This is a genomic window from Alcanivorax sp. IL2 (genome assembly GCF_047495475.1).
Classification (GTDB): Bacteria; Pseudomonadota; Gammaproteobacteria; order Pseudomonadales; family Alcanivoracaceae; genus Alcanivorax.
The window spans coordinates 916263-971940 of record NZ_CP179932.1 but is presented as its reverse complement, the minus strand read 5'-3'; the positions used below and the strand labels follow the sequence as shown (position 1 = coordinate 971940).

At 59.5% G+C, this 55678-nt stretch carries 56 protein-coding genes and 1 riboswitch (2 of these 57 only partly in view); of the genes, 25 read left to right on the top strand and 31 right to left on the bottom strand.

Features of this window, described 5'->3' with window-relative positions; translation table 11 throughout:
* The 3 genes in view from ACMG4N_RS04555 to ACMG4N_RS04545 are tightly spaced (at most 25 nt apart) and all read right to left on the bottom strand, a layout consistent with a single transcriptional unit that may run on beyond the window.
* A protein-coding gene (locus tag ACMG4N_RS04555) for a FecCD family ABC transporter permease (protein ID WP_297765226.1) crosses the window boundary here: on the bottom strand, positions 1-156 show its beginning. The gene continues 786 nt to the left of window position 1, outside the view; the window shows 156 of its 942 coding nt (coding positions 1-156); it begins with the start codon at positions 154-156; its stop codon lies off the left edge, out of view.
* A 25-nt stretch (positions 157-181) separates the two neighbouring features.
* Complete coding sequence (locus ACMG4N_RS04550) at positions 182-1081, bottom strand: cobalamin-binding protein (RefSeq protein WP_414433012.1); 900 nt, start codon at positions 1079-1081, stop codon at positions 182-184.
* Positions 1082-1100: 19 nt separating this feature from the next.
* Positions 1101-2930: a TonB-dependent receptor domain-containing protein gene (locus ACMG4N_RS04545; protein ID WP_414433011.1), complete on the bottom strand. Its 1830-nt coding sequence runs from the start codon at positions 2928-2930 to the stop codon at positions 1101-1103.
* 115 nt (positions 2931-3045) lie between these two features.
* Positions 3046-3285, bottom strand: a riboswitch (cobalamin riboswitch).
* Between the two features lie 206 nt (positions 3286-3491).
* On the opposite strand from ACMG4N_RS04545, the gene cobT reads away from it, so the two are divergent.
* Both cobT and ACMG4N_RS04535 read left to right on the top strand, forming a co-directional pair.
* Entirely contained in the window at positions 3492-4544 is a 1053-nt protein-coding gene (gene cobT, locus ACMG4N_RS04540; protein WP_414433010.1) for a nicotinate-nucleotide--dimethylbenzimidazole phosphoribosyltransferase, read from the top strand.
* 3 nt (positions 4545-4547) lie between these two features.
* The gene (locus ACMG4N_RS04535) at positions 4548-5147 is read left to right on the top strand and encodes a histidine phosphatase family protein (RefSeq protein ID WP_414433009.1); all 600 of its coding nucleotides are present in this window, start codon (positions 4548-4550) and stop codon (positions 5145-5147) included.
* A gap of 212 nt (positions 5148-5359) precedes the next feature.
* Here the strand turns inward: ACMG4N_RS04535 and cobU are convergent, their stop codons facing one another.
* From cobU to moaB, 4 genes are all read right to left on the bottom strand, one after another.
* Entirely contained in the window at positions 5360-5878 is a 519-nt protein-coding gene (cobU, locus tag ACMG4N_RS04530) for a bifunctional adenosylcobinamide kinase/adenosylcobinamide-phosphate guanylyltransferase (protein WP_272975438.1), read from the bottom strand.
* The gene (locus ACMG4N_RS04525; RefSeq protein ID WP_414433008.1) at positions 5878-6456 is read right to left on the bottom strand and encodes a PhnA domain-containing protein; all 579 of its coding nucleotides are present in this window, start codon (positions 6454-6456) and stop codon (positions 5878-5880) included. The genes cobU and ACMG4N_RS04525 overlap by 1 nt, the downstream gene beginning before the upstream one ends.
* Positions 6457-6563: 107 nt before the next feature.
* Complete coding sequence (glp, locus tag ACMG4N_RS04520; RefSeq protein WP_414433007.1) at positions 6564-7784, bottom strand: gephyrin-like molybdotransferase Glp; 1221 nt, start codon at positions 7782-7784, stop codon at positions 6564-6566.
* Between the two features lie 37 nt (positions 7785-7821).
* The gene (gene moaB, locus ACMG4N_RS04515) at positions 7822-8334 is read right to left on the bottom strand and encodes a molybdenum cofactor biosynthesis protein B (protein ID WP_335626890.1); all 513 of its coding nucleotides are present in this window, start codon (positions 8332-8334) and stop codon (positions 7822-7824) included.
* A gap of 157 nt (positions 8335-8491) precedes the next feature.
* Between moaB and ACMG4N_RS04510 the strand changes: the two genes are divergently transcribed.
* Positions 8492-9859 carry a cytochrome P450 gene (locus tag ACMG4N_RS04510; protein WP_414433006.1) on the top strand — a complete coding sequence of 456 codons (1368 nt, stop codon included), beginning with the start codon at positions 8492-8494 and terminating at the stop codon, positions 9857-9859.
* Between the two features lie 362 nt (positions 9860-10221).
* Here the strand turns inward: ACMG4N_RS04510 and ACMG4N_RS04505 are convergent, their stop codons facing one another.
* Positions 10222-11052, bottom strand: a complete 831-nt coding sequence (locus tag ACMG4N_RS04505) for a mechanosensitive ion channel family protein (RefSeq protein WP_272979995.1) — start codon at positions 11050-11052, stop codon at positions 10222-10224.
* 166 nt (positions 11053-11218) lie between these two features.
* On the opposite strand from ACMG4N_RS04505, the gene ACMG4N_RS04500 reads away from it, so the two are divergent.
* The 5 genes from ACMG4N_RS04500 to ACMG4N_RS04480 all read left to right on the top strand — a co-directional run bounded on the left by ACMG4N_RS04500 (position 11219) and on the right by ACMG4N_RS04480 (position 13889).
* Complete coding sequence (locus ACMG4N_RS04500; RefSeq protein ID WP_335626887.1) at positions 11219-11860, top strand: MBL fold metallo-hydrolase; 642 nt, start codon at positions 11219-11221, stop codon at positions 11858-11860.
* Between the two features lie 22 nt (positions 11861-11882).
* On the top strand, positions 11883-12401 hold the full coding sequence (locus ACMG4N_RS04495) for a mechanosensitive ion channel domain-containing protein (protein ID WP_272997681.1): 519 nt from the start codon (positions 11883-11885) through the stop codon (positions 12399-12401).
* Positions 12402-12488: 87 nt separating this feature from the next.
* Entirely contained in the window at positions 12489-12791 is a 303-nt protein-coding gene (locus ACMG4N_RS04490) for a BPTI/Kunitz domain-containing protein (RefSeq protein ID WP_297765023.1), read from the top strand.
* A complete protein-coding gene (locus ACMG4N_RS04485) occupies positions 12788-13126 on the top strand; it encodes a DUF4870 family protein (protein WP_272997683.1) in 339 nt (112 codons plus the stop codon). The genes ACMG4N_RS04490 and ACMG4N_RS04485 overlap by 4 nt, the downstream gene beginning before the upstream one ends.
* Positions 13127-13184: 58 nt before the next feature.
* On the top strand, positions 13185-13889 hold the full coding sequence (locus ACMG4N_RS04480; RefSeq protein WP_414430383.1) for a DUF2057 family protein: 705 nt from the start codon (positions 13185-13187) through the stop codon (positions 13887-13889).
* 352 nt (positions 13890-14241) lie between these two features.
* Here ACMG4N_RS04480 and ACMG4N_RS04475 read toward each other — a convergent pair whose 3' ends face one another.
* Together ACMG4N_RS04475 and ACMG4N_RS04470 are read right to left on the bottom strand one after the other, a co-directional pair.
* Positions 14242-14661 carry a secondary thiamine-phosphate synthase enzyme YjbQ gene (locus ACMG4N_RS04475; RefSeq protein WP_414433005.1) on the bottom strand — a complete coding sequence of 140 codons (420 nt, stop codon included), beginning with the start codon at positions 14659-14661 and terminating at the stop codon, positions 14242-14244.
* A 2-nt stretch (positions 14662-14663) separates the two neighbouring features.
* Positions 14664-15644 carry a ketopantoate reductase family protein gene (locus tag ACMG4N_RS04470; RefSeq protein ID WP_414433004.1) on the bottom strand — a complete coding sequence of 327 codons (981 nt, stop codon included), beginning with the start codon at positions 15642-15644 and terminating at the stop codon, positions 14664-14666.
* A gap of 178 nt (positions 15645-15822) precedes the next feature.
* On the opposite strand from ACMG4N_RS04470, the gene ACMG4N_RS04465 reads away from it, so the two are divergent.
* Positions 15823-16629: an SDR family NAD(P)-dependent oxidoreductase gene (locus tag ACMG4N_RS04465; RefSeq protein WP_414433003.1), complete on the top strand. Its 807-nt coding sequence runs from the start codon at positions 15823-15825 to the stop codon at positions 16627-16629.
* A gap of 123 nt (positions 16630-16752) precedes the next feature.
* On the opposite strand, the gene ACMG4N_RS04460 is transcribed toward ACMG4N_RS04465, so the two are convergent.
* Positions 16753-17706 (bottom strand): 2-hydroxyacid dehydrogenase, encoded by a 954-nt coding sequence (locus ACMG4N_RS04460; RefSeq protein ID WP_414433002.1) that lies wholly within the window; start codon positions 17704-17706, stop codon positions 16753-16755.
* Between the two features lie 38 nt (positions 17707-17744).
* On the opposite strand from ACMG4N_RS04460, the gene ACMG4N_RS04455 reads away from it, so the two are divergent.
* A complete protein-coding gene (locus ACMG4N_RS04455) occupies positions 17745-18413 on the top strand; it encodes a DUF523 domain-containing protein (protein WP_414433001.1) in 669 nt (222 codons plus the stop codon).
* 118 nt (positions 18414-18531) lie between these two features.
* Here ACMG4N_RS04455 and ACMG4N_RS04450 read toward each other — a convergent pair whose 3' ends face one another.
* The 3 genes from ACMG4N_RS04450 to speA all read right to left on the bottom strand — a co-directional run bounded on the left by ACMG4N_RS04450 (position 18532) and on the right by speA (position 21464).
* Entirely contained in the window at positions 18532-18987 is a 456-nt protein-coding gene (locus tag ACMG4N_RS04450; protein ID WP_414433000.1) for a DUF4112 domain-containing protein, read from the bottom strand.
* On the bottom strand, positions 18987-19331 hold the full coding sequence (locus ACMG4N_RS04445) for a Rieske (2Fe-2S) protein (RefSeq protein WP_414432999.1): 345 nt from the start codon (positions 19329-19331) through the stop codon (positions 18987-18989). Before ACMG4N_RS04445 ends, ACMG4N_RS04450 begins: the two co-directional genes overlap by 1 nt.
* A 252-nt stretch (positions 19332-19583) precedes the next feature.
* On the bottom strand, positions 19584-21464 hold the full coding sequence (gene speA / locus ACMG4N_RS04440) for a biosynthetic arginine decarboxylase (RefSeq protein WP_414432998.1): 1881 nt from the start codon (positions 21462-21464) through the stop codon (positions 19584-19586).
* Positions 21465-21623: 159 nt separating this feature from the next.
* On the opposite strand from speA, the gene speE reads away from it, so the two are divergent.
* The gene (gene speE, locus ACMG4N_RS04435) at positions 21624-22484 is read left to right on the top strand and encodes a polyamine aminopropyltransferase (protein ID WP_414432997.1); all 861 of its coding nucleotides are present in this window, start codon (positions 21624-21626) and stop codon (positions 22482-22484) included.
* 203 nt (positions 22485-22687) lie between these two features.
* On the opposite strand, the gene ACMG4N_RS04430 is transcribed toward speE, so the two are convergent.
* The 5 genes from ACMG4N_RS04430 to ACMG4N_RS04410 all read right to left on the bottom strand — a co-directional run bounded on the left by ACMG4N_RS04430 (position 22688) and on the right by ACMG4N_RS04410 (position 29426).
* On the bottom strand, positions 22688-24850 hold the full coding sequence (locus ACMG4N_RS04430) for an AAA family ATPase (protein ID WP_414432996.1): 2163 nt from the start codon (positions 24848-24850) through the stop codon (positions 22688-22690).
* A 571-nt stretch (positions 24851-25421) separates the two neighbouring features.
* A complete protein-coding gene (locus tag ACMG4N_RS04425; protein ID WP_414432995.1) occupies positions 25422-26447 on the bottom strand; it encodes a hypothetical protein in 1026 nt (341 codons plus the stop codon).
* A gap of 165 nt (positions 26448-26612) precedes the next feature.
* The gene (locus ACMG4N_RS04420) at positions 26613-27695 is read right to left on the bottom strand and encodes a mechanosensitive ion channel family protein (protein WP_414432994.1); all 1083 of its coding nucleotides are present in this window, start codon (positions 27693-27695) and stop codon (positions 26613-26615) included.
* Between the two features lie 213 nt (positions 27696-27908).
* A complete protein-coding gene (locus tag ACMG4N_RS04415; protein WP_414432993.1) occupies positions 27909-28499 on the bottom strand; it encodes a 2-hydroxychromene-2-carboxylate isomerase in 591 nt (196 codons plus the stop codon).
* A 201-nt stretch (positions 28500-28700) separates the two neighbouring features.
* A complete protein-coding gene (locus tag ACMG4N_RS04410; protein ID WP_414432992.1) occupies positions 28701-29426 on the bottom strand; it encodes an SDR family oxidoreductase in 726 nt (241 codons plus the stop codon).
* A gap of 115 nt (positions 29427-29541) precedes the next feature.
* On the opposite strand from ACMG4N_RS04410, the gene ACMG4N_RS04405 reads away from it, so the two are divergent.
* Positions 29542-30015, top strand: coding sequence for a winged helix-turn-helix transcriptional regulator (locus ACMG4N_RS04405; protein ID WP_414432991.1), 474 nt, complete (start codon positions 29542-29544; stop codon positions 30013-30015).
* A 123-nt stretch (positions 30016-30138) separates the two neighbouring features.
* Here the strand turns inward: ACMG4N_RS04405 and ACMG4N_RS04400 are convergent, their stop codons facing one another.
* Positions 30139-31065 carry a LysR substrate-binding domain-containing protein gene (locus ACMG4N_RS04400; protein ID WP_414432990.1) on the bottom strand — a complete coding sequence of 309 codons (927 nt, stop codon included), beginning with the start codon at positions 31063-31065 and terminating at the stop codon, positions 30139-30141.
* A 148-nt stretch (positions 31066-31213) separates the two neighbouring features.
* Between ACMG4N_RS04400 and ACMG4N_RS04395 the strand changes: the two genes are divergently transcribed.
* From ACMG4N_RS04395 to ACMG4N_RS04385, 3 genes are all read left to right on the top strand, one after another.
* Positions 31214-32044 carry an SDR family oxidoreductase gene (locus ACMG4N_RS04395; RefSeq protein WP_035245391.1) on the top strand — a complete coding sequence of 277 codons (831 nt, stop codon included), beginning with the start codon at positions 31214-31216 and terminating at the stop codon, positions 32042-32044.
* Positions 32044-32721 carry a histidine phosphatase family protein gene (locus ACMG4N_RS04390; RefSeq protein WP_414432989.1) on the top strand — a complete coding sequence of 226 codons (678 nt, stop codon included), beginning with the start codon at positions 32044-32046 and terminating at the stop codon, positions 32719-32721. Before ACMG4N_RS04395 ends, ACMG4N_RS04390 begins: the two co-directional genes overlap by 1 nt.
* Before the next feature lie 340 nt (positions 32722-33061).
* A complete protein-coding gene (locus ACMG4N_RS04385) occupies positions 33062-33814 on the top strand; it encodes an SDR family oxidoreductase (RefSeq protein ID WP_414432988.1) in 753 nt (250 codons plus the stop codon).
* A gap of 270 nt (positions 33815-34084) precedes the next feature.
* Here the strand turns inward: ACMG4N_RS04385 and ACMG4N_RS04380 are convergent, their stop codons facing one another.
* The 3 genes from ACMG4N_RS04380 to ACMG4N_RS04370 form a co-directional block, all read right to left on the bottom strand.
* On the bottom strand, positions 34085-35437 hold the full coding sequence (locus ACMG4N_RS04380; RefSeq protein WP_414432987.1) for a DEAD/DEAH box helicase: 1353 nt from the start codon (positions 35435-35437) through the stop codon (positions 34085-34087).
* Between the two features lie 165 nt (positions 35438-35602).
* Entirely contained in the window at positions 35603-35818 is a 216-nt protein-coding gene (locus ACMG4N_RS04375; protein ID WP_035245397.1) for a DUF1653 domain-containing protein, read from the bottom strand.
* Complete coding sequence (locus tag ACMG4N_RS04370) at positions 35811-36620, bottom strand: esterase/lipase family protein (RefSeq protein ID WP_414432986.1); 810 nt, start codon at positions 36618-36620, stop codon at positions 35811-35813. Before ACMG4N_RS04370 ends, ACMG4N_RS04375 begins: the two co-directional genes overlap by 8 nt.
* Before the next feature lie 101 nt (positions 36621-36721).
* On the opposite strand from ACMG4N_RS04370, the gene ACMG4N_RS04365 reads away from it, so the two are divergent.
* Positions 36722-38215 (top strand): flavin-containing monooxygenase, encoded by a 1494-nt coding sequence (locus ACMG4N_RS04365; RefSeq protein WP_414432985.1) that lies wholly within the window; start codon positions 36722-36724, stop codon positions 38213-38215.
* A 70-nt stretch (positions 38216-38285) separates the two neighbouring features.
* Complete coding sequence (locus ACMG4N_RS04360) at positions 38286-38840, top strand: ATP-dependent zinc protease (protein WP_414432984.1); 555 nt, start codon at positions 38286-38288, stop codon at positions 38838-38840.
* A gap of 102 nt (positions 38841-38942) precedes the next feature.
* Here the strand turns inward: ACMG4N_RS04360 and ACMG4N_RS04355 are convergent, their stop codons facing one another.
* Complete coding sequence (locus ACMG4N_RS04355; RefSeq protein WP_414432983.1) at positions 38943-39848, bottom strand: recombination-associated protein RdgC; 906 nt, start codon at positions 39846-39848, stop codon at positions 38943-38945.
* A 228-nt stretch (positions 39849-40076) separates the two neighbouring features.
* Here ACMG4N_RS04355 and ACMG4N_RS04350 point away from each other — a divergent pair, with 228 nt between their 5' ends.
* Together ACMG4N_RS04350 and ACMG4N_RS04345 are read left to right on the top strand one after the other, a co-directional pair.
* Positions 40077-41030 carry an aldo/keto reductase gene (locus ACMG4N_RS04350; protein WP_414432982.1) on the top strand — a complete coding sequence of 318 codons (954 nt, stop codon included), beginning with the start codon at positions 40077-40079 and terminating at the stop codon, positions 41028-41030.
* Between the two features lie 200 nt (positions 41031-41230).
* Positions 41231-42124 (top strand): haloalkane dehalogenase, encoded by an 894-nt coding sequence (locus ACMG4N_RS04345; RefSeq protein ID WP_414432981.1) that lies wholly within the window; start codon positions 41231-41233, stop codon positions 42122-42124.
* An 87-nt stretch (positions 42125-42211) separates the two neighbouring features.
* On the opposite strand, the gene ACMG4N_RS04340 is transcribed toward ACMG4N_RS04345, so the two are convergent.
* The 3 genes from ACMG4N_RS04340 to ACMG4N_RS04330 all read right to left on the bottom strand — a co-directional run bounded on the left by ACMG4N_RS04340 (position 42212) and on the right by ACMG4N_RS04330 (position 44714).
* A complete protein-coding gene (locus ACMG4N_RS04340; RefSeq protein ID WP_414432980.1) occupies positions 42212-43390 on the bottom strand; it encodes a GGDEF domain-containing protein in 1179 nt (392 codons plus the stop codon).
* A 210-nt stretch (positions 43391-43600) separates the two neighbouring features.
* Positions 43601-44128: a GNAT family N-acetyltransferase gene (locus ACMG4N_RS04335; RefSeq protein WP_414432979.1), complete on the bottom strand. Its 528-nt coding sequence runs from the start codon at positions 44126-44128 to the stop codon at positions 43601-43603.
* 121 nt (positions 44129-44249) lie between these two features.
* Positions 44250-44714: a hypothetical protein gene (locus ACMG4N_RS04330; RefSeq protein WP_414432978.1), complete on the bottom strand. Its 465-nt coding sequence runs from the start codon at positions 44712-44714 to the stop codon at positions 44250-44252.
* Positions 44715-44815: 101 nt separating this feature from the next.
* Here ACMG4N_RS04330 and ACMG4N_RS04325 point away from each other — a divergent pair, with 101 nt between their 5' ends.
* The gene (locus ACMG4N_RS04325; RefSeq protein WP_414432977.1) at positions 44816-45640 is read left to right on the top strand and encodes an arylamine N-acetyltransferase family protein; all 825 of its coding nucleotides are present in this window, start codon (positions 44816-44818) and stop codon (positions 45638-45640) included.
* An 85-nt stretch (positions 45641-45725) separates the two neighbouring features.
* On the opposite strand, the gene ACMG4N_RS04320 is transcribed toward ACMG4N_RS04325, so the two are convergent.
* A complete protein-coding gene (locus ACMG4N_RS04320) occupies positions 45726-46727 on the bottom strand; it encodes a cytochrome d ubiquinol oxidase subunit II (RefSeq protein WP_414432976.1) in 1002 nt (333 codons plus the stop codon).
* Positions 46724-48100, bottom strand: a complete 1377-nt coding sequence (locus tag ACMG4N_RS04315) for a cytochrome ubiquinol oxidase subunit I (RefSeq protein ID WP_297764924.1) — start codon at positions 48098-48100, stop codon at positions 46724-46726. Before ACMG4N_RS04315 ends, ACMG4N_RS04320 begins: the two co-directional genes overlap by 4 nt.
* Positions 48101-48425: 325 nt before the next feature.
* On the opposite strand from ACMG4N_RS04315, the gene ACMG4N_RS04310 reads away from it, so the two are divergent.
* The 4 genes from ACMG4N_RS04310 to ACMG4N_RS04295 all read left to right on the top strand — a co-directional run bounded on the left by ACMG4N_RS04310 (position 48426) and on the right by ACMG4N_RS04295 (position 52033).
* Positions 48426-48602, top strand: a complete 177-nt coding sequence (locus tag ACMG4N_RS04310; protein ID WP_414432975.1) for a Flp family type IVb pilin — start codon at positions 48426-48428, stop codon at positions 48600-48602.
* Between the two features lie 170 nt (positions 48603-48772).
* Positions 48773-49966, top strand: a complete 1194-nt coding sequence (locus tag ACMG4N_RS04305; RefSeq protein ID WP_297764918.1) for a tyrosine-type recombinase/integrase — start codon at positions 48773-48775, stop codon at positions 49964-49966.
* Positions 49967-50020: 54 nt separating this feature from the next.
* Positions 50021-50503, top strand: coding sequence for a nucleoside deaminase (locus ACMG4N_RS04300; RefSeq protein WP_414432974.1), 483 nt, complete (start codon positions 50021-50023; stop codon positions 50501-50503).
* 72 nt (positions 50504-50575) lie between these two features.
* Positions 50576-52033, top strand: coding sequence for a protein adenylyltransferase SelO (locus ACMG4N_RS04295; RefSeq protein ID WP_414432973.1), 1458 nt, complete (start codon positions 50576-50578; stop codon positions 52031-52033).
* Positions 52034-52254: 221 nt separating this feature from the next.
* Here ACMG4N_RS04295 and ACMG4N_RS04290 read toward each other — a convergent pair whose 3' ends face one another.
* Positions 52255-52926, bottom strand: a complete 672-nt coding sequence (locus tag ACMG4N_RS04290) for a hypothetical protein (RefSeq protein ID WP_414432972.1) — start codon at positions 52924-52926, stop codon at positions 52255-52257.
* Between the two features lie 376 nt (positions 52927-53302).
* Between ACMG4N_RS04290 and ACMG4N_RS04285 the strand changes: the two genes are divergently transcribed.
* Positions 53303-55486 carry a hypothetical protein gene (locus ACMG4N_RS04285; protein ID WP_414432971.1) on the top strand — a complete coding sequence of 728 codons (2184 nt, stop codon included), beginning with the start codon at positions 53303-53305 and terminating at the stop codon, positions 55484-55486.
* Positions 55487-55543: 57 nt separating this feature from the next.
* On the opposite strand, the gene yghU is transcribed toward ACMG4N_RS04285, so the two are convergent.
* Positions 55544-55678 carry the 3' end of a glutathione-dependent disulfide-bond oxidoreductase gene (yghU, locus tag ACMG4N_RS04280; protein ID WP_414432970.1) on the bottom strand. 738 nt of this gene lie beyond the right edge of the window, so 135 of the gene's 873 nt are visible here — the last part of the coding sequence; its start codon lies beyond the right edge, outside the window; it ends in the stop codon at positions 55544-55546.

Below are 55678 nucleotides of genomic sequence, written 5' to 3'. Positions count from 1 at the left end.
CGCCAGCGCACGCGGTAATCGCAGGGAAAACACCAATTCACGGAACAAGGGATCGCCGCCACCGCCGATGGCCAGCCACAACTCGGACAGGGTCATGGAAACACTGCCCACCGTCACCGCCACCAACAGGGCCATCGCACCCAGTGCCGCCAGCATCAGCAGGGACGAGACGGATCGGGCACTAATCACGGGCGCGCACGGTGTCGAGGTGGCTGCACAGGGTGCGGGTACCGGCCAGCATTTGCGGAGTGGGCCGCTGCAAGATGGACGGCGCCACAAAGAACAGGTTGTCCTGCTGCACCGCACGCAGGGAAGAGAACTGTTTCCAGGGATCCAGCCAGGCCGGATCATCCTCGCCCATGCCACCGGCGATGATCACCTCCGGGTCCTTGGCGAGCACCGCCTCGCGGCTAATCTTGGGCGCCAGAGATGCCAGCTCCCCGAACACATTGACGCCACCGCAGATCTCGATCGCCTCGCTGATCAGGTGGTCGTTATTCACGGTCATCAGCGGCTCTTCCCAGACCTGATAGAACACCGTCACCGGTGCCGCCTCCGCATAGCGCTGGCGCAGGGAATCCATGCCACTGCGCAGGGCATCGGCCGCCCCCTGCCCCACCGCCTCGGTACCGGCCAGCACCGCCAGGCGTTCCAGGGTAGTGCTGATGTCGTCAAAACGGCGCGGCTCGCTGTGGTACACCGGCACGCCCATGGCCTGCAGGCGCTCCACTTGTTCCATGGGATTACCACTGCGCCAGGCGATGATCAGATCCGGCTTCAGCGCCAGCACCGCTTCCAGATCCAGCCGCTTGTAGCTCCCCACCCGCGGCAGTTTTTCCGCCGCCGGCGGATAGTCACTGAAGCTCACCGCCCCCACCACCTGCTCGCCGGCACCGGCAGCGAACAGCAGCTCGGTGGCACCGGGGGACAAGGCAATGATGCGGTTGGCCGGCTGCTCCAGGCAGACCTGCCGATCTGCATCGTCGGTGACACAGACCTGTGCCCGGGCCGGCCCGCTCCCCAGACACAGCATGGTTGCCAAAAGGGGAAGACAACGCGATAACAGACGGGCTGGGGGCATGGCGGACTCCGTGTTTCAGTTACTGCACATCGTAACGCAGGCTTACCATTACGGAACGCCCGGCGTTGAGATAGTTCCAGCCGCTGAAGTTCTTCGCGGTGGCATATTCCTTGTCGAGCACGTTCTTCATCGTCAAACGGGTGGACCAGTTGGGCGCGAACTGCCAGCCGGCACGCAGATCCAGCAGACCAAAACCGGAAAGCCGCTGGGTGTTGGCGGCGTCATTGTAACGGTGCCCCTGGAAACTGGCGGTGCCACCCAGAGTCACCGTGCCGATGCGGCGATCCACATCCACCCGGCCCAGTCGCTGGGCACGACGGGCAATCAGGGTGTCGGTATCCCGGTCTTCCGGTTTCAGGGCGGAGAAAGCCACCCGCACCTGCCACTCCTGCCAGTCCATGCCCAGGGCTAGCTCAGCCCCCTCGATACGGGCCTTGTTCACATTGAACGAGGAGCCCTTGCTGCCATCGTAGGCGATCAGGTCATCAATATTGGTGCGGTATACCGCCGCATCCCAGAACCAGTGTTGGTACTGTGCGCGAACACCCAGCTCACCGGTTTCCGAGGACTCGGGTTTCAGGTTCGGGTTACTGAAGAAAAAGGGCGGAGAATCCGGGAAATAAAGATCGTTGAAGGTGGGTGCCTTGAAGGCCGTGCCATAGCTCACCCGTACCCGGTGAACCGTATCCAGCTTGTAGCCCAGGGCCGCAGCGCCGGTCACCTTGCTGCCGTAGGCATCGTTATCGTCATGGCGCAGGCTGCCTTGCAGATCCAGCGCGCCAAAGTGCAACAAAGCCTGACTGAAAGCGGCCTTGTTGTCCCGGTCGGTCACATCGTACTCGTTGCTGCTAGTGATCTCGTCACGCAGGTATTCGCCACCCAGCACAAACTGATGGGCCCCGGCCGCGAACACATTCTGCCAATTGACGGTACGGGTGCGGGTATCGAAAACCCCGTTACTGACATCATTGGCAAAGTCTTCGCTTTCGTCCTTGGCCTGACTGATCAGCACCTTGGTCTGCCAGCCATCGGTGAGCATTACCTCACCTTTCAACCCAGCCACCTCCAGCGCGTAGTCGATATTTCGGTCGTCTGCCGGCGTGCTGCCTTCAAATTCCGTATTGCCCTGGGTATGAAAACCGAACACACCGATTTCACCACGGTCGCCAAAGCGGTGGCTGATTTTGGCGATGCCGGCGGTGTTGTCGTAGCCGCGCTCTTCACTGTTTTCGCGCAGCTCGATGCCATTGGTGCGGAAACGATTGATACCCAGGCTATAACGGGTGCCTCCCTGTTCACCGGAAACGCCGGCACCGGCATTCATGGTGCCGAAACTGCCTGCACCAAAATCCAGCCAGCTGCCATCATCGCGAGTAAAGAGCTGCACCACACCGCCCACCGCATCAGCACCGTACAGGGAACCGCGAGGGCCACGAACCACTTCTACCCGCTCCAGCATGGCCGGTGGCAGATATTGCCAGGCCGGACTCCCGGCGGTGGCGGACCGCAACCTCACCCCGTCCACCAGCAGCAGGGTCGCATCACTGGATGCCCCCCGCACGAAGACGCTGGCAATCTTGCCGAAAGAACCATTACTGGTGGTATCCACACCGGGCTGGCCACGCAGAATATCGGCTATGTCCACCGGCTGCTGATCGCGAAGTTGCTGCTCGTCTACCACCGTGACAGACGACAGCGACGCCTCCGTGGTTCGGCTCACCAGGGCTGGGGTTACCACCACCGGATCCAGCATGGCGACCTGTTGTGATGAGGATGTATCGGCCTGAACCACCGACGGCAAGACAGACAAGGACAGAGCGGCAGGTGCCACCAAAAAACGCAAAGACATGAAGGAGATCCCCTGTTGCCGTGCCCACCCGCACGGCCTGGATTCAGCCGCGGCGACACAACAGGGATAACCGGCACCGGACGGCACCGTTACACCCCGCCATCGCCCACCGCGACGCCAAGTTTCACCTTCTGGCCGGTCTCCGGGCTGATGAGCGAGGTGGAATACCTCAGCGCGTTCGCCTTCCCATGCACCCTTTCGGGCTTTGGCACAGTGGCACTACGAAACGCGATTGACTCAATCACCGTTGCGGGGGCAGCGTCGGACTGACTTTGCGGAGATGGCAAAGCACACCGACTTCCCGTTTAACCCGTCTGTGTGTGAACAGGCGGGCACCGGAAGGTGGCGCGAAATTACCAACGGCGGCGGCAATAAGCAAACGGATACGTGTTGCTTGAGGAAAATTCAGGAGAAGTTGAGCACCACTAATAAATGCCATGCAGGCATGGCTCCAACGGAGGCGATCAGCTCCGGAGGCTGCCAAGAGCTTTACTTGACAGCTTCGGACCAGGGGCAGAGGATTTGCCGCTTTCCGGCCCCTGTCCTTTTCGGGAGTGTTCCGTGCCCCAGCCTTTCCCTTGGCAAACAGCGATTCCTTCGCCCAGTCAGACGCACCGTCAAACTGCCCTGTCCCGACAAGGCCAGCTCACCAAACCCGCCGGCTCGCTGGGTCGTCTGGAAGCACTGGCGGTGGATCTGGCTGCACTGCAGCACACAGACACACCGGGTGCCGACCGCATCAGCATTGCGGTGTTTGCCGCCGATCACGGCGTCTGCGCGGAAGACATCTCCGCCTTCCCCCAGGCGGTTACCGGGCAGATGATTGCCAACTTCGTGGCCGGCGGGGCTGCCATCAGTGTCATGACCCGGCATCTTCAGGCCCGGCTGGACGTGATCAACCTGGGTACCGCCACCCCGGCGCCTGTCACCGACGGCGTGATTGATGACAGCATCGCCGCCGGCACCGCCAATCTGGCCTGCGAGGCGGCCATGTCGTCGGCACAACTGGAGCAGGCCCTGGCCGCCGGTGATCGTGCCGCCCAACGCGCCGCAGGCCAGAATGCCCAGCTTTTTATCGGTGGCGAAATGGGTATCGGCAACACCACCAGCGCCAGCGCCGTGGCCTGTGCACTACTGGCCGAGCCGGCGGTGACACTGGCCGGGCCCGGCACCGGGCTGGATGCGGATGGCGTCAGTCATAAAGCCACCGTGATCGAGCGGGCCCTGGCACGCCACGGAGACAACCGGGAACCGCTGGCCGTCCTCGCGTCCCTGGGCGGTTTTGAAATTGCGGCGCTCACCGGTGCCATGATCGGCTGCGCCGTCCGAGGCATTCCCGTGCTGGTGGATGGCTTTATTGTCACCGTCGCCGCCCTGGCTGCCGTACGGTTACGGCCAGAGCTACGTGACTGGCTGTTGTTCGGCCATCACTCCCGGGAACCCGGCCACACCCGGCTGCTCGACGCCCTGAACGCAGAGCCGGTTCTCAACCTGTCCATGCGGTTGGGGGAAGGCAGCGGCGCGGCGGTGGCCGTGCCGGTAATTCGCAGCGCCTGCGCCCTGCATAACGGCATGGCGACTTTTGCCGATGCCGGCGTCAACAACGCGGAGTAGACCATGACCACCACCCTGTTTGATCTGATCCGCCACGGCGAACCCGCCGGCGGGCACATGTACCGCGGTCACAAGGACGATCCACTCAGCGACCTGGGCTGGCAGCAAATGCGCGATGCCATCCAGGCGGGGGATCAGTGGGATCACATCCTCACCTCGCCCTTGTTGCGCTGCCGGGAATTCGCCGCCGAATTGTCAGAGCAGCAGCATATTCCCTTCACCGTGGCCCACGACTTCAAGGAAATCAGCTTCGGCGACTGGGAAGGAAAAACCCGGGAACAGGTGGCGCAAGAGTACGGTGATCACCAGGCCAACTTCTGGCGCGATGCGGAAAACCACCCGCCGGTGAATGGCGAAACCATTCAGGATTTTCACCAGCGTATCGGCGACGCCTGGGCGCTGTGGCAACAGGCGCTACAAGGTCAGAGGGTCTTGCTGGTCTGCCACGGCGGCGTGATCCGCATGGTGCTGAGTCATGTACTGGGGCTGAGCCCGGGCAAGGCCATGGCGGGATTTCAGGTCCCCTTCGCCTGCCGCTCGCAGGTGCGCATTGATGACACCGAGCATGGCACCTTGCGTTGTTTGGTGAGGCACGGGAGCTAACCCGCCGCCATTCTACGAAGCCGCCGTAGGAGCCCATGCTTGCATGGCGAACCGCGCTTGCGCGGAAATCGACCGTAGGGCGATCAGGGGTATCAGCACTCGACAGGTTTCAGAAACAACGAGGGACAAACCTTGATCGTTACCGCCTCGCTACGCGAGGTTCGCATGTCGCAGATCCCCTGGGGCGACATGCATAGCTCCTACGGCCAGGACTACCCCTTCAACGTCTGCGCAATCCCCGCCACCGACATCACCACCCGATCACATTTTTTCGCCAACGCCTGATTCAACCAGCCCAGCTCATCGGCAAAGCGGCGGGTGAGCGGGTCCATGCCGATAATACCCAGCCCCACCTCATTACTGACGATCACCACCGATCCCGGATAGCCTGCCAACGCCGTCAGGAAATTTTCCTTTTCGCGCACAAAAACCACATCCCCCGCATGCAACAGATTACTCACCCACAGGCTCATGCAATCAATCAACACACAGGGCGGCGGTGACAGGGTGGCCTGGCGGCTCAACAGGCTGCCCAACTCCACCGGTTCTTCCACCAGCCCCCAGCTGGCAGGGCGGCGTCGCTGGTGGCGACGAATACGCTCACTCATTTCGCCATCGCCGGCGGTGGCCGTGGCCACGTAAACCACCGGGTCGGGTTGCTCCGACACCAAGCGTTCCGCCAGCGAACTCTTGCCGGAACGGATGCCGCCGAGGACCAGGGAATGTGTCATCAATTCTTTTTCACGAACTGGGTAAGGATGACAATCCGCTGGCCTTCCACCCGGCCTTCAATCTGCTCCGGGTTATCCTGCACCAGCGAGATATTGCGCACCGGTGTGCCACGCTTGGCGGTGAAGTTGGCGCCCTTCACATTGAGATCCTTGATCAGCGTGACGCTATCTCCGGCCTCCAGCACGGCACCGTTGCTGTCACGGTGCTCGATTTTTTCTTCGTCGCTCTGCCCTTCGCCGGTGGCCTGGGCCCAGGCCAGGGTCTCGTCATCCAGGTAGAGCATATCCAGCAGATCCTGGGGCCAGCCTTCCGCCCGCAACCGGGTCAGCATACGCCAGGCCAATACCTGCACCGCCGCCTCCTGACTCCACATGCTGTCGTTCAGGCAACGCCAATGATTGATATCTTCGTTGCCGGGATTGTCGATCTGAAAACTGCAGGTTTCGCACAACAAGGCGCTCTGCGCCGCCGTGCCATCCCCTTCCGGCGGCACCGCATACACCGCCAGCGCCTCACCGGCGCTGCACAGCTCACAGGTCGAATCGGCTCGCGCCAGCAGGGTGGATTCCAGGGTCATTCGTTTACTCCGTCAATGTACCAACCGTAGGGTGGATTAGCCGCAGGCGTAATCCACCGCTTGCCGTTTTTTGGTGGATTACGCTTGAAGCTAATCCACCCTACTTCTTACAAAAGCGCCGGGAACGGCCAGTATGCCAGCATGCTTCCCGGCGATACGGTTTCTCCCACCGGCACCACCGCCAGCCCGTCCGCCCACACCGCAGAGCTCAACATGCCGGAGCTCTGATTGGGGTGTTTTTCCAGCATCATATTGCCGTCCTTTGGCACGCAGCGAACGCGTAAATATTCCTGCCGCTTGCCGGCTTTTTTGACAGAAAAATCCGCCGGCAACCGGAACGGTGCCGGCAAGACATTTTCGGCACCACAGCCCCGGCGCAAGGTGGGCAACACCAGCATCAGGTAACAGACCAGCACGGCAGAGGGATTGCCGGGCAGACCAAAAAACGGAATGCCATCTACGCTGCCGTAGGTGAACGGCTTGCCCGGTTTGATCGCCAGGCGCCAGAAATCCAGCTGGCCCTGCTTTTCCAGCACCGCGCGCAGATGATCCTCTTCGCCCACGGACACGCCGCCGGTGGAAATAATCACGTCCGGGCGTTGGTCAGGATCGGTGAGCGCCCGGGTAAGGGTCGCCTGGATGATAGCCGGGTCATCCGGCAGATGTTCGCGCCGCACGTCGGCAAAGCCACTTTGTATCAGCAACTGCTCCAGTTGCGGGCCGTTGCTGTCGTAGATCCTGCCGGGCAGGGGCATTTCATCCGGCGCCTGCAATTCATCCCCGCTGGTCAGCACCAATATCCGGGGGGCATACACTCGCACCCGTGACACCCCCACCGACGCAATCAGCCCCGCGGCCTGGGGAGTCAGGCGCTGGCCGGCGCGCATCACCACCTCATCCAACCGGGCATCCTGCCCCGCCGGGCGAATATTCTCCCCATCGGTGACCGACGCCTGTGCCGGCAGCCGTACCCGGCCGTCAGCAATTTCACAGTCTTCCTGCATCAAAACGGTATCCGCCCCGGCGGGCACCGGCGCGCCGGTGAAGATCCGTGCCACCTGCCCCGGCATCAGGGTACCCGGCGGGTCACCGGCGGCAACGCGCAGCGGCATGGGCAGGGTCAGGCCCGGCTCGTCCAGGTCTGCATAGCGCAGGGCCACGCCATCCACGGCGGCATTATCGAAGGCGGGCACATCCACGCGGGACACCACGTCCTGGGCCAGGTACTGGCCACGGGCGTCACCAAGAGCGATCTCCTGCACACGGGCAAACGGCGCGGCGCTGTCCAGCAACCGGGCCAGGGCGTCCTCTACCGGCATCAAACTCATCGGCGCATCCTTTCATCCTTCATCATTGTCATCGTTCTCAACGCCGAATCTGCGCGACAAAGTTGCAGGGGCGATGACGGGCATCCAGCTGGTCGCGGATGATGCGATCCCAGCCGGTGGCGCAGGCATTATTGGAACCGGGCAGGCAGAAGATCACCGTGCGATTGGCCAGCCCGGCCAGGCAACGGGACTGAATCGTGGACGAGCCGATATCCTCCACACTGACCTGGCGAAACAGTTCACCGAAACCTTCGATGTGCTTGTCGAACAAAACCCCCAGGGCTTCCGGGGTGGAGTCGCGCCCGGAAAAGCCGGTGCCGCCAGTGGTAACAATGCCCTGAATACGCTCGTCGGCGATCCACTCGGACACCACCTTGCGCAGCTGGTAGATGTCATCCTTGACGATCTGGCGGGCCTGCAAGTGGTGGCCGGCTTCCTCCAGACGCTGGACCAGCAGGTCCCCGGACGTGTCGTTATCCGGGGTACGGGTATCGCTGACGGTCAATACCGCCAGGGCCAGGGGCTCGAAGGCTGCCGCGGGCTTGGACATAGATTTCTCCTTGATGATGGCGCCAATGCTAGCACGAGCCATGCCATGGTGGCTGGACAGCACATCCCGCATTGACCGCTGCCAACAGCCCCCTGTTCGCCACAGTATGCTCACAGTACATTGACGCTATACAACGTGTTTATCGGGAGAGCTGACAATGAGCAGCAGCATGGAAACCGCCCAGCAGGATGCCGCCCGTCTGCCGCGCCTGCCACAACGCAAACTGGACAATATTCCGGGGGATTATGGTACGCCGTTACTGGGTGACACCATCGAGTTCCTCAAGGACTACCACAAGCTGGTCACCCGGCGGGCCGCAAAATACGGTCTGGTCTCCAAGGGATCGGTGCTGTTTCAACGCGGCGTCACTCTGCTTGGGCCAGAGGCCAACGAGTTTGTCCTCAAGGACCCGGATCACGTATTTTCCAGCCGCGCCGCCTGGAACCCGTTCCTGGAAAAGCTGTTCACCGACGGGCTCATGCTGCGCGACTTTGCCGACCATAAATTTCATCGCCGCATCATGCAGCAGGCATTCAAGAAGCCGGCACTGGCCAGCTACCTGGACCGCATGAACGCCCATATCAGCAGCCAGATCCAGCCCTGGCAAACCGGCGAAACGCTCAGCTTCTTCGACCATATCAAGGCGCTGTTGCTGGATGTGGGTGCGCAGATTTTCTTCGGCCTGGACATGGGCCCGGAATCCGACAAGGTAAATAAATCCTTTATCGACTCCGCCGATGCCTCCCTGGCGGTATTGCGCCTGCCGATTCCCGGCACCCTCTGGCACCGGGGCATGACAGGACGCCGCTACCTGGAAAAATTCGTCACCGACCTGATTCCGCAGAAACGGGCCAGCGAGACCCCGGATTTCTTCAGCGAGCTGTGCAAGGCCGCTGAAGAAGAAGGTGGCCTGAGCGATCAGGACGTGATGAACCACATGATCTTCCTGCTGTTCGCCGCCCACGACACCACCACCAGCACCCTCTGTTCCATCATCTACCTGCTGGCGCAGCACCCCTACTGGCAGGATCAGCTGGCCGAAGAAATGGCCAGCTTGGACAAGGACAGCCTGGACTACGACGACCTGGCCAAACTGGAAAAGACCGGCTGGGTGTTCCGCGAAACCCTGCGCATGCGACCACCGCTGACCGCCTTCCCGCGCCGCACCGTGAAGGAAGTGACCTTCCAGGGCCACACCCTGCCGCGCAACACCCTGGTCAACCTCTCTCCCCTGTTCACCCATTACATGGAGGAATACTGGAGCAACCCGCACACCTTCGACCCGGAACGTTTCAACAACGAACGCGCCGAGCACAAAAAACACTTTTACCAGTGGATTCCCTTCGGCGGTGGCCACCACAAGTGCCTGGGCCTGAACTTTGCCGAGCTGCAAACCAAGACCTTCCTGTTCCACTTTCTGCAGCGCTACAAGGTCAGCCTGAAACCGGGCTACGAAATGCCGGTGCAACAGGTGCCGCTGATCATGCCCAAGGATGGTTTGCCGGTGGTATTGGAGAAACGGTAAAGCAGCACGGCTTCGCCTCCAGCGACGAGCTGCTAGGCACTAGCTACAACGCCGCTGCGGGAGCGCCGCTGGCGGCGCAATCCGAGCCTTGGCAAGTGAGCCTTTCTGTAGGAGCTATGCTTGCATGGCGAACCGCGCTTGCGCGGAAATCGCCCGTAGGGCGATCAGGTATTTCAACACTCGACAGGTCTATCCAGACAGAACGGCGGATAGACCTTTACCTTTGCCGCCCATCTATGCTCGGTTCGCATGTCGCAGATCCCCCTTGGGGGGCAAGCATAGCTCCTACAAGCGGCTTCGTAGATATCCAAGAGTTTGAGGGAATTTTTAGCCTTCCCCATCCAACGAGCGTAGCTCGTAGCTCAGCTCTGCTGATACAGATGCACATCCCGCTGCGGATAAGGGATGGTAATGCCAGCCTTATCGAAGGCCAGTTTGACCTGCTCGAACAGGCCGAAATACACCGGCCAGTAATCCTCGGAATTTACCCAGACCCGGGTCAGCATATTGATACTGCTATCGGCGTGGGCGGAGACAAAAATATTGGGGTTGAACTTGTCGCCACTGAGGATACGGTCGTCGTTATCAATCACGGACTGTATCGCTACCCGGGCATCGGCGATGCTGTCGTCATAGCTGATGCCGAATTCGATATCCACCCGCCGCTGCGGTTCGCAAAAGACATTCTTGATGCAACCGTTAGACATGGGACCGTTGGGAATCACCACCCGCTGATTGTCATAGGTAATCAGAATAGTGTTAAAAATCTGAATGTCGTGGACCCTGCCCATATGCCCCTGGGCGTCGATGATATCCCCCAGCCGATACGGTTTGAAAAACAGGATCAACACACCGCCGGCAAAGTTGCCCAGGCTACCCTGCAGGGCAAGGCCCACCGCCAGACCGATAGCACCCAGCATGGCGATAAAGGAAGTGGTCTGCACGCCAACCATGCCGGCCACTGCCACCAGCAGCAGCAACTTCAGCAGCACCTCCACGAAACTGGTCATGAACTTCTGCAGGGTATCGTCCACCGCCTTGTGCCCCAGCACCCGGTTCAGTCCCTTGGTGATCCGCCCGATGATCCAGAACCCCACTATCAGGGTAATGATGGCCAGCACCACCTTGGGCAGGTAGCCCATGCCAAGCTCGATAGCCTTATCCAGATAAGGCTGCACCTGTTCCATTTCCATGGTTCCCTTTCCTTTGCGAGATAGATAAAGGCGCTAAAATAGCACCGCCTCCGTCCCCCGCCGCGGCAGCACGTCGGAATTTGCCATTATTTACGCTTTGCAGGGAATGAACCGGATTCCGGTTTGCGGCTATACTGCGGGCACATTTTTTACCCGATAGACAGCCATGAAGTACGCCATCCTGCCGGTCACGCCCTTCCAGCAAAACTGCTCCTTCCTGAAATGCGACACCACCGAGAAGGTGGCCATCGTCGATCCTGGCGGGGACCTGGACAAGATTCTGGAAGCCCTGCAGCAGGTCGGCGGCACGCCGGAAAAGATTCTCGTCACCCACGCCCACCTGGACCACATCGGCGCCGTGGCCGAGCTGGCAGAAAAACTGGACCTGCCCATCGAAGGGCCACACACCGACGACCAGTTCTGGATCGACATGCTGCCCCAGCAGGCGCAGATGATGGGCTTTCCCGCTTCGCGCCCGTTCACCCCGACCCGCTGGCTCGAGGAAGGCGACACCGTCACCGTGGGCGAAACCCGTCTCCAGGTACGTCACTGCCCGGGCCACACCCCGGGGCACGTGGTGTTCTACCAGCCGGAAAGCAAACTGGTGGTGGTCGGCGATGTGCTGTTCAACGGTTCCATCGGTCGCACGGATTTCCCCAAGGGCGATTTCGACACCCTGGTCCAGGCCATCAAGGACAAGTTGCTGACCCTGGATGACGATGTATCCTTCATTCCCGGCCACGGCCCCATGTCCACTATCGGTCACGAGCGGGCCAACAATCCCTTCGTTTCCGGCAAGCACGGTTGAGGCAGAGATGGAATCCAGCGCAATGAAATGGAGCCTCACGGTTGCCGTTATCCTGGTGGCCTGGCTATTGTCCGTATTACTGCGGGGTGCCACCCGGCGCCTGGGCCGCCGTCGTGATTTCAGCCGGGCACGTATCTTCCAGACGGCAGTGGTGATCAACAGCGCCTGCGTGGTCCTGGCGCTGTTGTCCATCGGCATCCTCTGGGGCCTGAACGGCAGTGGGCTGATGGTCTTCGCCACGTCGATGATGGCCCTGCTGGGTGTGGCCCTGTTTGCCAGCTGGTCCATGCTCAGCAACACCACCGCGGCGATCATCCTGTTCTTCAGCGCCCCCTACCGGGTGGGCGACCGTATCCGCCTGCTGGATGGCGACAACACGGTCACCGGGCAGATCCGCTACATGGGGTTGATCTTCATCACCGTGCAGGACGAGCTGGGCCACCGCTACACCCTGCCCAACAACCTGCTGCTACAGAAAACCGTGATTCGCCTGCGCGGCGACACCCTGCCCAAAGACCAGAAACACTGCCGGGCTGACTAGCACACCCCCGACAGAGTAAAGTGACACCTTATTGAAAGGCCTTGCCGGTTTGGCAGGGCCGTTGCTGATCGACACAAGGACGACACCATGCGACTGCTATTTCCCCTCATCTTCATCACCCTGCTGGCCGGCTGCCAGAACGGTACCGAGGCTGGCAATACGCTGCCGGACGCCTGTTACCAGCCACCGGAAACCGGCATGTGCAAGGCCGCTTTTCAGCGCTACTACTACGATCAGGAAAGCGACAGCTGCAAGAGCTTTACCTGGGGTGGCTGCAAGGGCAGCGTGCCCTTCGAAACACAGGACGCCTGTGTGCAGACCTGTAATGCCAGCAACAGCGAACCTGCCAGCCCGGCGAGAACCTATCGCAGCAAGGGAGACCCGCAATGAGCCAGACATCGTCCCTGGGCATGGCCCGGGCGGTTTATGTACTACACCTGGTGGGCCTGATCACCGGCGGGCTGACCGCCGTTGCCGGGGTTATCATTGCCCACCTGCACGCCGGGGATGCGCCGCCACCCCTGCGTGAGCACTTCCGCTTCCAGTACCGTACCTTCTGGATCGGCCTGCTCTACAGCGTCATTGCCGGCATCACCACCCTGGCCTTTATCGGCTGGCTGCTGATGGTAGTGATTACTATCTGGTGGATCGTGCGCTGTGCCCGCGGCCTGAGCACCCTGAATCGCAACGTGGCGCCTGCCCGGGTCGACACCTGGGGCTTCTGAGTTGTCACAATACTGTCACCACGGCCCGCCAGACTGGTGGGCCAATCAAGGAGATACCATGCTGTCCCTGCGCCTTATACCTCTCGTTCTCTGCGCCCTGTTTCTGTCCGCCTGTGCCCGCAGCCCGGTGGTCCAGCTCTATGATGGCCCCGCCAAATCCGACAGCCAGGTGCTGACCGTGCGCGTGCCCAGTGAAATCGAAGTGTTCACCATCAACGGCAAGGAAGTGGATGGCGTAAACACCTTCTTCGCCACCGACTTCAAGGAACTCAAGCTGACCCCCGGTCGCTACGAGATCCTCGCCTACTACAAGGAACTGTGGCAGCTGGATGCGGACAACCACGATATCGTGAAAACCAACCCGGCCAACTTCATCGTCGATGGCAAGGCTGGCGAGAAATGGCAGCTGGATTACGACAAACCGGCCAACGTGGAAGAGGCCCGCGCCCTGGAAGACGCCTTTACCGGCCAGGCCATCAACACCACCACCGGTGAAAAAGTCGCGGCCACGGAATCCAACCTGATCCTCAAGCGTGGTTTCCTGGCCCCCATCACCGGCGAAGAAGTGAGCACCGCCGCCTCCGAAAGCGTTGCGCCACAGCAAGCCGCCGCCCCGGCGCCTGCGACCAGCGCCTCAGCTCCGGCTACTCAGGCAGCCCCCGCACCGGCCCCGACCGGCAGCTACCTGGATACCCTGAAAGCTCAGTGGAAACAGGCCACCCCGGAAGAACGCCGGGAGTTTCTGCAGTGGATCGCTGAATAGAGTTACAAGTCACGAGAAGCGAGTCGCGAAAGCACCTGAAATATGGGGTTCGCTTCTCGCAACTCGGTACTGACACACTTCTCCACGAAGCCGCTGTAGGAGCGCCCTTCCAGGGCGCGAACCTTGCGAAGCAAGGAATCGCCCAAAGGGCGATCAGGACTTGCCGGACGGCACTGGTCTTCCTAGATATGGCTGCCTATCGCTGAGATCTTTGTCGCCTCGCTACGCTCGGTTCGCGGCTCGAGAGGCGTTATTCGCTACGCTCACCCTTCGGGCCGACCTACGGTCGTTACTCCGCTACGCTACGTTCCTACAGCGGCCTTGTAGATGGCTTTGTCACAACGTCCGCCGATCACTCCCCCTGAATCGTCGCCACCACCCGCCTCGCCCCACCATGATCCCGGTGCTCGCACAGATAAATCCCCTGCCAGGTGCCCAGCGCCAGTCGGCCATTGCTGATTGGCAGGCTCAGTGACGGACCGATCAATATGCTCTTGATATGGGCGGGCATGTCGTCCGGGCCTTCCAGGGTGTGTTCATAATAAGGCGCGTTTTCCGGCACCATCACATTAAGGTGCCGCTCCAGATCGCCACGCACATCCGGGTCGGCGTTTTCGTTGATGGTCAGCGACGCGGAGGTATGCTGGATAAACAGATGCAGCAAGCCCACCTTCACATCGGCCAGTCCTGGCAGACCATCGATTATATCTCGTGTTACCAGATGGCAGCCCCGCTTTCGAGCCGCCAGGCTGATAGTTGTCTGAAACCACATAATCAACTCACTGTCTGTATGTCGACAAACGCCCGCTGATGCAACTGTGCCAGATGGACACTATCGCAGTGGCGCCTGAAGTCTTGTACATAGAGATCCGTCTGGGAGCGAACCTTGGTAAAATGTTCGCGCAAATAAGCCTCCAGAGAAAAGGGCAACGCTAATGGCGCCAGCCCCAAAATCATGCGATAAGGCCAGTAACCGAGAAGGCCCGCCGCACGCTTCATGGCTTTCTGTTCCTGTGGCGCTTCATTGGCCGCCAGCGCCTCGAGCAAGTCCTTTTGTGCGGCCACCAGTAACGCCAGCAACGTCCGGTCACTCCGGAGCTGTGCAAAACGCCAGTCGCTGGCATCAAGAGCACACAAAAACGTCATCAACACAGCATTGGGGAAGCGGGAACTGGCCAGTGCATTCGCAACGCTCTTGCTGTAAATACCGCTTCCGTTGAACAGCGACAAGACATCGTCGAGCCGTGCCTTGTCACCCGATAGCGGCATGGCAGTCGGAGGCAAAAACCAGGCTATCGACAGGGGCGTGGCGGATGCCACTGGCGTCTCCCCCGGCAAGGGATGGTAATAGCTGATCAGATTGATCATCCCCCTGACGACTTGTGATGCTGGCCAGAACCGCAACAGTAACCGGGAATCCTCCTCACTGGGTTGCAGCATGACCAGCGTTGCATCACAGATAGCCCGGTAAATGGAATCGAAAGGTAGCTGCCGCAGCGCATCCGAAGGAATCGCCAGCAACACCTGATCCCACTGCTGCTTTCCTACCGCCTGCCAGTCTGAAATCAGGGAAAAATCACTGAATTGGCTCACATTGTCACGCCATAAACGTCTCTTGCGGACAAGCGTCACCCCCTGATTCAATGTTGCCCGGTGCTTTTCCTTGATAAAAAACGTCACACTATGACCGGCCTGCTGAAAACAATGGCCGTACACTAATCCCACTGCCCCTGCCCCAACGATCAGGATATTCATACCGACACATCTCCAGCTTTATCGGTTAATAACGAGATAACATAGACCTGCATCCGCGATTCCACGGCAGCCCTGAAGCCTGAATATGGCGTATCAAGGCCTAGAGTAGAGCCTGTGAGATTGCATGCCACAGGCCGAACAGGACAATCCTCGCCCAGACGAGTAGAAAGGTTGAATCATGAAACTGAAAGGACAGACCATCGTACTGACCGGCGCCTCCAGTGGCATCGGTGCCGAGGCAGCGAAAATCATGGCGCGCCGGGGCGCCACCGTGTGTCTGGTAGCGAGGCGGGAAGAGCAGCTGCGGGAAGTCCAGGAACTCATCGAAGCCGACGGCGGCTGCGCCTTTATCTACCCCTGCGACTTGAGCGACAACGTGGCCATCGAGGCCTGCGCCGCTCGGATTCTCGCCGAGCAGCCGCGTATCGATGCGCTGGTGAACAATGCAGCCCATTCCATCCGCCGCCCCATTGAGCAGTCGCTGGATCGCCTGCACGATTATCAACGCACCGTGCAGTTGAACTACATCGGCGCCGTGGCCATGACCCTGAAACTGCTGCCGCGTTTTCTCGACCAGGGCCATGGCCATGTGGTGAATATTTCCAGCCTTTCCACCCAGGTGCCCATCCCCCTATTTTCCGCCTACCTGGCCAGCAAGAGCGCCCTGGAATCCTTCACCCGCTCTCTGCAGGCCGAGATGGGCCACCAGGGCATCAGCACCACGGTGGTGTACTTCCCCATGGTGCGCACGCCCATGTCATCGCGCACCGACATCTACAAATACATGCCGATGATGCACGTGAAAAAAGCCGCCGGCTGGATCGTTGAAGCCTGCGAAAAACGCCCGACCCGTATCGCCCGCCCCATGGGCAAACTGGGCAGCGTCCTGCTCGCCGCCCTCCCCGGCCCGGCTACGAAACTACCGCAGCCGTTGTTTCGGGGCATGGACAAACTGCTGGCCAGCCAGCTTAAAAAGAAAGGTTGAATCATTACCGTAGGAGCTATGCTTGCCCCTCAGGGGATCTGCGACATGCGAATAACCGCAATCGCGAGCAGGTTCGCATGTCGCAGATCCCCTTGGGGACAAGCATAGCTCCTACAACAACCTTCAATTAACCACGTTGATAGCACTGCCCGCCTGCCACTGACGGATATTTTCCACTACCCCGTCCAGCAATCGCTGCCGGCATTCCCGGGTGCCCCAGGCGTTGTGCGGGGTAATGATCAGGTTGGGGATATCGTTGGCCAGCAGGGGATGATCTGCCGGGGGCGGCTCGCTGCTGAGTACGTCCAGGCCGGCGCCGCCGAGATGGCCGCTACGCAACGCCTCGGCCAGAGCCGGTTCATCGATAAGGCCGCCCCGGGCAGTGTTGATCAGCAGCGCACCCGGTTTCATCTGCGCGATAAACGACGCATTCACCAGCTTGTCGGTCTGCAGCGTCAGCGGGCAATGCAGGCTGAGCACATCCGCCTGCGGTAACAGTTCCGCCAACGCCACCCGCCCGGATTGGCCACCGTGGCGCTGGAAGGATTCCGCCACCAGTACCTGCATGCCCAGCGCCTCGGCCAGTCGTGCCACTTCCCGGCCCAGATCCCCGTGGCCGATCAGCCCCAGGGTCTTGCCGGCCAGTTCCATGATCGGGTGATCGAGCAGGCAGAACTGCTCCGCCCGGCTCCAGGCCCCGGCCTTCACATCCCGATGGTAAAGATGCCAGCGGGTGGCCAGGGACAGCATCATGGTCAGGGTGTGCTGGGCCACCGAGGCCCGCGCATAGCCGCTCACATTACACACCGTGATGCCCAGCTCCCGGGCCGCGTCCAGATCCACATTATTGGTACCGGTGGCACAAATGCAGATAAGCTTGAGGGACGGGCAGGCTTTCAGGGTGGCGGCATCCAGCACCACCTTGTTGGTGATGACCACCTGGGCACCGTCCAGACGCGCCAGCCGATCTTGCGGGCGGGTCAGCGGATGAAAGGTCCAGGGCATCAACGCTTCCAGGGCGGAGAAGTCCATCTCGTCGGGATTGAGGGTATCGGTGTCGAGAAAAACGCCCTGCATGTTCGGTCACCTTTATCGGGGAAGAAGGGAGGTGTTCCATGCTAACGGATTTGCTGGAAAAGATGGGCTTCACCCTGCCACAGCATGAGTGGCAGAAACCGGTAGTGGGCGTCAGCGCCTGCCTGCTCGGCCAGAAGGTCCGCTACGACGGCGACCACAAACATAACGCCATCCTGGTGCATCAGCTCGGCCCCCTGCTACGTTTTCGCGACACCTGCCCGGAAGTGGCCATCGGCCTGCCGGTCCCGCGCCCACCGATTCAGGTCGTACAGGTGGACGATGCCCTGCGCGTCAAAGGCGTGGAAAACCCGCAGCAGGATGTCACCGAAGCACTGGAAGACGTGGCCGCCGGCATGACTGAACCCCTCAGCGGCTTCGTGCTCAAAGCCCGCTCCCCCAGCTGTGGCCACCTGAGCACCCCGGTGCATAACGCCGGCGGTCAACAGATCGGCATGGCCTCCGGCGCCTTCGCCCGCAAGCTCCACGAACTGTTCCCGCGCATCCCCCTGGCCAACGACAGCGACCTGGAAAAACCCGCCTTCCTGCAAAGCTTTCTGCTACAGGTGTACTGCTACCACCAGTGGCATCACAGCGACCATCAGGGCCAGTGGCTCAATGACATGCAGGCACAAAGCGAACAGCTGGACGAACCGCTGCACAGTGGGCTGCGCCATTATCTCGATAAACTCGGGCAGGCGATGCATTGAGCGCTCTTCTCCCCTCCCCGCCACAACCGTTGGAGCCTTGCTCGCAAGGCGAAGGTTTTCGTTTCATCGGGCCTTCGCCTTGCGAGCAAGGCTCCAACAACAAGAGGGAGCTCACGCTTCAGAAAATCAGCGTCAGCCCACCGGTGACAACGGCAAACAGGATCGACAACCCGATCAGGGTCTTCCAGGGGAATGGTGGCGGGGGCGGCTCCACTTCGAGCTGCTTTTCCAGGTAATTCTTCAGCAGCTTGGTGTTGCGGGTATTGGCCTTGTAGATGGCATCGAAGGCATCGCCCACCACCGGCAACAGGCCACCGAGGAAATCGATACCCATGTTACGCAGCATGCGCAGCTTCACACTCTTGCTGGCCCCGGCCCGCTGCGCTTCAATCAGCACATAGCTGGATAACACCAAGCCGGCCGCATCACCCACCAGCGGCACCAGGCCGATAATGGCCTCGGCACCGATCTGAAATTTGGTAAAGGGAATGCCGATGCTGCTGTCGGTAAAACGGCTGAACTTTTCCAGCCGCTCCAGGGTTGCCCGTTGCTGGGCTTCTGTCCTTGCTGCCATTACATCTCCACAAACAGGTGGCCGTCTTCTTCCGTGACCGGCCAGGTCTCCAGGGCTTTCTCGCCACGCACCACATTCAACAACTGCACACCGGGCGGAAAATTGGCCCACTCGCTCACTTCCCCGGTACGGATATCAAACCGCGCCCGGTGCAGCGGACACTGCACACACTTGTCTTTAAGAATCTTGCCCTTACCCAGCGACGCAAACATATGCGTACAACGGGCCTGAGTGGCATAGAAACCATCACTCAGGTGATACACCACCAGCTTCTTCTCACCGGCTTCCAAAGCACGGCTTTTCCCCTGGGGAATATCCTGGCTGGCACAGAGTTCATAACGCATATTGCTCTCCTTGCTGGCTTGGAAAAATCAGTTGTGAGCGACGAGCTGCTAACCGCTAGCTACAACGCCGCTGTAGGAGCCCATGCTTGCATGGCGAACCGAGCGTAGCGAGGCGACAGAGATTCAAGGGCCTGACAATGCCATGAATAAAATCTGTCGAGCGCTGAAAGATCTGATCGCCCTGCGGGCAATTCCGCGTAAACGCGGTTCGCCATGCAAGCATAGCTCCTACAGCGGCTTCGTATCTCGTAGCTACTCCAGATAGGTATACCCGGCCAGGCCCTCGCGTACCAGCCCGATAAAGGTTTCCTGCTCGCCGTCGCTCAAATGCGCCTGCCGACAATGTTGCTCCAGGGACGCCAGCAGCTTGTCGGTATCGTAGTTCACGTAGCGCAGCACGGTGCTCACCGTATCGCCCTGGATGGCGTGGCTCAGGGTGATGGCGCCATCGGCTTCCACGTCCACATCCACGGAATCCGTGTCGCCGAACAGGTTGTGCATGTCGCCGAGGATTTCCTGGTAGGCGCCCACCATGAAAATCCCCAGGTGGCCGTTGAGCTGTTCCGGCAGCGGCAGGGTAGCTTCCACGCCTTCGCCATCCACGAACTGGTCGATGCGGCCATCGGAATCGCAGGTAATGTCCTGAATCACCGCCCGGCGGGTGGCGGGCTTGTCCAGGCCGGACAGCGGCAGTACCGGGAACACCTGGTTGATGCCCCACACATCCGGCACCGACTGGAACACGGAGAAGTTGACGAACAGCTTGTCCGCCAGGGTTTCGTTGAGGCTGTCGAGCAACTCGCGCTGCTGCTTGCGCAGCGGGTTCAGGCGACCGCGCAGGGCCAGCAGGCAGTTGATATACAGCTGCTCGCCACGGGCGCGGGTGCTCAGGCCCAGGTCACCGGCGACATAACGCTGGTGAATGTCCTGCCAGGCACCGGTCACTTCCGAGAAGCGCTCCAGCAGATTGCCCGGCTCACCAGCCAGCGCCTGCTGCAGCTCCCACAGCTGATGCAGCTCGGCCACATCGTCCGCCGCCGGTGCGTCCACCGCCACCGACGCCATCTGCTCCTGGTCAGTGATATTCACCAACAGCACCGCATGGTGGGCGGTCAGCGCCCGACCGGATTCGGAAATGATGTTGGGCTCCGGCAAACCGTGCTGGGCGCACTGCTGCTGCAGGGTCTGCACGATATGGCGGGCATAGTCGCCCACCCCGTAGTTCATGGAGCAGTAGGAACGGGAATGGGTACCTTCATAGTCCACCCCCAGGCCGCCGCCCACATCCACGGTTTCCACCGCCGCGCCCAGGGCGCGCATTTCGGTGTAGTAACGGGCCGCTTCGCGCATGCCCGCCTTGATGTCCTGGATATTGGCCACCTGGGAACCCAGATGGAAATGCAGCAGCTTCACGCAGTCCAGCCGCCCGGCGGCACGGCAATGCTCGATGGCCGCCATCAGCTGCGGCGCACTCAGGCCGAACTTGGACTTCTCGCCACCGGTGTTCTGCCAGTTGCCCTTGCTGATGCTCATCAGCCGCACCCGCAGGCCGATACGCGGCGACACGCCCAGCTCATCCGCCAGCGACAGCAGCGCCGGCAGCTCGGACATCTTCTCCACCACGATATGCACGTGAAAGCCCAGCTTCTCACCCATCAGCGCCAGGCGCAGGTATTCCGCATCCTTGTAGCCGTTACAGACGATGGTATCGCCCGGGTTGGACAGCGCCAGCACGGCCAGCAGCTCCGGCTTGGAACCCGCCTCCAGGCCGATACGCTCGCCATCTTCACGGGCCCGCAGGATCTCGTGCACAACCCGGCGCTGCTGGTTCACCTTGATCGGGTACACCGGCGTATAACCGCCCTGGTACTGGTTCGCCTCGATGGCCTCACGGAAGGCCCCGGCCAGCAGCTTCACCCGCTGGCGCAGAATCCCGGAAAAGCGCGCCAGCACCGGCGCCCGCAACCCGGCCGCCCGGCAGCTTTCCAGCACCGCTTCCAGCGTGGCCTGGCCGCCCTGCTCGCCATTGGGCCGCACACACAGCTGGCCCTGGTCGTCGATACGGAAGTAGCTGTCGCCCCAGCGATCCACGTTGTAGATGTCGCTGGCGGGTACGGGAGATCTGTCGGTCATTACCTGTCCTGAATAAGGGTGTCGTCTGGGGGCATTATGCCTGCCGGGGCGCCGCACTCGCACCCCTTTTTCCTGCTTTGACAGGCGCACGATAGGACTTACAATCGCGACTATCGTTCACCCGTCGAACATCCCCATTTGCCTCCACCGGAACCGCCCATGAGCAGCACCAAAGACAACTGGTTTTACGAGCACTTCGACACCGCCGGCACCGCCTTCGGCCTGCGCCTCAAGCAGAAGCTGGAAGAAGTGCAGACCGAGTATCAGCACATCGAGATGTGGGAAACCGACACCTTCGGCTACCTGATGACCATCGATGGCGCCACCATGCTCTCCACCCGCGACAACTTCCTCTACCACGAGATGATGTCGCACCCGGTGCTGTTCAGCCACGCCAACCCCAAGCGCGTCATCATCATCGGTGGCGGCGACTGCGGCACCCTGCGTGAAGTGCTGCGCCACCCCAGCGTGGAAAAAGCCACCCAGATCGACATCGACGAAATGGTCACCCGCTACTCCGAGAAATACTTCCCGGAACTGTGCGAGTCCAACAACGACAGCCGCGCGGAGCTGCTGTTCGAAGACGGCGTGCAATACATGCGCAACTGTGAAGACGGCAGCGTGGACGTGATCATCGTGGATTCCACCGACCCGGTGGGCCCGGCGGAAGGCCTGTTCAAGGCCGACTTCTTCCGCGATTGCCACCGCGTGCTGGCCGATGGCGGCATCATCGTGCAGCAATCCGAATCCCCGCTGCTGCACAGCGACACCATCATCAAGGACCTGCACGCCAACATGCGTGAAGCAGGTTTCACCACCACCCAGACCCTGCCCTTCCCGCAGCCGGTATACCCCAGCGGCTGGTGGAGCTGCACCCTGGCAGGCAAGAACACCGACGTAAGCGAATTCCGCGAAGGGGATGCCACCGGGAAAGGGTTTGAGACGAAGTATTATTCAGCGGCCATGCATAAGGGGGCGTTGGTTTTGCCGCCGTTTATGGAGAAGGCGATTAAGGGCTAGTTAATAGTTAATAGTTAATAGTTAATAGTTAATAAAGGATGCCCTTGTCTTCGTTGGAAGCAAGGGCATTTTCGTTTAGATATACCGGCCACTAAGAGCCAGAAGCGCACGGGGCAAGACCTGACCCTCGTTATCTCTCCCAGAGTTTTGAACACCTCTGATTTGGGATCACAGTCGCTTGTTAGGTGCCATGTCAGCTATTGTCATTTGATCATCGCTTTGTAATGCTCGGGATAGCCGCACTCTTCGAATACTAACCGAAGTCCTTCCCTAAAAACTCCGTAGTCGAATTCTTTTATGTCAAAGATGTTTTGCCCTAAAGAATGCGACTCCCTGTTCATGTATCGGTAGAATGCCTGGTATTTGTCTCCCGATAACGAAGGTTTCTGAAATACATTATTAAAATCCCTTTTTTGAACAAAATTAAAAAAGTACTCAATAATATTACGCATGCAATTGGCAACCAATGCAGGAGGAGATGACTCGTCCTTTACGATGCTCCAGTACGTCTGGTAATCATTTTGAATTTCCTCATACCTCATCCTAACGACATCACTACCTTCACTATTTTTGATAATTCTGAACAGATGTTGGAGCTGATCTCTATCTGACTTTTTTGTGTAGGTAAGCTCATAAAAGAAGTAGAGGCTATGCGTTAATACCAAAACCTGCTCAAAAGCAGAAGAATTGCAAAACGTTCGTTTGATCAGCTGCCCGATATTAAACACATAAATGTGGGATAGGCTGGAAATAGGGTCATCTATAACCACGACTTTTTTCTTGGGAACGTCGTTTGTCGATTTTTGTCCTTTGCACAACTCTACAAAATACAGAAAGCTAATGACCGTTTTTTCACCCTCGCTAAGCGAGTGAAAAGCATTCCCATCATCATCGGCCCTAAGGACTCTATATAGGTTATCTCCGTAAGGAACCACGGAAAACCCAGTTGCACCTATCTCAGCCAACCCATTATTAATGTTATCAATAGCCTCTTGGACATTTACTGTTTTTTTGCGCAGACCCAAAATGCCGGACTTAACAGATGAAATTTCAGAATTAATTCCCACTATATTCTCTTTCACCTGCACCAACTCATCATCTAAGCGCTTCTGGGATTTCCCTAAAAATTCCAAGGACTGGCTATATTGGAACCTCATAAGAAGCCAGAATCTGCGCTTTATATCATCTAACGATTGCTTTTTATTCTTAAGCTTTTCATTGTAAGGTCTAATTCGATCGTTGATTTTCCGGATGAGTGCATTCAACGCATCAACATCGGCAGAGCTAGAAAGTAGCTTTACTGGTGTACTAGGGCTGCTTATCTTTTTCTCTATCAGGAGTTTATTTTCTCGGAATCTAGAAACAATACTTTCAGTTAGCGCTTTCCACTTTTGTACGATTACTTTATCTACAACGCTTATTTCGCTAATATCGCCAAACCTTATCTCGAATTCAAGCTCAGCATAACTGTTCTGGCAACCCTCAAGAGCCCCTATATCTCTATCATATGAATCATCAAACACGTTCCTGATCGAATTCGCCAACCCGTTAGTAATAGTGTCATTTTGGCAAAAGGGACATGGCGCTCCGGAGGAGGGTATGCTCTCAGGCAAATACACTAGGCCTTTTCGCACCCAATCCGAGTTTTCCATATTGGCAATAAATTCAGCAACACTACCTTCTTGGCTGCCAACAATTACTTTCTGAAATAGCGGATCATCCTCGATTCGAATTCCATCAAAAACAAATTCGGCTACCTCATGAATTGGTTGAACGTTATCGCCAGCAATAGACGACACTTCCGTCTTTAGATCATCAGTTGAGAATTGAGGAATATCTTCTGGTTGAGTTATAGAGCACAAGTGCTCAAATAGCTTTTCTTTTCGCTTCAATCCATCAAGACAATACTCTAGAACCCTGTCACCCCCGGAATACTTCTTTTTGATTTCCCATAACTTATCGATAACTTCATTTTTTGAGACATTCTTTTTAATCTCTATCTCAACCTTCTTTCCCTCTGCTTCTTTATACTTTCCGTCTAGTGTTTCAAGTTTTTTGCTTTCGTGGTCTATAGCCTCTAAAACTTCCTTATTCTCCTTCGACAGGGAGAAGATTCCCTTGAGAGAATCCTCTTCATAAAAATAGTCCCTAAGAAATAGTTGATTGTAAACCAATACATCATGCTCTGAGTCCTCCTTGATATGGCATCGTCCGTATTTAGGGTCTTGTGGGTTATAAAGATAATTAGAGATTGTGCTTTTCCCAGAGCCATTCAATCCGTACGCAAGGGTAACTTTGTTCAAAAGGAAAATATCTACGGGATGCCTATAACTCGCCACATCATCCATATGTATTTCAGTAATCATGAACGACTTCTCCTAGAGCATATAACGCTGCGAGCAGCGGCGCGTATTTTGCGTCCGCTGCCTTGCCTAGTTAAGTGGCGACACACCAACACAACTACTGGCACGGTGTGAGCCTGCGAACCAGACTGAATTTATGGCACCCGCAAGAAATCAGACTTTGCAGCTACCCCAAACTGGACTGTTGCCGGCACGGAACCTGATGCTGTGGCGCCAACTACCGGCACCGATTTATGAACTGGCTCTGAGCTTCGATTAATAGAAAAAGCAGAGCCATTTAACGCTGCGAGCAGTGGTGATTGGGGCCAGGTCTTGACCCGTGCTTTGATTAAAAGGGGAGAAGAATTTCAGGAGCCGGTTCCAGGCCAGCATAAGGATAAACAGACAGGAATCCCTTCCCCCGATTCGCTTTCGCAGGCCATGCCACCCTGGCTGACCGGTTGTTCTTTGTGATCCAGTTCCGAATCTACACAATCTAGGCGGACATGGAAACGCGGACATTAATTAACAGTGAATAGTTAATAATGAATAGCGACAACCGACACCCCCAAGTTAGCAATCGCTATCATTCCAATCAGGCTTCAGGGATCACCGCCGGTTTATCCAGAAACAAGGCAGTGCGGATCAGGTCCACGTAGATCTGTTCCTTGCCGGCGTGGCTGAGCAGGGACAGGGATTCGCCGTTGTGCAGGTTTAATTGAATCTGGCTGTTTACGAAGCTGCGTTCGCCGGTGGTGAGTACCTGGTTGAGCTGAACGGATTCCACTTCATTGAAAGCCAGGGTGCGGTTGTCGCCGGGCAGGGTGATGGTTTGTTGGCGTCGGTCCAGGCTGGCGTTGCTGGTGGTGGAGAACAGTACGAACAGGCCGGCCAAGGTGAAGGAGATGGACAGCATCAGCGCCTGCATGGTGCCGCCCCACGTCATCTGCGCGAAGGGAATATGGGACACGAACAGGGCGTCGGCAATATAGTAGAGCTCCACCGCCAGGCCGCCCTGGGGGGCGATCAAAAAGGCCAGGCCCATGCCAGTGAGTGCCCGGCTGCGAGTGATGCGTAACAGGTCGGCCTTGGCCGGTTTGATGCGGGCGGTGACGAAGTTGCTGCCACCGCGAACGGGCGCCGCATTGTTGCGGTAGGCGCCGGGGTCGAGCAGCAGGCCGGGGATGTCGCGGGGGTGGCTCGTCAGCCACTGCCTCTCTTCGCGGGTAAGTGCTTTGCTGGGGCGCACCAGCAGGCAGAACGCCAGCACCACCATGGCGAGCCCCAGAAAGGCAAAGCCCACCCAGGTGCGTAGCAATCCGCGATAGAGCTGGGCGGAATGGGTTTGCTGGCCGTCGACGACCTTTTCCAGGCCATCGAGAGTTTTCTGCAGGTGGGCGATCAGCCAGCGGTCATGGTCGCTGAGGGAGGGTTTGGCCTGGGTGCGGGCAATGCGGTCGCGGATTTCATCGTACTTCTGCCGTTGTTTCTGCTGGCTTTCCTGCATCATGGTGATGGCACGCTGCTGGGCCTGCCAGGAATCTTTGGCCTTGCTGACCGCGCCGCCCACCACCATCGCGATAAACGCGGCAATCAATACACCGTAAACCCATTTCAGCATCAGCCCGCATCCGTCAGCGACAAAAGATCGGCGACGATAGCAAATAATTGCGTATTTTGCAGGCAAGGCATCGCAATGGGTGCGTGGCCTTAAGTGGCACGGACGGAGAGGTAAGGACGGGCCGCAAACGGCGATGAGCGCGTTGTTGCTTGCGGCCTTATTGAATCAGGGCAACACGCTGGCCTGGCCGGTTGGCTCCTGCGGCTCTTCCAGCTGGCCACGATAGCGGGGCAGGTACTGGGGAAACTGTTTCTGGATAAAGGCGATCATGTCTTCGCGGATGGAGCACCGGAGGTTCCACAATGTGGTGGAATTTTTGGCGCTCATCAGGAAGCGGATCTGTATGGCTTTTTCCCCGGCTTCCACGACCTGAACGGTGCCGGTGGAACCATCCCACTCCGAGGCACTTTCCAGCAGGCGATAGAATTCCTCGCGCAACGGCTCGATGGGGATACCGTAATCCGCCCAGATCAGGGTGCTGCCGATCTGGTCGGCGGTATTGCGTGACCAGTTCTGGAAGGGGTTTTCGATAAACCATTGCAGCGGCACCACCAGACGGCGCAGGTCCCACACTCGCAGCACTACATAGGTGGCCGTGACCTCTTCTACCCAGCACCATTCGCCCTGCACAAACATGGCGTCATCGATGCGGAAGGGTTGGGTGAGCGCGATCTGCATGCCTGCCAGCAGATTACTGAGTACCGGGCGGGCGGCAAAGCCGAGGATGATGCCGCCGATGCCGGCGGAGGCCAGCAGGCTGGTGCCGATCTGGCGGACAGAATCGAATGTCATCAGGGCGGCGCCGGTGCCAACCAGCACAATGACGATATTCAGGCAGCGAACCAGAAAGCGGGTCTGGGTTTCCACCTTGCGCGCCCGCTTCCATTCGTTTTCGTAGGCCGGGTTCAGTTTGACGATGACGTCGCCAATGGCGGAGGTGAACCCCACGGCGGTCCAGGTGAGGGCGATGATCAGCAGCAGTGTGGTGCCGTGGCGAATCTGTGCCAGCCAGGGAAGCTCTTCGGGCACGGTATGCAGCACACTGCTCAGGGCGATAAGGGCTAACGACACACCAATGGCCCGCGCCGCCGCGTCAAAGAAGATGCGACCGACAGAGGCAGACTCGGCAAAACGGCCAATCAGGTAAACCAGCGCCTTATAAACAAGCAAACCGGCAATGATGGCAAGCAAGGCCAACCCTGCAGCATCTACCCACGCAACCAGAGCATCCTGAATCATCTGCTGCATATGTCCCCCGCCAAGGCGTCACCGACTCCTTGGTAACTTAACAGGGGCAATGGGGGCAGGTCTTCCCCCGATTTTCTTTCGAAGCCGACGCCGGTTCGCATGTCGCAGATCCCCTTGGGGGCAAGCATAGCTCCTACAGAGGCAAGCTACGTCCGCACCGGAGATTCGACTCCTGTTTTTTGATTTTCACTATTAACTATTCACTGTTAACTATTAACTGCCTTTCAATTCTTCTTCCACAAAATCCAGCCGGTCCTGCCCGAAGAACATCTCATTGCCCACGAACAGGGTCGGCGCGCCAAACACGCCACGCTTTACGGCGGCTTCGGTGTTGGCTTTGAGCTGTTCTTTCACTTCATCGCTGGCGGCTTTTTCCAGCCAGGCTTGCGCATCCAGGCCGGCGGCGGTGAGCACGCGGGTGATTTCTTCCGGCTCGGAGAGTTTGCAGGGCTCGCGCCACATGGCGTTGTAGAGTGCGGTGATGACGGCGTCCTGTTCCGGGGTGCCGATGGCGGCGGTGATGATGCGCATGGGGGTGATGGTGTTCACCGGAAAGTGCGGGTTCATGGTGAGTGGCACTTGGTAACGCGCGGAGTAGCGGGCCAGGTCGCGCATCATGTACATGCCTTTGGCGGGCACGGCACCGGGCGGGTTGTTGCCGGTAGCCTTGAAGATGCCGCCCAGCAGCACGGGCACATACACCAGCTCGGCACCGGTGCGCTCGCACAGGGCAGGCAGTTGGCTCCAGGCCAGGTAGGCGGTGGGGCTACCTACGTCGAAGAGGAATTCGATTTTTTGGGTCATGGGATTTTCCTTTCAAAGGTTGTCGTAGGCGTCGCTCTCTGTGCCCTGCGGTGATTCAGTTTCGAGGTACGAGTTTCGAGTCGCGAGAACCTGAAAATACCGCTCTTTGAGGTTTTGCCTTTCGAAACTCGCTTCTCGCAACTCGCGACTGCTGTTATCGCGCCGCGAGCGACGCTCCTACCGTGAAGGGTTGTTGCTTATCTAAAACGTTTCCATCCACGGGCGCAGGTCGATTTCGTGGGTCCAGGCGTCGCGGGGTTGTTGGTGGAGCATCCAGTAGGTGTCGGCGATGTGTTCCGGGTTGAGGATGCCGCCCTGCTCTTTCTGGGCATACTTGGCCGGGAAGTTGTCGCGGATAAAGGCGGTGTCGATGGCGCCGTCGATGATGGGGTGGACCACGTGGATGCCTTCCGGCCCCAGTTCCCGGGCCATGCTCTGGGCCAGGGCGCGCAGGGCAAACTTGGCGCTGGCGAAGGCGGAAAAGCCCTTTCCGCCGCGCAATGAGGCGGTGGCGCCGGTGAAGATGATGGTGCCCTTATTGCGCGGCACCATCACACGGGCGGCTTCGCGGCCGGCCAGGAAGCCGGCGAAGGCGGCCATTTCCCAGACCTTGCGGTAGACCCGGGCGGTGGTCTCACGGATGGAGAAGAACACGTTGGCGCCGATATTGAACACCACCACTTCCACCGGCCCGACCTCTTTCTCGATGGTGTCGAACAGCGCCATCATCTGCTCTTCGTCGCGGGCATCGCAGCCGAACGGGCGGGCCTTGCCGCCGGCCTGTTCGATCTCCTGCACCAGGGGCGCTAGCGCCTCTTCATTACGGCGGGTGACGCAGACGGTATAGCCTTCGCGGGCAAAGCGTTTGGCGATGGCACCGCCGGTGGCATCACCGGCACCGATGATGACTGCAACAGGTTCTGGCATGGAGCCTCCCGATTTCAGTGGGATTAACAGTTGGTTCCTATTTGGAACTTATAGTCGGTTCTTTTTAGGAACGCGTCAACCCGGTATGATCAGAAAACGTTCACGGAGGTTTAGCATGCGCTGGCAAGACATCGATCAACAGCCCTGTTCCCTGGCCCGCACCCTGGCCATTATCGGCGACAACTGGACGCTGCTGGTGCTGCGCGACTGCTTTATGGGCGTGCGCCGCTTCGATGATTTCCAGCAACGCCTGGGCGTCACCCGCCATGTGCTCAGCGATCGCCTGCGCAAGCTCACCGAGGGCGGCGTGCTCGACAAGGTGGCCTACCAGGAACGCCCCCTGCGCCACGAATACCGGCTCACGGCCATGGGCAAGGAACTCTACCCGGTGATCGTGCACCTGGCCCAATGGGGCGACAAACACCTGGCCGGCGAACACGGCGCCCCCCTCACCCGCTACCACCGCCAATGCGGCGAACCCCTGGAAGCCCAGCTGCAGTGCAGCCACTGCGGCGACACGGTGAAGCCGAGCGATATTCGGGTGGAGGAAAACCCGTATTGGGCGGGGCAGATTTTAGTGAACAGTTAATAGTTAACAGTGAACAGCTCGCGGGGAAGGTTTTCTTTGCCTGCAACCATAGAGGCCGCGCCCATCGCTGGGACGCGGCCTCTATGCTTTGGGCAACACTGGCGCGATACCGCGCGCTGTTAACTATTCACTGTTAACTGTTAACTGCTCCTGCTGTTCCTTCAATAGCGCCAACACCTTCTGCCGCAACCAGCTATGGGCCGGGTCGGCGCTTTGGTCGCGGTGCCAGTAGAGGTGCATTTCCAGGCCGGGCAGGTCGGCGGGGAAGGATTTGATCACCATGCCCTTGCGGGACAGGCGCCCGGCCAGGGTGGCCGGCAGGGTGAGCAGCAGGTTGGTGTGCTGCACCGTGCTGATGGCCGCCTGGTAGTGCTGGCAGCGCAGGCGGATATGACGCCGGTAGCCCTGCCGGGCCAGGCCGAAATCTTCCAGCCCCGGGCCTTCGCGGCGGGACGACACCAGCACATGCTGGGCCGCCAGGTAGCCGGGCAGGTCCATGTCATCGGCCAGCTCGTGGCCCTCGCGCATCATTACCACCAGCGGCCCGCTGAGTACCGGCACATGCTCGATGGATTCCGGCAGGGCCAGCATCACGTCGCAGGCCAGGTCCAGCCGGCCGCTGGCCAGCTCAGTGGCCATCTGCTTTCGGCTGATAGTGAGTGATTGCAAACGTACCCCGGGGGCGTCTTCCATCAGCTGCGCCATCAGCGACGGCAGCAGGCAACCTTCCAGGCCATCGCGCAGGCCCAGCACGAAGGTGCGCTCCGCCTCGCTGGCATCGAAACCGCCTTCATCACTCAAGCAGCGCTGAAAGCCGCCCAGGGCATGACGCACCGGGCTGACCATGGCCCGGGCCCGGGCGGTGGGCACCATACGGCTGCCCTGGCGCACGAACAAGGGGTCATCCAGGCGGTCGCGCAGGCGCCCCAGGGCGTGGCTCACCGCCGGCTGGGTGAGGTTGAGCACCTTGGCGGCGCGGGTCAGGGAGCCCTCGGTGTAGATGGCATCGAAAACCACGAAAAGATTGAGATCGAACCGCGAAACATGCATGGCGTTTATCATTGATCATTGCGAGGATTCATTGGATTTATTGAAACGCCGTCACTAGCATCGGTCAATGGATAAGACCCCGGATCTCGGCGGGTCGACGCCTGACGCACAATCCGCGACCGAAACCACCATGACCACAGGACACACCATGAGCCAGACCCCACAACGCATCCTGATCACCGGCGGCGCCTCCGGGCTGGGGCGCGCCATGGCCGAGGCCTGGCTGCGCGATGGCGCCCGGGTACTGATCGGCGATGTGAATCAGGAGCGCGCCGCAGAGACCCTGGCGGCCCTGAAGGATCTGCCCGGCGAGCTGCAGTTCCAGTATCTGGATGTGCGCGACGCGGCCAGCTTCAACAATGCCCGCGAATGGCTGGAGCAGAACTGGGGTGGCGTGGATGTGCTGGTGAACAATGCCGGGGTGGCCGGTGCCGCCCGTATTGATCGCGGCGACATGGCCGACTGGGACTGGATTTTCGATATCAACGTGAAGGGCGTGGTGCGCGGCTGCAAGGTGTTCGTGCCGATGATGAAGCGCCAGGGCCACGGCCATATCGTCAACATCGCCTCCCTGGCCGGGCTGCTGCATGCGCCGGTGATGGGCAGCTATAACGTGACCAAGGCGGGGGTAATTTCCCTGTCGGAAACCCTGCGTTTTGAGTTGGCGCCTTATGGCATTCACACCACGGTAGTGTGCCCGGGTTTCTTCCGCACCAACCTGCACGAATCCATGCGCACCCCGGAACCGGGCATGATCGAAACGGTGGACAAGCTGCTCTCCAGTGACGAACTCACCGCCGACCAGATCGCCGAGATGATCAAGAAGGCGGTAGCCAAACAGCAGTTCTTTTTGCTGCCGCACAAGAGTGGTCGCCGGGCCTACTGGATGAAGCGCTTTCTGCCGTTTGTGTTCAACCGGGTGATGCTGAAAGGCGCCGAGCGACTGCAGGGCAAACTGGAAAAAGCGGAGAAAGCCTGATGCCGGTGATCTACCTGATCCGCCATGGCCAGGCCAGCTTCGGCAAGGAAGATTACGATCAGCTGTCCGATGTGGGCTGGGAGCAGAGCCGCATTCTCGGCCGCGCCCTGCAGAATCAGGACCTGGGGGTGCCCCGCGCCATCTGCGGCACCATGCGCCGCCATGTGGAAACCGCGCAAGCGACCCTGGGCGAACTGGGCCTGGCAAAGGAATGGCACACGGATACCGGCTTCAACGAATACAACCACAGCGAGTTGCTGGCCGTGGACTGGCCCCTGGCCACCGACCGGGCGGCCCTGACACAGTGGCTGGCCCAGCAGGATCACCCACGCAAGGTATTCCAGGCCCGCTTTGAGCAGGCCCTGCGTCGCTGGCAAAGCGGCGACGGTGATTACAGCGAAAGCTGGCCCGCCTTTCGCGAGCGCGTGCTGGCCAGCACCTACAGCCTGGGCAACAGCCTGAGCAGCGGCGACAGCGCCCTGGTGTTCACCTCCGGCGGCGCCATCAGCGTGATCATCCAGCGCTTGATGGGCCTCACCGACGAGGCCCTGATCACCTGGAACCGCACCCTGATCAACACCAGTGTGACCCGGGTGCTTGTGAATGCCGGCAAGCCAAGGCTAGTCTCGGTGAACGAGCATCTGCATCTGCCAAGCGAGCAGGTGACGTATCGATAGACGCGACCTGATAACCTCAACATTTCTACGAAGCTGCTGTAGGAACGGAGCGCAGCGGAGTAACGCACGTAGTTCCGTGCGGCCCGAAGGGTGAGCGCAGCGAATACAGCCTCTTGAGGTGCGAACCGCGCGCCAGCGCGGAATCGTCCGCAGGACGATCAGGATCCCAGCGCTCGACAGGTTTCAGAAAACATCGGCGAGCGACACAAACGTTGTCGCCTCGCTTCGCGAGGTTCGCGCCTCAAGCGGCTGTATTCGCTACGCTCACCCTGCGGGCCGACTTACAGTCGTTACTACGCTACGCTTCGTTCCTGCAACAGCCATTAGCAAGGGGATAACAATGCCGACACGCAAGAATATTCTAATCACCGGTGCCAGCTCCGGGCTGGGCGAAGGGATGGCGCGGTTGTTTGCGGCCATGGGGCGCAACCTGGCGTTGTGTGCCCGGCGCATGGACCGGCTGGAAACCTTGAAGGCCGAGCTGGAAGAAAAGCATCCGGGCATTACCGTGCTGATCAAGCCGCTGGATGTGAACGATTACGATCAGGTGTTTGCGGTGTTCGATGCGTTCCGCACGGAAATGGCGGGTATTGATCGCGTCATCATCAACGCGGGCATGGGCAAGGGCCAGCCGCTGGGCACCGGCTATTTCTACGCCAACCGGCAGACCGCGGAAACCAACTTCGTAGCGGCGCTGGCGCAGACCGAAGCGGCCATGGAAATCTTCCGCGCCCAGAACAGCGGCCATCTGGTGATGATTTCCTCCATCAGCGCCATGCGCGGCATGAAGAAAAACCTCACCACCTATGCCGCCACCAAGGCCGGCGTGGCCATGCTGGCCGAAGGCCTGCAGGTGGAATTGCAGAATTCCCCGATCCAGGTGACCACTATCTTCCCCGGCTTTATCCGCTCCGAAATCAACGAGAAGGTGAAGAACACACCCTTCCTGGTAGACACGGAAACCGGCTGCAAGGCACTGGTGAAAGCCATCGAGAAAGAGCCGAAGAATGCGTCGGTGCCGGGCTGGCCGTGGGGGCCGCTGGGCTTTGCTATGCGGAATTTGCCGCTGGGGATGGTTGGGAAAATGATGTGAAAAGCAGTGAATAGTTACCAGTGAACAGTTAACAGCGAAAACCCTGAAAAGACATACCCGGGAAGCGCGTCAGCGCTTATCCGGGGAAAAAAACTTAGATAAAAATATCAATTTCCTCTTTGTCTTCTGGGATAACAATCGCGAATTGATACTGTAGTTTTCAACGCAAGAGGCCGCGCCAAACATAATGGCGCGGCCTCTTGCGTTCAATTACACCCGGCGCTTTCTCGCGCAACTATTAACTGTTCACTGTTAACTATTCACTGCCTTTTAGTCGATCGGCCCGGGATTCTTCCGTTTCTTCACCGTAGCAAAACCACTATTGGTATCCGGTACCGCGGGCTTATTAGTGCGCGAATTCTTCTTCGCCACCGGTTTTTTCCTGGCCGGCTTTTTGCCCTTTTTGGCGTCCTCTTTCTTTTTCATTTTTTTCTTTTTGCTGCCGGCGGCCTTGCCGTTGGACTTGAGATTTTTCGGACCAAGGAAGTTGCCCTTCAAGGCTTCGATCAGGCGGTATTCAAAGTTCTGGCGCAGGTAGCGCTGGATGCCCGCCATCAGGTTCCATTCGTGGGCGGCGATCAGGGAGATGGCGGTGCCGTCGCCGCCCACCCGGCCGGTGCGGCCGATGCGGTGGACGTATTCGTCGCCACTGCGTGGCATGTCGAAGTTGATTACCAGGTCCAGGCCGTCCACGTGGATGCCCCGGGCGGCCACGTCGGTGGCGACCAGCACTTTCACGGCGCCAGCCTTGAGGCGATCCATGGCCAGTTTGCGGTCTTTCTGGTCTTTCTCGCCGTGCAGGACGAACACTTTCAGGTTGGAGGCCACCAGCACGCCGCCCATGCGGTCGGCCTGCTCGCGGGTGTTGGTGAACACCACGGCCTTGTCGTAGGTCTCGTTGGCCAGCAGCCACTGCACCAGACGTTCCTTGTGTTTCACGTCGTCGGCGGTGATCACCTGCTGGACCACGGATTCGTTCAGGTCACGCACGGAGTCCAGCATCAGGGACTTGGGCTCGCGCAGGGTGGAGGCGACCATTTTCTCCATGGCGTTGCCGCCGCTGGTGGCGGAGAACAGCAGGGTCTGACGCTCGGCGCGGCATTCTGCGGCCAGGCGCAGTACGTCGTCGCTGAAGCCCATGTCCAGCATGCGGTCGGATTCGTCCAGCACCAGCATTTCCAGATCCTGCAGGCGCAGGTTGCCGGCTTCCAGATGCTCGATCAGGCGCCCCGGGGTGCCGATGAGGATTTCCGGGTTCTTGCGCATCTTGGCGGCCTGCACCTTGAAGTCTTCACCACCGGTGACCAGCTCCGCCTTGATAAAGGTATAGCGCCCCAGCGCTTCCACCTGCTTGAGGGTCTGCTGGGCCAGCTCGCGGGTGGGCAGCAGGATCAGGGCGCGGGTGTCGGTACGCGGCCGCGAGTGCTGCATCAGCTGGTGCAGCATGGGCAGCATGAAGGCGGCGGTCTTGCCGCTACCGGTGCGAGCCACCACACGCAGGTCGTGGCCGGCCAGGGCCTCGGGAATGGCTGAGGCCTGCACAGGCGTGGGGGTGGTGATTTCCAGTTCGCCGAGTGCCCTGGTCAGGCGCTCGTGCAAATTGAGGTCGGCAAAAGTGGTCATGCAATGGGCTCCGCTATCGAGGGGCCATTGTAACGACTATCTGGGCGAATGACTGCCTTATTGCGGTAGGAGCTGTGTCCACATGGCGAGAAAGGTTCTGCTTACTGCAAACGACAGCCATTCGCCATGCAAGCATGGCTCCAACGGGGTCGGGCGAGGGGCGGGCTAATCGCCAACCCGGGCGAAGCGCGGCTGGACCTTGCCGTCGCGCTCCACGGTTTCGGTGAACATGGCCAGGGGGCGCACCCACAGGGCCTGGTCGCCGTAGAGCGGACGATAGACCACCAGGGTGTCGCCGGTTTCCGAATGGGTGGCGGTGCCGATGACCTGGTACTCGTTACCCTTGAAGTGCCGGTAGCGGCCCGGTTGCAGATCACTCATTGCCGGTCTCCGGGCAGCGGGCCAGGCGCTCGGCAATGGCCGCCAGCACCTGGGGATTCCAGGGCAGGCCCACGTGGGTGCCCTGCACTTCCACGTTATCGGTGAGCGGGCCGTCTTCTTCCTGGCTGCATTGCCAGGAGACGATGCCATCCTGTTTGGTGAAAATGGCGGTACAGGGCACCGGCGGCGCCGGGATACGGGCCTCGAAGGCTTCCCGGTCCGGTGGTGGCCGCTTGGGGTTAAAGAGGTTGAACAGGGTGGTCACATTGTTGGCTTCCGGGTCGCCGTTGATGGGGCTACCCAGGGTGAACACCTGGCTGACCCGCTCCGGGTAGGCCCGCGCCAGTTCGCGGGCAAACACGCCGCCCAGGCTCCAGCCGATCAGCGCCACGGGCTGGCCGTGACGAGTCTGGATGGCCTGCAGCTGGCTCACCAGCATGGCCTTGCGTTTGCTGTTCATGCCCAGGTTGGTGCCCTGGGCCCAGCCGTAGACGCTGTAGCCCAGCCGGGTCAGGGCCCGGCGCAGGGGGCGAGTGCTGGCATCGCTGGCGCCGAAGCCGGGCAGCACCAGCACCGGCTGGCCATTGCCGGCGGGCAGCTGACGATGGCCCAGGCCACGCAGCAGGTAGCGTCCGTAGGCCAGCATGGCCCGGCTTTCTCCCAGCAACAGCCCCAGGGAGGGCGCGGATGGCTTGTCTGTCATCGCAAATTCCTCGTTGTTCTCTGCCCCCATCGTAACCGGCGTGGCGGAGACCACCTTGGTCATGACGCGGGCCGGGGCCGCGCCCGGGTCATGGCGCATCCGCTTTGTTTATCGTCGGTAACGGTGTGCTGGCAATGCGCAACAGCGGTGGCCCGTCCGCACGCCTTGGGCCATGATGAAATGAACCAAGGAGGTGCACAATGAGCAAAAATAATAATGCTGCCCAGGCCGATCATCAGGTGATTGTGGTGGGCGCCGGGTTCTCCGGACTGTGTATGGCGATCCAGCTGAAGGAAGCCGGCTACGATGATTTCGTGGTGCTGGAAAAAGCCGGCGATATCGGCGGCACCTGGCGGGACAATATCTACCCGGGCTGCGCCTGCGATGTGCCCTCCCATCTGTATTCCTATTCCTTTGCCCCCAACCCGCGCTGGTCGCGCATGTTCGCGCCGCAGCAGGAAATCTGGGATTACCTGAAACGCTGCGCCGACAAGTTCGGCGTCACCCCACACATGCGTTTCAATTGCGAGGTGGAGCGGGCGGTCTACGACGAGCAGAAACAGATCTGGCATGTGACCACCCATGACGGCACCGAGCTGACCACCCGGATTTTCGTTTCCGGCATCGGCGCGCTGAGCATCCCCGCCTACCCGAAACTGCCAGGGGTAGAGAACTTTCAGGGCGAGGCCTTTCACTCCGCCCGCTGGAACCATGATTACGATCTCACCGGCAAACGTGTGGCTGCCGTGGGCACCGGCGCCAGCGCCATCCAGTTTGTGCCGCGCATTGCCCCAGAGGTCGAGCAGCTGGACCTTTACCAGCGCACCCCGCCCTGGGTGCTGAGCAAGCCGGACCGGCGCATGACCAAAATTGAAAAGCTGCTGTTCAAGACCCTGCCGGTGACGCAGAAATTGTTCCGGGGCGGCATCTACTGGTGGATGGAAAGCCGGGTGCTGGGTCTGGCGGTGGATCCACGGGCCATGAAGCTGGCCGAGCTGTATGGCCGCCACTTTATCCGCCGCAACATCAAGGACCCGGAACTGCGCAAGAAAGTCACCCCGGACTACACCATCGGCTGCAAGCGAATTCTCATGTCCGATGAATATTACCCGTCACTGAATCGCGACAATGTGGCGGTGCTCACCGACGGCATCAAGCAAGTGAAAGCCCACAGCATTGTCGATGGCCAGGGGGTGGAACGCGAGGTGGACTGCATTATCTACGGCACCGGCTTCAAGGTCTCCGACCCTATCGGCCCGATGCAGATCATCGGCAAGGGCGGCGAGGAAATCCGCGACACCTGGGACGAGACCGGCATGGAAGCCTACCTGGGCGTCTCGGTAAGCGGCTTCCCCAATTTCTTCATGCTGCTGGGGCCCAATACCGGGCTGGGGCATACCTCCATCGTGTTCATGATCGAGGCGCAGGTGAACTACGTGATGCAGGCGGTCAACAAACTGCTTGGTGAAAACGCCGGCTCCCTGGATGTGAAACCGGAGGTGCAGGCAGGATTCAACCGGCGCCTGCAGGCGCAACTGGATGATGCGGTATGGTCTTCCGGTGGCTGTGAGAGCTGGTACCTGGACGAATTCGGCAAGAACCGTACCCTGTGGCCAAGCTTCACGTTCCAGTACTGGATGCGCACCCGCAAGTTCGAGCCGGACAAGTACCTGTTTGAGCCCGAATCGGTCTGATCGGGACACCCGGGGAACCCGGCGGCAGGCATCCTGTCCTAACGAAGACCCGAATCATCAAGGAGATGCCATGCCTCGCCTGACACTTGCCCTGCTCCCCGCCCTGCTACTGCTGGCCGGCCAGACTTTCGCCGCCGATCGCCCGGTATTCGGCTGGGTGGAAAAGACCACGCTGGAACCCTGGGGGGTGGAGCTGAAGGCGAAGCTGGACAGCGGCGCCCTGACCTCGTCAATGCATGCCACGGATGTGGAAGTGTTTGAAAAAGAGGGCGATGACTGGGTGCGCTTTACCGTGGATGTGCGCGATGAAGCGAGCGGTAAAAAAATGCAAAAAACCTTCGAGAAGCCCCGTTACCGCAAAGTGCTGATCCGCGGTGCCGGTGGAGTTGATCGTCGCCCGGTGGTGTTGATGAATCTGTGCATGGGCAACACCGTCTATGAAGAGCAATTCACCCTGAACGACCGCTCGGACATGATCTACCCGGTACTGCTGGGTCGCCGCACCCTTTCGCATCTGGGCTATCTGGATGTGACTCGGACCTTCACCCATTCCCCGGACTGTGATGAAGGCTCCATCGTCAAACTGGACAAGGACCAGAAAGACGACAAAGACATTGATGATTAAGCCCTTCCCTCTCTTTCCGTAGGAGCGTCGCTCGCGGCGCGATACCAAACGTTTTTTATCGCGCCGCCAGCGACGCTCCTACGGCAGAGGTTCCGGCTCCGATCAGGCCGGGTTCACCTCGAAATACCCGAACAACCCATCCAGCGCTTCGCGCAGTACATTGCCCTGCAGGCTGATCCGCGCCTGCAGTTCTGCCACGGCATCGTCCGCGTCCATGGCGTCGATATTTTCCTGCAGCAGATCCAGCGCCTTGATGCGCTTGATCTCCAGCTTGTCGTTGATATCCAGCTCCAGGGCATCCTGCCAGGCCAGATTGATGCGGGTGGCGACCATGCCGGTTTCCAGGTGGGCGAGGATTTCTTCCTGGCCCAGATCCACGGCGGTGAACTTCACCGCCGCGCCTTCGTCCTTGGTGCCTTTCAGCTCGCAACGGTCACCCAGGGTGAAGCCTTCCGGCAGCAGCTTGGTGTCTTTCAGCCAGTTGCTGAAGCTGGTGTAGGGGGCGGAGTTGGGGGCCGGGTACGCTACCGGCAGGGTACCAATGGCCTTGCGCAGGCAGGCCACCACTTCTTCGGCACGGCTGGCGGACGAGGCATCCACCATCACCCGCTTGCGTTCGGTGTCGATCAGCAGGGAAGTACGGCGTGAGCGAGTGAAGGCGCGGGGCATCAGTTCGAAGGTGATCTGCTCTTTCAGATCCGCCTTTTCCTTGCGACCCACCTTGCGGCCTTCCTCGTCCTGGATGTGCTCCACCTTCTCGTCGAGCAGCTCCTTGATCACGGGCCCGGGCAGCAGGCGAGAGGTTTCCTGGTAGGTGCAGTAGATGAAACCGTCCACCGCATAGACCATGGGGTCCTGCCCTTTCAGGGGCGGCACAAAACCTTCCGTGCGCAGGGTCTGGGAGCCACAGGGCTGGCAGCGGTTCTGGTCCAGGGTTTCATCGAGCTCGGCCACGGAGGAAGGAAAGGCCTCTTCGCCCACAAACACAACCAGATTCTTGATCCACATAAACAGGTTCCAAGCAGGGGCGACGAGAAAAGGCGCCGCCGAAATAGAAGGGTTGGCCACAGTAGCGAAATGGCCCAAGCGGCTCAAGCGCTCATTCCGGAGAATCGGACAACAATCCGGCAGGAACTGCGGTGCCTGTTAAGGGTCACTGTGGGTAAGGTATTTGTTTTGCCATAACGGACGCCAAAAGCGACCGGGACAATCACACAGCATCTACAGGAGCAGGTGATGAAAACACTGACATTCCCCAACGGCGACACCATGCCGCAACTGGGCCTGGGTACCTGGAAATCCCAGCCCGGCGAGGTCTACGAGGCCGTAAAGGCCGCCATCGAGATGGGTTACCGGCACATCGACTGTGCCCATATTTACGGCAATGAGGACGAAATCGGCCAGGCGCTGCAGGATGTATTCGCCGCCGGCACCGTTCAGCGTGAGGATCTGTGGATCACCTCCAAGCTGTGGAACAGCGACCATGCCCCGGAGGATGTGCAGCCCGCCCTGGAAACCACCCTGAACAACCTGAAGCTGGATTATCTCGACCTGTACCTGATGCACTGGCCGGTGGCCCTGAAGAAGGGCGTGCCCTTTCCCCAGTCCGGCGATGACATGGTGTCCCTGAACGACTTGCCGGTGGCGACTACCTGGGCGGCCATGGAAGCGCTGGTGGATAACAACCTGACCCGACAGATCGGCGTCTCCAATTTCAGCGTGACAAAGCTGGAAGACCTGGTCAGCAAGGCACGGTTGAAACCGGCCATGAACCAGATCGAATTGCACCCCTACCTGCAGCAGACCGCCATGCTGCGCTTCTGCCAACAGCAGGGCATTCATCTGACGGCCTACTCCCCGCTGGGCTCCTCGGATCGCCCGGCCGGCCTCAAGGCCGAGGACGAACCGGTGCTGCTGGAAGACCCGATCATTCATGACATCGCCGACAACCACAGCGCCAGCCCGGCACAGGTGTTGATCGCCTGGGCCCTGCAGCGCGGCACCGCTGTGATTCCGAAATCGGTGAACCCGCAACGGCTGCAGCAGAACCTGGCTGCCGCCGACCTGACACTCAGCGAGGACGACATGCAGGCCATCGCCGAGCTGGACCGCCACCGCCGCTACGTGGACGGCGGCTTCTGGGCACAGCCGGGCAGCGATTACAGCCTCGAAGGTCTCTGGGACGAGTAACCCCAAGCCAGGCCAAACCGTAGGGTGCCACTGAGCCTGGGGCGAACTGCACCGCAACCGCCGTGGTCATGGTGCAGTTCGCCCCAGGCTCAGTGGCACCCTACGCAAACCATCCCGTATCGCCCTTTGGCCCGGGAAGACATGGTCATCCGCGGTCGGGAACGGCCATCCTTGGCTTTTCCTTTTCATCAGGATGACCCATGGATTTTCTGCGCACCCCGGATTCCCGTTTCGAACGACTGCTGGACTACCCTTTCGAGCCCAACTACACGGACGTGGGTGGCCTGCGCATGCATTATCTGGATGAAGGCCCGGCGGATGCCAAGCCGGTGCTGATGATGCATGGTGAGCCGTCCTGGTCGTACCTGTATCGGCACATGATTCCGATCTGCGCCGCCGCCGGCCACCGGGTGGTCGCGCCGGACCTGATCGGTTTCGGTAAATCCGACAAGCCCACCGACATCAACGCCTACAGCTACCAGAGCCACATGGACTGGATGCAATCCTGGCTGGAACAGCTGGACCTGCGTGATATCACCCTGGTCTGCCAGGACTGGGGCTCACTGCTGGGCCTGCGCCTGGCGGCGGAAAACCCGGAGCGCTTCCGGGCCATCGTGGTGGGTAACGGCATGCTGCCCACCGGCGATCTGAAAGTCCCCAAAGCCTTTACACTTTGGAAAAATTTCGCGCTCTACAGCCCGGTGTTTCCCATCGCCCGTATCATCGGCAGCGGCACCTTCAAGACACTGGGCCCGGATGAGCGCCGCGCCTACGATGCGCCCTTCCCGAGCAAGAAATACAAGGCCGGCGCCCGGGCGTTTCCCAAGCTGGTGCCAGTGACCCCGGATGACCCGGCCAGCGATGCCAACCGCCAGGCCTGGAAAGTGCTGGAGCAATGGGACAAACCGTTCCTGACCACCTTCAGCAATGGCGACCCCATCACCCGGGGTGGCGACAAGTACATGCAGGAACGCATCCCCGGCGCCAAGGGACAGCCTCACCAGACCCTGGTGGGCGGTCACTTTCTTCAGGAAGATTCGCCGGTGCAGTTTGCCCGAGCCGTGAATGCGTTGATTGCCGGGCTGGAGTCGTAGCTTGTTGGAGCCTTGCTCGCAAGGCGAAGGGGTATCTGGTCGCTTCGCCTTGCAAGCAAGGCTCCAACGAATACCTACCGCTATCTCTCAGGCTGTCGCCGCTTGCTGCGGCAAAGACCAGAATGCCATCCGGTTGCGGCCCGCTTCTTTGGCCTGATAGAGCGCCTGATCCGCCCGGGTGAAGAGCTGCTCCTCACCCAGGGTGGCGCCAGTGCCGGAACAGGTAACACCGAAGCTGGCGCTGACATGGAACGGCGCCTGCCCCTCCACCTCTACCGGTGTATCGCAGAGCCTCTGTCGGCAACGCTCAATCACCTTGGCGGCACCCTGCTGATCCGTTTCCGGCATCAGCAACATGAATTCCTCGCCACCGATGCGGCCAATGCGATCGGTTTCGCGCAGACACTCACGTAACACCCGGGCCACCATCAATAGCACCTTGTCCCCGGTGGCGTGCCCGTAGCGATCATTAATCTGTTTGAAATGATCCAGATCCATCACGCAGACCGACACCGGGCTGCCGCTGCGGCGACTGCGGGCCAGCTCGTAGCTGAATTGGTCGAACAGGGCGCGGCGATTGTCGAGGCCGGTAAGCGGGTCGGTCACCGCCAGGGCCCGGATCTGCTTTTCACGTATCTGCCAGCGCCGCAGCAGCACATAGGTAAAGCCGAACACCATGGCCAGAAACGGCGTGGCAAAGGCGATCATGCTGTTGACCCAGTACACGGACACCAGATCCTTGGTCACCGGATCGGCCTTTAACAACGGGGCGTATTGCAGCTTTCCCTGGACGATCAGCGCATAGATGGCCAGCACCATGATGGTGTGAATCACCAGGCTGCAGGTGACCCGTTTGAAATCAAAAAGAATAAAGCCAGTGAGCGGCGAGCCTACCAACACCAGGCCCATGATCGGGTTATACAGCCCCATCACATAACCAATGCCGAGAAAGGAAAAACCGAAGAAATGGATACACACATTGGGGTAGGCCACCGAGTGACGCTTGGTCTTGTGCAGGACGATGCCCCAACAGGTCAGCAACAGCCAGCCAGTCACGTTGAAAAGGAAAATATCCCGGGCCAGCCCGGCCCCTTCCACAGACAGGAACTGCTCACCGAAACGGGTGTAGTTCACCGTCAACAGCAGCCAGCCGAGAAAACCGAGCATCAGCAGGCCGGTGAGCACCGACAGCAACAGGCTCTTGTCCCGATCGCTCCAGTCGAGCAGATCGGTGATGGGCAGCGGATTGCGCTCAACCGCTGGCATGGCATGAGTTCTCATTCATACCGGAATTATGTCACAGGGCCGATCCCGCTGAGTGAAATCTGATCAACGCTGGTGCCCCGGCTGCCACCAGTGGTCGGAAAGGCGGCACGGCAATTTCAATGCTCTGGTGCAAATCGGCGCACAGGCAGGCCTCATCATAGAGCGCGGTTTCGGCCGCACCAGATCTGTCGCTCGCTATCACAACAGCCATCAGGAGCGGGGGCAGGTCATCAGCAGGGCTGGCCCGTCCGGTGTCTTCACCACCTGGCGAGCCACAAAACCGGCGTTGCGAAAACAGTGGATGGCGCGAAGGTTATCCGGCGCCGGGTCGGCGATCACTTCTGTTACCTGGGGATCATCAAACAGCTGGTCCACAAAGGCCCTCACCGCCGATGTGCCCAGCCCATGATCCAGGTGACTCTTGCTGGCGATAAACACATCGACCCCGCGTATGCCCGAGTCATCAATGTCCAGCCACCAGCCTTCATGGTGATGTTCGATGGGCGCATACCCCTGAATAAACCCCAGCGGCTCGTCATCCAGGCGGATAAAGAAAAACATGGCGCCACCGAAACAGCGCTGGGCCGGATGGTAATCGCGAATCACCTCTTCAAGAGTACGCTGCGGCCCCCACCAGCGACTGACATGCTCGCGACCCAGCCAGTCATGCAACACCGGCAGGTCCGCGTCGGTGAGCGGCGTAAAGGTGAGCCTGTCCGTTGCTACTGAGACTTTCATAACGTTTTCTGCCACCTTCCCTGTATGGCGCATGATGCTGCGCGCATCAGCCCTATCTTTTTAGCAAAAGACTAACCCGCATCCTTTTTAACAACTGCTATCTGTTTATCGTTTCACCATGTTAATCCGTTCTGGCTCTATCGTCTCCAGCAACTGCGGCATGTAACTTCGATGCTTTTTGACGGCGCTGATCAGCAATATACGCGCCGATAAAGAACAGAACAGAAACAACCAGAAAGGGGCCGCCACTGCCCGGCCAGCTCCAGTAATTCAGCCCGGCATAAGCGCCCATCAACAGGGAGACTGCCACCACGGCAAAACCGTTATCGGTTCGTGTCACCCGAATCAACACCCACCCAGCCAATAAGGCCCCGATTCCCCAGGCTGGAAAATCAATGACCCAGAAATTATTCATGACCTTGTCCAGATAACCGGCCACCCAGTCGGCCTTCCCCTTCGGTGAGATATCATCCATTCCGAAGTACAGGCTGTAGCTCAGGGTTCCCGCCATGGTGACCAGAGAAATAATCGTCGCCATAAAAGACATCGTTAACCATCCGGCCAGAATCCCCAGAGTCCATCTCATCCCTGCTCCCCTCTATCCTTTATTTTTTATATTGAGACTTTACATCAACCTGAGTTGAGGTTTTATGCTTGCCTCTCCTTTTTCCGACAAGGACCCATACCATGGCGCTGGATATTGATGCCTACCTGCAGCGAATCGGCTATCAGGGAGAAAAGCAGCCTACCCTGAATACCCTCAAGGCTCTGCAATGCTTGCACCTGCAAGCCATCGCCTTCGAGAACCTTAACCCTCTGCTGGGGCTCGCGGTGTCACTGGACAGCCAGGCCCTGATGGACAAGCTGGTTGATCAGCGTCGCGGCGGATACTGTTTCGAGAATAACCTGCTGTTTCTGGAAATCCTGACTGGGCTGGGATTTCAGGCACGTGGTATTACCGGGCGGGTCTACTGGAACCAGCCCGACGATGCCTGGCCACCGCGCTCGCATATGCTGCTATTGGTGACGATTGACGGCGAAGAGTATCTCAGCGATGTGGGGTTCGGCGGCATGACTCCGACCGCCCCGCTGAAGCTCCATGCCCGTCATCCACAAAGCACACCGCTGGAGCCTTTCCGGGTGGATGCGCATCAGGATCATTACAGCCTGTGGGTACAGCTCGGGGAACAGTGGCGATTGCTCTATCGTTTCGACCTGATGCAACAGGGTGCCGTGGATTTCGAGATGGCCAACTGGTATGTGGCTTGCCACCCACAATCCAAATTCGTGAACAACCTGATTGCTGTGCGTACTGGCGAAGACCGCCGCCACACCCTGCTGAACGATCTTTATACGGTTCGCTTTCCGGATGGCAGCAGTGAAAAACACACGCTCGCATCCGTGGCAGAATTATGGGAATTACTGGAAGGGGTATTTGCCATCAATATGGCGGGGATAGACAGGAAAGAACTGGGAAAATCGCTCAAAGAGAAATCGCTATTTCAGCAATAAAGTCATTGGCAAACGCTTCGCCTTGCAAGCAAGGCTCCAACAGCGTGACGCGGTGCTGTTGGAGCCTTTTTCACAAGGCGAATTACTACTCGTAACTCAGATGCGTCGCTTTGCCCCGGAATACCCGATAGATAAAGATCGTGTAGCCCAGGATCATCGGCAAGGCGATGATGGCACCCCAGAAGGTGAACAGCAGGGACTCCGTGGCCGACGCCGCTTCCCAGATGGAAATCCGCCCCAGCACGATATCCGGGAACAGGCTGTAGGCCAGCCCGATACTCGCCAGTACACACACTACCATCAACGCCACAAAGGCCAGCCAGCCATAGCCGTTGTGCAGGATCTGCTTGCTGTTGAACACCCAGATCAGCCCTGCATAGGCCAGCGCTGTCGCCAGAGGAATGGGCATCAGACCGATGGCGTTGGGCAGGGTAAACCATTTGTCGGCGATGGCACTGCTTACCAGCGGGGTGGCGATGGAAATCAGCAGCAGAAAGCCGCCCATGGGCCATACCGCCAGCCGCCCCCAGCGAGCCGCCTTGTTGAACAGCTCGCCTTCGGTCTTGATCAGCAGCCAGGCGGCGCCGAGCATGATGTACAGGGACGGCAGCGCCACCGCGATCAGTGCGGCAAACAGGGTGCTGGTGGCATCGCCGGTGAGGCCGGTGACAAAGGCGCCCAGCATCCAGCCCTGACAAACCGACGCCACCAGTGAGCCGAAGGCAAACAGACGATTCCATTTCGCCTTGTGCTTGTCGCCGGCCTTGACCCGGAAATCGAACGATACCCCGCGCAGAATCAGCCCCATCAACATCAGCGTCACCGGCAGGTACAGGGAGGTGAGCACGATGGAATGGGCCTGCGGAAAGGCTATCAACAGGATCCCCACGCCCAACACGATCCAGGTTTCATTGGCATCCCAGAACGGCCCGATGGCGGCCACCATCACATCCTTTTCGTCATCGCTGGCGAAGGGCAGCAACATGCCGATGCCCAGATCGTAACCATCGAGAATCACATAGATCAGCAGTGCCAGCCCCATGGCGCCAGCAAAGAACAACGGAAGCCAGTATCCCAGATCCATCATGCTTCTCCTTCGGCAGTTTCCGCGTCGTTCATGGCCCGTTGCTGAGGTGTCAGCGTCAGGGAACGTGCCGGCTTGGTAGCCATATGGCGCAGGGTGGCGATATAAGACACCAGCAGGAACAGATACAGCAGCACATAGCCGAACAAGGTGCCGGCAACGGTGGCACTGCTGTGATCCGCCACCACATCGGCGGTTCGCAACAGCCCATCCACCACCCAGGGCTGGCGACCAATTTCAGTGACATACCAGCCCGCCAGCACCGCAATCCAGCCGGAGAAGGTCATCACTGACAGGGCACGCAATAGCCAGGTCTGTGTCTCACGGTTTTCATCCCGGTTGCGGAATAACCGCCAGGCGGACCACCAGCCTACCAGCACCATCAGCATGCCAATGCCGACCATTACCCGAAACGCCCAGAACACCGGTGCCACCGGTGGGGTCTCCCCCTCGAACTCATTGAGACCCAGCACTTCACCGTCCCACTCATGGGTGAGGACCAGGCTGGCCAGGTTGGGCACCTTGATGGCCATGTGCGTGGTCTTTGCTTCCTCATCGGGAAAGCCGAACAGGGTCAGCGGCGCGCCCTTCTCGGTTTCCCAGATACCTTCCATGGCGGCGATCTTGGCCGGCTGATGCTCCAGGGTGTTGAGCCCATGCAGGTCACCAATCCACACCTGCAGCGGCGCCAGCACCGCAGCCATCAACGCACCGGTACGCATGACTTTCCAGGTGGCCGGGCCGTCCACACCGCGCATGGCTCGCCAGGCACTCACCCCCATGATCAGGAAAGCCGCAGTCAGCAGAGAGGCGTTGAACATATGCGCCAGGCGATAGGGGAACGAAGGATTGAAGATTACCTCCCACCAGCTCTCCACAAAGAACACGCCCTCTTCGATGCGATAGCCTGTCGGTGTCTGCATCCAGGAATTGAGGCTGAGAATCCAGAACGCGGAGAATGAAGTCCCCACTGCCACCAGCACCGTGGCGATCAGGTGAGTGCGATTGGAGACCCGGTCCTTGCCGAACAGCATGATGCCCAGGAAAGAGGCTTCCAGGAAAAAGGCGGTGAGCACCTCATACCCCAGCAGTGGCCCGGCAATATTGCCGGCACGCTCCATGAAGCCCGGCCAGTTGGTGCCGAACTGGAAACTCATGGTGATGCCGGACACCACCCCCAGGGCGAAGCTCAAGGCAAAGATTTTTACCCAGAAGAAGTAGGCATATTCCCAGGCCTTGTCACCGGAAAAGGTGTAGCGCAACCGAAAATAGAACAGCACCCAACACAGGCCGATGGTGATAGTGGGGAAAAGAATATGGAAACTGATATTGGCGGCGAACTGCAGACGGGCAAGCAAAAACGGATCGAACTCCACGGGCGCAACCTCCACATGTCAGGCCTGCGAACAGGATTCATGATTTTCATTAGGCTAGCACATAGACATCGCCGCGTTGTGTGACAAATTGCCCTAGCGCAGCCCTGGTTGTTGGCCCCTCTTACAAGAAGCCAACAAACACTTAAATTTCGCATTACTCACCGGCGAGAGAAATATCACCGAAAACCGGCAACTTGATGACGAAAGCCCCAAAAAACCTGAACTTCATGCCCTCCTTTTTGCATAAATCAAAGCCATCACCGTACCGGGACAAGCGTGCTATTGTGATTATGAAGGATACCCAAGCCGCCAGGAGGGCGAGGCCATGTTCAAGCTCATCACTGCATTTTCACAGGAAGAAAGTGGCGCTTCTATTGTGGAGTACGCCATTCTCGTTTCATTGATCGCCATGGTGGCCATCGCTACCATCGTACTCGCCGGTGGCGAGGTGAAGGGCCTGTTTGATGGCGCACAGACGACCATCAGCGACGCCACCACCTGACGCTGACGGGGCTCGCCTCAGCACTGGCAAGGCGGGCCCTGGTCAGCAGCCAGCCAACGGTACTTGCCGCACAGCAATTGAACGCATCGGCAAAGCTGGGTAGCTTATTGTCTGAACATCCCTGCATCGTTTTTGCTCGATGCCGACAATAACCTGACCTGCAGCGAGCCATGGCCCTGACTTCCGCGGACGTCCGCAACGCCGAACCCCTGAAGAAAGACTACAAACTCCGGGACGACAAGGGGCTCTACCTGCTGGTAGAGACCAATGGCAACCGTACCTGGAAATTCAGCTATCGGTTCGATGGCCGCAGCAAGGTCATTACCCTGGGCCCCTGCCCCGAGGTCACGCTGGCCTTCGCCCGTCAGCTTCGTGACGAAGCCCGGGAGCTGATCGCCGACGGCACAGACCCGATCACCCGTTGCGAAAAACGGGAAGTGTTCAGCCCCTCGGTGGAAACCTTCGAGGCGGTGGCGCGGGACTGGCTGGAACGGGTCTACCGGTTTGAAGTCTCGGAAGAACAATTCCGCCGCACCAAGCGACAGATGGAAAACTACCTGATCTCCAGCATTGGCAAGCGGGTGGTCAGCGAAGTGACCCCGGAAGATCTGAAATCCCTGGCTGCCGCCCTGGGTGCCGAGGGGCATCTGGACAAGGGCAAGCGGGTACTGGGTATCGCCAAACGGGTCTACGGCCACGCCCGCGATACCGGCGTCGCCGGCTTCCAGCAGACCGGCGCTCTGCGCCGCCGGCTTACCGGCTCCGGCACCGAGCCGGAATTCCTGCTCAGCACCCGTGAGCAACTCTTCAATCTGGCCAGCGGTGTGCTTGGCCAATGGAGCCGCACCACCACCACCGCGGCACTCAAGCTGACCGTCTGGCTGCTGGCCCGGCCCAGCGAGATCGTCAACGCACGTTGGTCGGACATGGATCTGGATGCCGGAGAATGGCGCATCCGCCGCAAGAACCCGGACAGCCCGGACGGCAGCAAGATCATTACCGTGCCCCTGCCCCGCCAGGCGGTAGAGCTGTTGCGGGAGATGGAACCGATCACCGGCCGTCAGGAATATATCTTCCCCGGCACCCGCGATCGCAAGAAGCACCTGGGCGCCAGCACCCTCACCGGCGCCCTGAAAAAAGTCACCCGCACGACGCCGGTCTCCACCGATAACCTGCGCACTCTGGCCGCCACCGCGCTGGGCGAGCTGGGCTACCAGGCGGAACAGATCCAGTCACAGTTGCTCAACCAGACCGGCGACGAACAGAGCGACCGTCAGCTCTATCAGGAAAAACGCCGGGAAATGCTGCAGGCCTGGGCGGATTATCTGGATAACACCGTGATCGGCAAGGTCACCCGGCGCTAAGGGGCACGCCGACAAATACTGGCGCGCCATGCCATTACCTCAGAGCTCTGAACCATGGAACCGCTCCATAATCACCAGAACCTGATCCAGACGGTCCTCGCACTCGCTGAAGATAATGTTCGCCAGGGCCTGGGCGGCCCCTTTGCGGCACTGGTGGTAAAAGATGGCATCATCATCGGCCAGGGCTGCAACCGGGTTACCGGCCAGCATGACCCCACCGCCCACGCAGAAATGGAAGCCATCCGCGCCGCCTGCCACCAGCTGGGTAGCCATCAGCTGCATGGCTGTATGATCTACAGTAGTTGCGAGCCGTGCCCAATGTGTCTGGGTGCCATCTACTGGGCCCGGCCCGACAAACTGTTCTATCTCAACAGCCAGGCCGATGCGGCCCGTATCGGTTTTGATGATCAGTTTATCTACCAGGAGCTGGCTCTCCCTGCGGCACAACGACAACTGACCACTGAACAGCTTGATCACCCTCAACGGTTAACGGCTTTCCGGTTATGGCAGGCCAGTAACGACCGGGAAGATTACTGACCCATCACACCCAATGACCCCGCCCAGCCCGTCCTGTTAACCTGTACGTCCATGGTTTGCAGAGCACCCACAATGACCCGCCCCTTCGGTTTCCAGTTCGACAACAGTTACACCCACCTGCCGGAAGATCTGTTTTCCCGCTGCCCCCTGCAGCCGGTGAAGGCACCGCAGATGGTGTTGTTCAACCGGTCCCTGGCCGGGAAGCTGGGACTGGACGGCGAGGCACTGGACAGCCCGGCCGGGGCAGCGATTCTGGCGGGCAATGAGCCGATCGACGGCAGCGACCCGATCGCCCAGGCCTACGCGGGCCACCAGTTCGGCAACCTGACCATGCTGGGCGATGGTCGCGCCATTCTGCTCGGTGAGCAGCTCACCCCGAACGGGGCGCGCCGGGATATCCAGCTCAAGGGCGGCGGCCGCACGGTGTTTTCCCGGGGCGGCGATGGCCGCGCGGCACTGGGCCCCATGTTGCGCGAATACATCATCAGCGAGGCCATGCATGGCCTGGGCATCCCCTCCACCCGCAGCCTGGCGGTGGTGGCCACCGGGGAGTCGGTATTGCGGGAAACCGCCCTGCCCGGTGCCATCCTCACCCGGGTGGCAGCTTCGCACCTGCGGGTAGGCACCTTCCAGTACGCCGCCGGCCGACAGAACCCGGCGCTGCTGGAAGCGCTGGTGGATTACACCCTGAACCGCCACTACCCGGACCGCCAGCCTGCCGACAATCCTGCCCTGACCCTGCTGGATGCGGTCATGGACAGCCAGGTAGATCTGATCGTCCACTGGATGCGGGTGGGCTTTATTCACGGCGTTCTCAATACTGACAACGTAACCCTCAGTGGCGAGAGCATCGATTACGGCCCCTGCGCCTTCATGGACAGTTTTGATCCGCACACCGTGTTCAGCTCCATCGACCACCAGGGCCGCTACGCCTATGGCAACCAGCCCACCATCACCCAGTGGAACCTGAGCCGTTTCGCGGAAACCCTGCTACCGATGATCGACGACGATGTGGACAGCGCCATTGAGAAAGCCACCGCCATCATCAAGTCTTTTAGCGAACGCTACAGCGAAAAATGGCTGGCCATGATGAAGAAAAAGCTGGGCCTGTTCGGTGATGACCCGGTCGATGAAACGCTGATTACCGATCTGCTTGAATGGATGAAGACGCACCAGGCGGATTACACCAATACCTTCCGCGATATCACCAGCGAACACTTTCCCGCCGATGGTATTTACCAGGATGACGACTTCAGCAACTGGCACCATCGCTGGCAGGCCCGCCTGGGGCGCAACCAAAAACCGCTCAAGTCGTCCCTGTGCCTGATGCGCAATCACAACCCGGCGGTAATTCCTCGCAACCATCGCGTGGCAGAAGCATTAACCGCAGCGGAACAGGGTGACCTGGCTGTCACCACATCATTGCTGGAGGCGCTGGCCGACCCCTATGCGGACCGCGACCCGGACGACCGCTATCGGCAGCCGCCGGCCCCGGAGGAGCAGGTCTGCCAGACTTTTTGCGGGACCTGATAAGCGGTTGGCCGACCCTGGATTTCCCCGGCCCGCAAAAGACTACGCAGGTGCGTCGCTAGCGGCGCGATAGCCCAACATCGATAAAGAAAGTATTACCACAGAGATCACGGAGAAAAAGAAAAGGTTCTCTCGATGTGCTCTGTGCCCCTGTGGTGAGAATGCTTTTAAACACGGGTTGGGTTATGCACTTCGTGCACCCTGCGGATCGCAATAGCGGGTCAGGAATTTAAGGAAAAATTCACCGCAAAGCCGCTGCGCTGCCAAAGCCATGCTACCCACAACGTATGCAGATTGATCAACACCGCCAGAGCCCATTCAAACCCGTCATCCATGGTGTCGTAGTGCTCGGGCCAGATCACACCCAGTATCAACGACACTATTCCCACCAACAGGGTAAAACCGCATAACCGCAGCAGCGATCTCCCCGCGGCTGACATGGCACTGTGCCGCAGTGACGCGCTCAGCCCCAGCTGGGCCAGAAACGTGAGGCCAAAGAATCCCACCACCCCGATCCGGCGCAGCATGTAAGGCGTCTCTCCGGCATGGCCAAGCACCACCGTATACAGCGCCAACGGCAGCGCCGCCAGCATCCCCAGCCACCACCAGGTTGTCGGCTCCACCTGCATGTGGCGCAGCCAGTGACGGTTGGCCCACCAGAACAGCATCATGCAGACGCAGGCTGGCAGCATTCCGGCCTTGAAAACGAAATAGGCGGTACCGGAACGGGACGCCCGGGAAATACTGGTGCAGCCTTCAAACCAGGGTAAACACCAGGGCACCAGCTGCTCACTGGCAGACAGCAAATAACAGACATGCATGGTCACCAGGGGCAGCAAGGCGGTGGCCCAGGCCAGGGGAGACAAGCGAACCGGCGTCGATGGCATCGTCATGGCGTCAGCTTAGCGCAACACAAGGCACCGTCACACCTTGATAACACCCCAAACGCTGCGCACTGCCCAGGGCGCATTGAGGCCCAACGAACCGCACCACCGGGCAGGCAGAGGGGAAACAATTCCATTACAAAACATAGCAGTAAATGGCTATAAAAACGTTTTCTTAAGAACAGAATAAAATCAATCATAAAAACACAGTTCAGCACCGGCAACCTTTCTGCAGTCACCCGTCAGATGGCGATACCGCGCTCTTCCTGTTCGCTATGCCTTGTGACTTCTCTCGCCTTTGTCAGGCAGGCTTTCATCAGCCACTAAAGAGACACATGGCGCATCCGGTTGCCCCGTCGCTGTCAACCACAGGCGGATAATAATCATGAAAAAACATTACGCATCCATCGCCAGTCTGGCACTGCTTGTTACCGCCTGCGGTGGCGGCGGCAGCTCTGACAACGTGTCACAGACACCTGGCCCGAGCCCGCAACCCCCTACCCCCAATCAGCCCGAGCCACCGCCCGAAATGCCGGTGGACTGCCAGCGAGACAGCTGGGTGGCAGGCACCACAGAATTGTGCGACGGCACCTTTATCTATCGGGACTATGTCTACGATGACTACGGGGCGGATACCGGCCTGATCGGCCTGTCACCCTTGACCGTCATGAATCTGCTGTCGCGCGGTGGCGGCTTGTTCAATCCGGTTGCCAACACACCGGGGCTGCTATCACCCACAGCGGGGGATGAACGCTACCCTGCCGGCATGGAAAACACCGCCGACCTGGTCTCGCTGGCACTGTCACTGGATGGCGATGAACTGTCTGTTCGCTTCGAGCTGAATACACTTTATGGCAGTGATGACAGCCTCGCCGTCATCGCCATTGATACTGACAACGACAGCAGCACCGGTGGCGGAGTCTGGCCGGGCCTGGGCATTCGCAGTGACGGCTGGGAAGAGATCTACACCTTCGCTGAGGGTGACCCGATCAACAACATTATTGCTGGTCGGATTCCTGCGCCAGAAACTGAACAGTGGCGCATTCAGGCGGTGGTGGCGCAGAACGACGGCACGGTCATGAATGTGGCTTTCCGCGGCCCCCATGAATCCGCCCGGGCGGCTTCTATCCCGGAACAAATTCTTCCCGATGCGGGAAATTTCTGGGAAGACAAACAGTCCCGGGCGCTCGGCAGCGGCGACATTTCCGTTTTCGGGGAAGTGGTTTCACGCAGCGATCTTGAGAACGGCACCACCCGAGCAGCGGAGTCGGTGACCGGTTTTCAGCAGCGCGTTTACACCTCCCAATACACCCTGCCCCCTGGTGAAGGGGTTTCACTGCGCGGCGTACCAGGCCGCCAGGGCGATACCGGCCTGCCCTGCGACCAGTATTTTCATTACCTGGGAAAATACCAGCCCTACGGTTTTTACGTACCGGAGCAGGACGGCCCCCACGAACTACAGCTGGTACTGCACGGCTGCGAAGCCAACCACGCCAGTCAGATCAACCAGGGCAATTTCCAGGCATCCTTCGCCGATGCCAACAACCGCATTCTGGCCGCCCCACTGGGCCGAGGGCCGCGGGGCTTCTATACCGGACTCTCGGAACGTGATGTGCTGGATGTCCGCGCGGACGTGGAAGAAAACTATCCGATCGACAGCCGAAAGGTACTGGTCAGCGGCTATTCCATGGGCGGCTACGGCACACTGAGAATGGCGGCACTGTATCCACAGGATTACGCTGCCGGCGTGAACTGGGTGGGCTTTACCGGCAGCCTGTTGAACCTGCCACTGGAGAGAACCCTGCTAGGGTCCCTGGCGGATCTGACCGGCATTGAACTGCTGGACACCCCTCTGTCTGCCTTCCAGGAACTGCAGCAGGAGTTCAGTATTGGCGCGGAAGACAATGTGCTGGATTACCTGGGCAATCTGGAGCATATCCCGATGGCCAATGCCTACAGTGCTGCGGATGAGATCGTACATGTCACTACGGCTCTGGCACTGCAGGAAAAGTTTATCGCCGGCGAGTCCGACTATGTTTTCTATCTGCATCTTCCCGCAGAACATCTGACCTATATCCTGCTGGATGAATGGCAGAAAATGGCCAATTACAGCGCCAACCGCGTGATCGTTAGTCGCCCGAGCACCATCCGCTACTACTACGATCCAGCCCAGGCCTACCCGGAATATGCCATTGACCACAATCGCGCTTACTGGGTCAGCAATATCGTCAATCGCTCCACCGAGCCCAGCCAGATTTCACTGGATAGCGATGGCTGCGGTACACCGCAAATGGATAGTCAGTTCGCCCCGGGGGCTGGCACTTACCCGATACCCTGGGTAAGCACGCAACGCACAGTGAGCAGCGATGCCTTGCTGCCAGGCGGCAACACCCTGTCCGGGTCGCTGGAGAATATTCATCAACTCACCATTGATGTTACCGATAGCTGCCTTGCAGGCGCCATTAATCTGGACATCGACAGTGACGGTAGCAGCACCCTGGTATTCAGCGATGGCAGAGAGGTAGATCTGGTTCAGGGGCGCAACCAGCTGTTCGTGAACCCGCTATAAACGGATCAAACCGAAAGCCCCGGGGACGGGGCTTTCACCATGCGTGGCATGGCCCGGTTATTGATTCGCTTGCAGTTTATCCAGCGTACGCAATTCGAAGTCGCTGGCGTCATGCCGCTCCCATAGCTGGCTGGAAGGATCACCCCAGGCCCGGTTGACTTTACGGCCACGTTCCACCGCAGGGCGCTTGCT

Coding starts and splice junctions, on each gene's coding strand:
- speA (WP_414432998.1), bottom strand. CDS start 21,464: ATGACCGACAGATCTCCCGTACCCGCCAGCGACATCTACAACGTGGAT.
- ACMG4N_RS04355 (WP_414432983.1), bottom strand. CDS start 39,848: ATGTGGATCAAGAATCTGGTTGTGTTTGTGGGCGAAGAGGCCTTTCCT.
- ACMG4N_RS04365 (WP_414432985.1), top strand. CDS start 36,722: ATGAGCAAAAATAATAATGCTGCCCAGGCCGATCATCAGGTGATTGTG.
- ACMG4N_RS04410 (WP_414432992.1), bottom strand. CDS start 29,426: ATGCCAGAACCTGTTGCAGTCATCATCGGTGCCGGTGATGCCACCGGC.
- ACMG4N_RS04545 (WP_414433011.1), bottom strand. CDS start 2,930: ATGTCTTTGCGTTTTTTGGTGGCACCTGCCGCTCTGTCCTTGTCTGTC.
- ACMG4N_RS04320 (WP_414432976.1), bottom strand. CDS start 46,727: ATGATGGATCTGGGATACTGGCTTCCGTTGTTCTTTGCTGGCGCCATG.
- ACMG4N_RS04380 (WP_414432987.1), bottom strand. CDS start 35,437: ATGACCACTTTTGCCGACCTCAATTTGCACGAGCGCCTGACCAGGGCA.
- ACMG4N_RS04465 (WP_414433003.1), top strand. CDS start 15,823: ATGAAACTGAAAGGACAGACCATCGTACTGACCGGCGCCTCCAGTGGC.
- ACMG4N_RS04350 (WP_414432982.1), top strand. CDS start 40,077: ATGAAAACACTGACATTCCCCAACGGCGACACCATGCCGCAACTGGGC.
- ACMG4N_RS04445 (WP_414432999.1), bottom strand. CDS start 19,331: ATGCGTTATGAACTCTGTGCCAGCCAGGATATTCCCCAGGGGAAAAGC.
- ACMG4N_RS04430 (WP_414432996.1), bottom strand. CDS start 24,850: ATGATTACTGAAATACATATGGATGATGTGGCGAGTTATAGGCATCCC.
- ACMG4N_RS04285 (WP_414432971.1), top strand. CDS start 53,303: ATGAAAAAACATTACGCATCCATCGCCAGTCTGGCACTGCTTGTTACC.
- ACMG4N_RS04360 (WP_414432984.1), top strand. CDS start 38,286: ATGCCTCGCCTGACACTTGCCCTGCTCCCCGCCCTGCTACTGCTGGCC.
- ACMG4N_RS04290 (WP_414432972.1), bottom strand. CDS start 52,926: ATGACGATGCCATCGACGCCGGTTCGCTTGTCTCCCCTGGCCTGGGCC.
- ACMG4N_RS04300 (WP_414432974.1), top strand. CDS start 50,021: ATGGAACCGCTCCATAATCACCAGAACCTGATCCAGACGGTCCTCGCA.
- glp (WP_414433007.1), bottom strand. CDS start 7,784: ATGAGTTTGATGCCGGTAGAGGACGCCCTGGCCCGGTTGCTGGACAGC.
- ACMG4N_RS04390 (WP_414432989.1), top strand. CDS start 32,044: ATGCCGGTGATCTACCTGATCCGCCATGGCCAGGCCAGCTTCGGCAAG.
- ACMG4N_RS04415 (WP_414432993.1), bottom strand. CDS start 28,499: ATGACCCAAAAAATCGAATTCCTCTTCGACGTAGGTAGCCCCACCGCC.
- ACMG4N_RS04305 (WP_297764918.1), top strand. CDS start 48,773: ATGGCCCTGACTTCCGCGGACGTCCGCAACGCCGAACCCCTGAAGAAA.
- ACMG4N_RS04370 (WP_414432986.1), bottom strand. CDS start 36,620: ATGCGCCATGACCCGGGCGCGGCCCCGGCCCGCGTCATGACCAAGGTG.
- ACMG4N_RS04505 (WP_272979995.1), bottom strand. CDS start 11,052: ATGGAAATGGAACAGGTGCAGCCTTATCTGGATAAGGCTATCGAGCTT.
- ACMG4N_RS04330 (WP_414432978.1), bottom strand. CDS start 44,714: ATGAGATGGACTCTGGGGATTCTGGCCGGATGGTTAACGATGTCTTTT.
- ACMG4N_RS04420 (WP_414432994.1), bottom strand. CDS start 27,695: ATGCAGCAGATGATTCAGGATGCTCTGGTTGCGTGGGTAGATGCTGCA.
- ACMG4N_RS04310 (WP_414432975.1), top strand. CDS start 48,426: ATGTTCAAGCTCATCACTGCATTTTCACAGGAAGAAAGTGGCGCTTCT.
- ACMG4N_RS04375 (WP_035245397.1), bottom strand. CDS start 35,818: ATGAGTGATCTGCAACCGGGCCGCTACCGGCACTTCAAGGGTAACGAG.
- ACMG4N_RS04500 (WP_335626887.1), top strand. CDS start 11,219: ATGAAGTACGCCATCCTGCCGGTCACGCCCTTCCAGCAAAACTGCTCC.
- ACMG4N_RS04525 (WP_414433008.1), bottom strand. CDS start 6,456: ATGACCCTGGAATCCACCCTGCTGGCGCGAGCCGATTCGACCTGTGAG.
- ACMG4N_RS04340 (WP_414432980.1), bottom strand. CDS start 43,390: ATGCCAGCGGTTGAGCGCAATCCGCTGCCCATCACCGATCTGCTCGAC.
- ACMG4N_RS04405 (WP_414432991.1), top strand. CDS start 29,542: ATGCGCTGGCAAGACATCGATCAACAGCCCTGTTCCCTGGCCCGCACC.
- ACMG4N_RS04395 (WP_035245391.1), top strand. CDS start 31,214: ATGAGCCAGACCCCACAACGCATCCTGATCACCGGCGGCGCCTCCGGG.
- ACMG4N_RS04470 (WP_414433004.1), bottom strand. CDS start 15,644: ATGAATATCCTGATCGTTGGGGCAGGGGCAGTGGGATTAGTGTACGGC.
- ACMG4N_RS04345 (WP_414432981.1), top strand. CDS start 41,231: ATGGATTTTCTGCGCACCCCGGATTCCCGTTTCGAACGACTGCTGGAC.
- speE (WP_414432997.1), top strand. CDS start 21,624: ATGAGCAGCACCAAAGACAACTGGTTTTACGAGCACTTCGACACCGCC.
- ACMG4N_RS04485 (WP_272997683.1), top strand. CDS start 12,788: ATGAGCCAGACATCGTCCCTGGGCATGGCCCGGGCGGTTTATGTACTA.
- ACMG4N_RS04550 (WP_414433012.1), bottom strand. CDS start 1,081: ATGCCCCCAGCCCGTCTGTTATCGCGTTGTCTTCCCCTTTTGGCAACC.
- ACMG4N_RS04400 (WP_414432990.1), bottom strand. CDS start 31,065: ATGCATGTTTCGCGGTTCGATCTCAATCTTTTCGTGGTTTTCGATGCC.
- ACMG4N_RS04385 (WP_414432988.1), top strand. CDS start 33,062: ATGCCGACACGCAAGAATATTCTAATCACCGGTGCCAGCTCCGGGCTG.
- ACMG4N_RS04535 (WP_414433009.1), top strand. CDS start 4,548: ATGACCACCACCCTGTTTGATCTGATCCGCCACGGCGAACCCGCCGGC.
- ACMG4N_RS04495 (WP_272997681.1), top strand. CDS start 11,883: ATGAAATGGAGCCTCACGGTTGCCGTTATCCTGGTGGCCTGGCTATTG.
- cobU (WP_272975438.1), bottom strand. CDS start 5,878: ATGACACATTCCCTGGTCCTCGGCGGCATCCGTTCCGGCAAGAGTTCG.
- ACMG4N_RS04450 (WP_414433000.1), bottom strand. CDS start 18,987: ATGGCAGCAAGGACAGAAGCCCAGCAACGGGCAACCCTGGAGCGGCTG.
- moaB (WP_335626890.1), bottom strand. CDS start 8,334: ATGTCCAAGCCCGCGGCAGCCTTCGAGCCCCTGGCCCTGGCGGTATTG.
- ACMG4N_RS04460 (WP_414433002.1), bottom strand. CDS start 17,706: ATGCAGGGCGTTTTTCTCGACACCGATACCCTCAATCCCGACGAGATG.
- ACMG4N_RS04455 (WP_414433001.1), top strand. CDS start 17,745: ATGCTAACGGATTTGCTGGAAAAGATGGGCTTCACCCTGCCACAGCAT.
- ACMG4N_RS04510 (WP_414433006.1), top strand. CDS start 8,492: ATGAGCAGCAGCATGGAAACCGCCCAGCAGGATGCCGCCCGTCTGCCG.
- ACMG4N_RS04325 (WP_414432977.1), top strand. CDS start 44,816: ATGGCGCTGGATATTGATGCCTACCTGCAGCGAATCGGCTATCAGGGA.
- ACMG4N_RS04335 (WP_414432979.1), bottom strand. CDS start 44,128: ATGAAAGTCTCAGTAGCAACGGACAGGCTCACCTTTACGCCGCTCACC.
- ACMG4N_RS04490 (WP_297765023.1), top strand. CDS start 12,489: ATGCGACTGCTATTTCCCCTCATCTTCATCACCCTGCTGGCCGGCTGC.
- ACMG4N_RS04425 (WP_414432995.1), bottom strand. CDS start 26,447: ATGCTGAAATGGGTTTACGGTGTATTGATTGCCGCGTTTATCGCGATG.
- ACMG4N_RS04475 (WP_414433005.1), bottom strand. CDS start 14,661: ATGTGGTTTCAGACAACTATCAGCCTGGCGGCTCGAAAGCGGGGCTGC.
- ACMG4N_RS04295 (WP_414432973.1), top strand. CDS start 50,576: ATGACCCGCCCCTTCGGTTTCCAGTTCGACAACAGTTACACCCACCTG.
- ACMG4N_RS04480 (WP_414430383.1), top strand. CDS start 13,185: ATGCTGTCCCTGCGCCTTATACCTCTCGTTCTCTGCGCCCTGTTTCTG.